This is a genomic window from Mesobacillus maritimus (assembly GCF_019749255.1).
In the GTDB taxonomy this organism is placed as follows: domain Bacteria; phylum Bacillota; class Bacilli; order Bacillales; family Cytobacillaceae; genus Mesobacillus_B; species Mesobacillus_B maritimus_A.
This window is the reverse complement of record NZ_JACWFH010000026.1, coordinates 1-57,671: the sequence shown is the minus strand read 5'-3', so window position 1 is coordinate 57,671 and position 57,671 is coordinate 1. Positions and strand designations below refer to the sequence as shown.

Annotated in this window: 56 protein-coding genes, 2 tRNA genes and 1 pseudogene (1 of these 59 running past the window's edge); 18 read left to right on the top strand and 41 right to left on the bottom strand. The window is 36.8% G+C overall.

Annotated elements, in window-relative coordinates; genetic code table 11:
• Positions 1 to 1,007, bottom strand: partial view of a DEAD/DEAH box helicase gene (locus H0185_RS18260; RefSeq protein ID WP_221874925.1) — the 5' portion only. 2,167 nt of this gene lie to the left of the window's left edge; the window shows 1,007 of its 3,174 coding nt (coding positions 1–1,007); it begins with the start codon at positions 1,005 to 1,007; the stop codon falls past the left edge of the window.
• Positions 1,008 to 1,090: 83 nt separating this feature from the next.
• Between H0185_RS18260 and H0185_RS24090 the strand changes: the two are divergent.
• Positions 1,091 to 2,164 (top strand): annotated as a pseudogene (locus H0185_RS24090) (YaaC family protein).
• A 42-nt stretch (positions 2,165 to 2,206) separates the two neighbouring features.
• Here H0185_RS24090 and pglZ read toward each other — a convergent pair.
• The 6 genes from pglZ to H0185_RS18220 form a co-directional block, all read right to left on the bottom strand.
• Complete coding sequence (pglZ, locus tag H0185_RS18245) at positions 2,207 to 4,717, bottom strand: BREX-1 system phosphatase PglZ type A (protein ID WP_221874923.1); 2,511 nt, start codon at positions 4,715 to 4,717, stop codon at positions 2,207 to 2,209.
• 89 nt (positions 4,718 to 4,806) lie between these two features.
• Positions 4,807 to 8,334 (bottom strand): BREX-1 system adenine-specific DNA-methyltransferase PglX, encoded by a 3,528-nt coding sequence (gene pglX / locus H0185_RS18240; RefSeq protein WP_221874922.1) that lies wholly within the window; start codon positions 8,332 to 8,334, stop codon positions 4,807 to 4,809.
• A 47-nt stretch (positions 8,335 to 8,381) separates the two neighbouring features.
• Positions 8,382 to 11,960: a BREX system P-loop protein BrxC gene (brxC, locus tag H0185_RS18235; RefSeq protein WP_221874921.1), complete on the bottom strand. Its 3,579-nt coding sequence runs from the start codon at positions 11,958 to 11,960 to the stop codon at positions 8,382 to 8,384.
• A 12-nt stretch (positions 11,961 to 11,972) separates the two neighbouring features.
• Positions 11,973 to 12,515 (bottom strand): BREX protein BrxB domain-containing protein, encoded by a 543-nt coding sequence (locus H0185_RS18230; RefSeq protein WP_221874920.1) that lies wholly within the window; start codon positions 12,513 to 12,515, stop codon positions 11,973 to 11,975.
• A 2-nt stretch (positions 12,516 to 12,517) separates the two neighbouring features.
• On the bottom strand, positions 12,518 to 13,114 hold the full coding sequence (locus H0185_RS18225; RefSeq protein ID WP_221874919.1) for a BrxA family protein: 597 nt from the start codon (positions 13,112 to 13,114) through the stop codon (positions 12,518 to 12,520).
• Positions 13,115 to 13,268: 154 nt separating this feature from the next.
• The gene (locus tag H0185_RS18220) at positions 13,269 to 13,850 is read right to left on the bottom strand and encodes a recombinase family protein (protein ID WP_221874918.1); all 582 of its coding nucleotides are present in this window, start codon (positions 13,848 to 13,850) and stop codon (positions 13,269 to 13,271) included.
• Between the two features lie 293 nt (positions 13,851 to 14,143).
• On the opposite strand from H0185_RS18220, the gene H0185_RS18215 reads away from it, so the two are divergent.
• Genes H0185_RS18215 through dnaB form a run of 3 tightly spaced genes read left to right on the top strand, consistent with a single transcriptional unit; the run spans position 14,144 to position 16,212 of the window.
• A complete protein-coding gene (locus H0185_RS18215; protein WP_221874917.1) occupies positions 14,144 to 14,668 on the top strand; it encodes a hypothetical protein in 525 nt (174 codons plus the stop codon).
• The gene (locus H0185_RS18210) at positions 14,661 to 14,921 is read left to right on the top strand and encodes a replicative helicase loader/inhibitor (RefSeq protein WP_221874916.1); all 261 of its coding nucleotides are present in this window, start codon (positions 14,661 to 14,663) and stop codon (positions 14,919 to 14,921) included. Before H0185_RS18215 ends, H0185_RS18210 begins: the two co-directional genes overlap by 8 nt.
• The gene (gene dnaB / locus H0185_RS18205; RefSeq protein WP_221874915.1) at positions 14,911 to 16,212 is read left to right on the top strand and encodes a replicative DNA helicase; all 1,302 of its coding nucleotides are present in this window, start codon (positions 14,911 to 14,913) and stop codon (positions 16,210 to 16,212) included. Before H0185_RS18210 ends, dnaB begins: the two co-directional genes overlap by 11 nt.
• Before the next feature lie 42 nt (positions 16,213 to 16,254).
• Here dnaB and H0185_RS18200 read toward each other — a convergent pair whose 3' ends face one another.
• Positions 16,255 to 16,731, bottom strand: coding sequence for a hypothetical protein (locus H0185_RS18200; RefSeq protein WP_221874914.1), 477 nt, complete (start codon positions 16,729 to 16,731; stop codon positions 16,255 to 16,257).
• A 327-nt stretch (positions 16,732 to 17,058) separates the two neighbouring features.
• Between H0185_RS18200 and H0185_RS18195 the strand changes: the two genes are divergently transcribed.
• A complete protein-coding gene (locus tag H0185_RS18195) occupies positions 17,059 to 19,149 on the top strand; it encodes a hypothetical protein (RefSeq protein WP_221874913.1) in 2,091 nt (696 codons plus the stop codon).
• 5 nt (positions 19,150 to 19,154) lie between these two features.
• Complete coding sequence (locus H0185_RS24575; protein ID WP_221874912.1) at positions 19,155 to 19,421, top strand: helix-turn-helix domain-containing protein; 267 nt, start codon at positions 19,155 to 19,157, stop codon at positions 19,419 to 19,421.
• A 355-nt stretch (positions 19,422 to 19,776) separates the two neighbouring features.
• On the opposite strand, the gene H0185_RS18185 is transcribed toward H0185_RS24575, so the two are convergent.
• On the bottom strand, positions 19,777 to 20,028 hold the full coding sequence (locus tag H0185_RS18185) for a helix-turn-helix domain-containing protein (RefSeq protein WP_221874911.1): 252 nt from the start codon (positions 20,026 to 20,028) through the stop codon (positions 19,777 to 19,779).
• A 458-nt stretch (positions 20,029 to 20,486) separates the two neighbouring features.
• Between H0185_RS18185 and H0185_RS18180 the strand changes: the two genes are divergently transcribed.
• Both H0185_RS18180 and H0185_RS18175 read left to right on the top strand, forming a co-directional pair.
• Positions 20,487 to 20,681: a helix-turn-helix domain-containing protein gene (locus H0185_RS18180; protein ID WP_221874910.1), complete on the top strand. Its 195-nt coding sequence runs from the start codon at positions 20,487 to 20,489 to the stop codon at positions 20,679 to 20,681.
• A 79-nt stretch (positions 20,682 to 20,760) separates the two neighbouring features.
• Entirely contained in the window at positions 20,761 to 20,985 is a 225-nt protein-coding gene (locus H0185_RS18175) for an Arm DNA-binding domain-containing protein (protein ID WP_221874909.1), read from the top strand.
• Positions 20,986 to 21,519: 534 nt separating this feature from the next.
• Here H0185_RS18175 and msr(G) read toward each other — a convergent pair.
• Together msr(G) and H0185_RS18165 are read right to left on the bottom strand one after the other, a co-directional pair.
• The gene (gene msr(G) / locus H0185_RS18170) at positions 21,520 to 22,977 is read right to left on the bottom strand and encodes an ABC-F type ribosomal protection protein Msr(G) (RefSeq protein ID WP_078990170.1); all 1,458 of its coding nucleotides are present in this window, start codon (positions 22,975 to 22,977) and stop codon (positions 21,520 to 21,522) included.
• Positions 22,978 to 23,093: 116 nt separating this feature from the next.
• Positions 23,094 to 24,287 (bottom strand): MFS transporter, encoded by a 1,194-nt coding sequence (locus tag H0185_RS18165; protein WP_078990171.1) that lies wholly within the window; start codon positions 24,285 to 24,287, stop codon positions 23,094 to 23,096.
• A gap of 1,290 nt (positions 24,288 to 25,577) precedes the next feature.
• Here H0185_RS18165 and H0185_RS18160 point away from each other — a divergent pair.
• Positions 25,578 to 26,720, top strand: coding sequence for a site-specific integrase (locus H0185_RS18160; RefSeq protein WP_221874908.1), 1,143 nt, complete (start codon positions 25,578 to 25,580; stop codon positions 26,718 to 26,720).
• A gap of 207 nt (positions 26,721 to 26,927) precedes the next feature.
• On the top strand, positions 26,928 to 28,058 hold the full coding sequence (locus H0185_RS18155; protein ID WP_100347997.1) for a tyrosine-type recombinase/integrase: 1,131 nt from the start codon (positions 26,928 to 26,930) through the stop codon (positions 28,056 to 28,058).
• Between the two features lie 162 nt (positions 28,059 to 28,220).
• Here H0185_RS18155 and H0185_RS18150 read toward each other — a convergent pair.
• The 3 genes from H0185_RS18150 to H0185_RS18140 form a co-directional block, all read right to left on the bottom strand.
• Positions 28,221 to 28,292 (bottom strand) — tRNA-Val (locus tag H0185_RS18150).
• Positions 28,293 to 28,680: 388 nt separating this feature from the next.
• Positions 28,681 to 29,142 carry a hypothetical protein gene (locus tag H0185_RS18145; RefSeq protein ID WP_221874907.1) on the bottom strand — a complete coding sequence of 154 codons (462 nt, stop codon included), beginning with the start codon at positions 29,140 to 29,142 and terminating at the stop codon, positions 28,681 to 28,683.
• 2 nt (positions 29,143 to 29,144) lie between these two features.
• Positions 29,145 to 29,813 carry a hypothetical protein gene (locus H0185_RS18140; protein ID WP_221874906.1) on the bottom strand — a complete coding sequence of 223 codons (669 nt, stop codon included), beginning with the start codon at positions 29,811 to 29,813 and terminating at the stop codon, positions 29,145 to 29,147.
• 242 nt (positions 29,814 to 30,055) lie between these two features.
• On the opposite strand from H0185_RS18140, the gene H0185_RS18135 reads away from it, so the two are divergent.
• On the top strand, positions 30,056 to 30,811 hold the full coding sequence (locus tag H0185_RS18135) for a DUF4457 domain-containing protein (protein ID WP_221874905.1): 756 nt from the start codon (positions 30,056 to 30,058) through the stop codon (positions 30,809 to 30,811).
• A 96-nt stretch (positions 30,812 to 30,907) separates the two neighbouring features.
• Here the strand turns inward: H0185_RS18135 and H0185_RS18130 are convergent, their stop codons facing one another.
• From H0185_RS18130 to H0185_RS18080, 11 genes are all read right to left on the bottom strand, one after another.
• Positions 30,908 to 31,477, bottom strand: a complete 570-nt coding sequence (locus H0185_RS18130; protein ID WP_221874904.1) for a hypothetical protein — start codon at positions 31,475 to 31,477, stop codon at positions 30,908 to 30,910.
• A gap of 72 nt (positions 31,478 to 31,549) precedes the next feature.
• On the bottom strand, positions 31,550 to 31,777 hold the full coding sequence (locus H0185_RS18125) for a hypothetical protein (protein WP_221874903.1): 228 nt from the start codon (positions 31,775 to 31,777) through the stop codon (positions 31,550 to 31,552).
• On the bottom strand, positions 31,777 to 31,956 hold the full coding sequence (locus H0185_RS18120; protein ID WP_221874902.1) for a hypothetical protein: 180 nt from the start codon (positions 31,954 to 31,956) through the stop codon (positions 31,777 to 31,779). The genes H0185_RS18125 and H0185_RS18120 overlap by 1 nt, the downstream gene beginning before the upstream one ends.
• A gap of 38 nt (positions 31,957 to 31,994) precedes the next feature.
• Positions 31,995 to 32,246 carry a hypothetical protein gene (locus tag H0185_RS18115; protein ID WP_221874901.1) on the bottom strand — a complete coding sequence of 84 codons (252 nt, stop codon included), beginning with the start codon at positions 32,244 to 32,246 and terminating at the stop codon, positions 31,995 to 31,997.
• The gene (locus tag H0185_RS18110; protein ID WP_221874900.1) at positions 32,243 to 32,653 is read right to left on the bottom strand and encodes an AsnC family protein; all 411 of its coding nucleotides are present in this window, start codon (positions 32,651 to 32,653) and stop codon (positions 32,243 to 32,245) included. Before H0185_RS18110 ends, H0185_RS18115 begins: the two co-directional genes overlap by 4 nt.
• Positions 32,654 to 32,992, bottom strand: coding sequence for a hypothetical protein (locus tag H0185_RS18105; protein ID WP_221874899.1), 339 nt, complete (start codon positions 32,990 to 32,992; stop codon positions 32,654 to 32,656).
• Between the two features lie 31 nt (positions 32,993 to 33,023).
• Positions 33,024 to 33,386 (bottom strand): hypothetical protein, encoded by a 363-nt coding sequence (locus H0185_RS18100; RefSeq protein WP_221874898.1) that lies wholly within the window; start codon positions 33,384 to 33,386, stop codon positions 33,024 to 33,026.
• A gap of 62 nt (positions 33,387 to 33,448) precedes the next feature.
• Entirely contained in the window at positions 33,449 to 33,607 is a 159-nt protein-coding gene (locus H0185_RS18095) for a hypothetical protein (RefSeq protein WP_221874897.1), read from the bottom strand.
• The gene (locus H0185_RS18090) at positions 33,604 to 34,209 is read right to left on the bottom strand and encodes a hypothetical protein (RefSeq protein WP_221874896.1); all 606 of its coding nucleotides are present in this window, start codon (positions 34,207 to 34,209) and stop codon (positions 33,604 to 33,606) included. Before H0185_RS18090 ends, H0185_RS18095 begins: the two co-directional genes overlap by 4 nt.
• Before the next feature lie 21 nt (positions 34,210 to 34,230).
• Positions 34,231 to 34,461: a helix-turn-helix domain-containing protein gene (locus H0185_RS18085; protein ID WP_221874895.1), complete on the bottom strand. Its 231-nt coding sequence runs from the start codon at positions 34,459 to 34,461 to the stop codon at positions 34,231 to 34,233.
• A 1,991-nt stretch (positions 34,462 to 36,452) separates the two neighbouring features.
• The gene (locus H0185_RS18080) at positions 36,453 to 36,740 is read right to left on the bottom strand and encodes a hypothetical protein (RefSeq protein WP_221874894.1); all 288 of its coding nucleotides are present in this window, start codon (positions 36,738 to 36,740) and stop codon (positions 36,453 to 36,455) included.
• 238 nt (positions 36,741 to 36,978) lie between these two features.
• Between H0185_RS18080 and H0185_RS18075 the strand changes: the two genes are divergently transcribed.
• Together H0185_RS18075 and H0185_RS18070 are read left to right on the top strand one after the other, a co-directional pair.
• Complete coding sequence (locus H0185_RS18075; RefSeq protein ID WP_221874893.1) at positions 36,979 to 37,278, top strand: thioredoxin domain-containing protein; 300 nt, start codon at positions 36,979 to 36,981, stop codon at positions 37,276 to 37,278.
• Positions 37,279 to 37,280: 2 nt separating this feature from the next.
• Entirely contained in the window at positions 37,281 to 37,952 is a 672-nt protein-coding gene (locus tag H0185_RS18070; RefSeq protein WP_221874892.1) for a hypothetical protein, read from the top strand.
• 253 nt (positions 37,953 to 38,205) lie between these two features.
• Here the strand turns inward: H0185_RS18070 and H0185_RS18065 are convergent, their stop codons facing one another.
• The 4 genes from H0185_RS18065 to H0185_RS18050 form a co-directional block, all read right to left on the bottom strand.
• Positions 38,206 to 38,445: a hypothetical protein gene (locus H0185_RS18065; protein ID WP_221874891.1), complete on the bottom strand. Its 240-nt coding sequence runs from the start codon at positions 38,443 to 38,445 to the stop codon at positions 38,206 to 38,208.
• 17 nt (positions 38,446 to 38,462) lie between these two features.
• Positions 38,463 to 39,338, bottom strand: coding sequence for a helix-turn-helix domain-containing protein (locus H0185_RS18060; protein ID WP_221874890.1), 876 nt, complete (start codon positions 39,336 to 39,338; stop codon positions 38,463 to 38,465).
• A 14-nt stretch (positions 39,339 to 39,352) separates the two neighbouring features.
• Entirely contained in the window at positions 39,353 to 40,414 is a 1,062-nt protein-coding gene (locus H0185_RS18055; RefSeq protein ID WP_221874889.1) for a tyrosine-type recombinase/integrase, read from the bottom strand.
• Positions 40,415 to 40,579: 165 nt separating this feature from the next.
• Positions 40,580 to 40,652, bottom strand: a tRNA-Val gene (locus H0185_RS18050).
• A 219-nt stretch (positions 40,653 to 40,871) separates the two neighbouring features.
• On the opposite strand from H0185_RS18050, the gene H0185_RS18045 reads away from it, so the two are divergent.
• Entirely contained in the window at positions 40,872 to 41,093 is a 222-nt protein-coding gene (locus H0185_RS18045) for a WYL domain-containing protein (RefSeq protein WP_221874888.1), read from the top strand.
• Positions 41,094 to 41,130: 37 nt separating this feature from the next.
• Here the strand turns inward: H0185_RS18045 and H0185_RS18040 are convergent, their stop codons facing one another.
• The 3 genes from H0185_RS18040 to H0185_RS18030 all read right to left on the bottom strand — a co-directional run bounded on the left by H0185_RS18040 (position 41,131) and on the right by H0185_RS18030 (position 44,842).
• The gene (locus tag H0185_RS18040) at positions 41,131 to 43,089 is read right to left on the bottom strand and encodes a TRAP transporter permease (RefSeq protein ID WP_221874887.1); all 1,959 of its coding nucleotides are present in this window, start codon (positions 43,087 to 43,089) and stop codon (positions 41,131 to 41,133) included.
• A complete protein-coding gene (locus tag H0185_RS18035; protein WP_221874886.1) occupies positions 43,079 to 43,603 on the bottom strand; it encodes a DUF1850 domain-containing protein in 525 nt (174 codons plus the stop codon). Before H0185_RS18035 ends, H0185_RS18040 begins: the two co-directional genes overlap by 11 nt.
• A gap of 237 nt (positions 43,604 to 43,840) precedes the next feature.
• Complete coding sequence (locus tag H0185_RS18030) at positions 43,841 to 44,842, bottom strand: TAXI family TRAP transporter solute-binding subunit (protein ID WP_221874885.1); 1,002 nt, start codon at positions 44,840 to 44,842, stop codon at positions 43,841 to 43,843.
• Between the two features lie 218 nt (positions 44,843 to 45,060).
• Between H0185_RS18030 and H0185_RS18025 the strand changes: the two genes are divergently transcribed.
• From H0185_RS18025 to H0185_RS18010, 4 genes are all read left to right on the top strand, one after another.
• Positions 45,061 to 45,789 (top strand): alpha/beta hydrolase, encoded by a 729-nt coding sequence (locus H0185_RS18025; protein ID WP_221874884.1) that lies wholly within the window; start codon positions 45,061 to 45,063, stop codon positions 45,787 to 45,789.
• Between the two features lie 105 nt (positions 45,790 to 45,894).
• Positions 45,895 to 46,404 carry a YjcG family protein gene (locus H0185_RS18020; protein WP_221874883.1) on the top strand — a complete coding sequence of 170 codons (510 nt, stop codon included), beginning with the start codon at positions 45,895 to 45,897 and terminating at the stop codon, positions 46,402 to 46,404.
• A gap of 6 nt (positions 46,405 to 46,410) precedes the next feature.
• Positions 46,411 to 46,833, top strand: a complete 423-nt coding sequence (locus H0185_RS18015) for a GNAT family N-acetyltransferase (protein WP_221874882.1) — start codon at positions 46,411 to 46,413, stop codon at positions 46,831 to 46,833.
• A gap of 119 nt (positions 46,834 to 46,952) precedes the next feature.
• Positions 46,953 to 49,250: an ATP-dependent helicase gene (locus H0185_RS18010; RefSeq protein ID WP_221874881.1), complete on the top strand. Its 2,298-nt coding sequence runs from the start codon at positions 46,953 to 46,955 to the stop codon at positions 49,248 to 49,250.
• A gap of 47 nt (positions 49,251 to 49,297) precedes the next feature.
• Here H0185_RS18010 and spoVIF read toward each other — a convergent pair whose 3' ends face one another.
• From spoVIF to H0185_RS17965, 9 genes are all read right to left on the bottom strand, one after another.
• Complete coding sequence (gene spoVIF / locus H0185_RS18005; protein ID WP_221874880.1) at positions 49,298 to 49,555, bottom strand: sporulation-specific transcription regulator SpoVIF; 258 nt, start codon at positions 49,553 to 49,555, stop codon at positions 49,298 to 49,300.
• A 301-nt stretch (positions 49,556 to 49,856) separates the two neighbouring features.
• Positions 49,857 to 50,840, bottom strand: coding sequence for a quinone oxidoreductase family protein (locus tag H0185_RS18000; protein WP_221874879.1), 984 nt, complete (start codon positions 50,838 to 50,840; stop codon positions 49,857 to 49,859).
• A 16-nt stretch (positions 50,841 to 50,856) separates the two neighbouring features.
• Entirely contained in the window at positions 50,857 to 51,636 is a 780-nt protein-coding gene (locus H0185_RS17995; RefSeq protein ID WP_221874878.1) for an enoyl-CoA hydratase/isomerase family protein, read from the bottom strand.
• 99 nt (positions 51,637 to 51,735) lie between these two features.
• The gene (locus H0185_RS17990) at positions 51,736 to 52,515 is read right to left on the bottom strand and encodes an SDR family NAD(P)-dependent oxidoreductase (RefSeq protein WP_221874877.1); all 780 of its coding nucleotides are present in this window, start codon (positions 52,513 to 52,515) and stop codon (positions 51,736 to 51,738) included.
• Positions 52,516 to 52,535: 20 nt separating this feature from the next.
• Positions 52,536 to 53,297: a 2-phosphosulfolactate phosphatase gene (locus H0185_RS17985; protein ID WP_221874876.1), complete on the bottom strand. Its 762-nt coding sequence runs from the start codon at positions 53,295 to 53,297 to the stop codon at positions 52,536 to 52,538.
• A 126-nt stretch (positions 53,298 to 53,423) separates the two neighbouring features.
• Positions 53,424 to 54,494, bottom strand: a complete 1,071-nt coding sequence (locus H0185_RS17980) for a phosphotransferase family protein (protein ID WP_221874875.1) — start codon at positions 54,492 to 54,494, stop codon at positions 53,424 to 53,426.
• A 41-nt stretch (positions 54,495 to 54,535) separates the two neighbouring features.
• Entirely contained in the window at positions 54,536 to 54,937 is a 402-nt protein-coding gene (locus H0185_RS17975; protein WP_221874874.1) for an acyl-CoA thioesterase, read from the bottom strand.
• A 103-nt stretch (positions 54,938 to 55,040) separates the two neighbouring features.
• The gene (locus H0185_RS17970; protein WP_221874873.1) at positions 55,041 to 55,604 is read right to left on the bottom strand and encodes a TetR/AcrR family transcriptional regulator; all 564 of its coding nucleotides are present in this window, start codon (positions 55,602 to 55,604) and stop codon (positions 55,041 to 55,043) included.
• A gap of 145 nt (positions 55,605 to 55,749) precedes the next feature.
• Positions 55,750 to 57,369, bottom strand: a complete 1,620-nt coding sequence (locus tag H0185_RS17965) for a long-chain-fatty-acid--CoA ligase (RefSeq protein ID WP_221874872.1) — start codon at positions 57,367 to 57,369, stop codon at positions 55,750 to 55,752.
• Between the last annotated feature and the right edge of the window lie 302 nt (positions 57,370 to 57,671).

Below are 57,671 nucleotides of genomic sequence, written 5' to 3'. Positions count from 1 at the left end.
CGTTCGCCATAGCTTAAATCAAATGTAATTGTCGTTGTTGTTCTTTTCGGGAATAACGGTGTACCATCAAAATTTTTCATTGTCTCCTTTAATCGACGAATAACGAAAGGATTACTCTTTTCATATATAGAATCACCACTATTTAAACGTGAAAAAATATCATGGTCTACCAAACTCATTAAATGCCGAAAATTTTCTTTATCTCCTTTATGCGGTGTTGCAGTTAGTAATAAGCAATGCTCAGTGTGACGAAGTAAACTCTCCCCAAGCTGGTAGATTTTCGTACGATTCACTTTACGTTTCTTGACTCCATGCGTATATGCTGCCATTTTATGCGCTTCATCGACGATTACTAAATCAAACTGCGCTTTTAAAATATACGCTTTAATTTCTTCGCGGGAAGCCCAATAAATTGATGCAATTATTTTGTCATGTGATTCGAATGGATTTACCTCACTTGAGCTATTTAATAAACTTCGATTTACAATGGTAAACTCTTCACCAAACTTATCTTTTAGCTCTTCCTGCCATTGTTTCAATACTAGAGGGGGAACTAAAATTAAAATACGCTCTGCTGCTTGTCTTGCAATTAACTCACGTATTAACATTCCTGACATTATCGTTTTCCCTGCTCCCGGATCATCCGCTAATAAATATCGTACTTGAGGTGACTGTAACATGCGGCTATACACTGCTTCAATTTGGTGTGGGAGAGGGATAATCTTTTTGTTTCCTCGCGCACGAGACTTCGAAAATTTATCCTCTGTCTTTAATATGTAATATTGTAAATAGTGTTGCAATCTTTCAGAATTAAATGAACTTTCCTCATCTTGAATATTTTCTAATTGTGCTAGTTGCGCCCTATCTAAATACTGTTCATAATATTTATTTGTTTTACGCCCAATTGATTCAACTAAAAATAAATCATCGTCAATTTCTTCAAAATGCTTAATTTCAACAATTTCCGGCCAGAAAGATCCTTTTATTATTTCTCCGATTTTTAGCATATGTCACCTCTTCTTGATATAAATTCATTTATCCACATTTATGTTATATTATAAGCGTTATATGTCACAATTTGGGGGTTTATATGATAGAAAGCATACGTCCTAGTATAAAAATTAAAAAACATGAAATTGCATTACGAAAAGCAATTATCAATCCTAACTTCACAAACAAAACGGTATTAACTGATTCTACTTGGAGGTATATTGAACTCTTTTTAAAAAAAGGGAAGCAAACTTCAAAAAATCAAATTGCGTTAAATTATTGGAAACAAGCTGAAAACTTTTATGAGGCTACTAAAAATTTAGATATACTATCCAAACCTCTTACTTCGTATTATTGCTTTTTAAATGCTACAAAAGCTCTCTTAACATTTAAAGGTATCAATTTTGATACTAAACATGGAGTCTCTGGTGAGGTCAAAAATGGTCAAATTGTCATCCAAAATGAATATATTAAATTGCATCCTAAAGGGGTCTTATCAGGTTTATGTAATTATTTAAAAGAACCTATTAAAACAATTGGTAGTACACCAGAAACATATAATTTAAAGGAAATACTCTATAATTAAGAGTACATACATAGGGCATATATACTTACTTTTGGACAAGCAGAGCTTTTTGTACCAATCTCTAATCCTAGATTTGTTTTTGATAAAAATGCAAAACAAGGATGGTTAGAGGCACAATTAGAAGAACAATATTCAAACCAAAGGGAATTTGCAAAGTTTAAAACAGGATTCAGCATCGATAAATTTTATTCTCAAGAACAGTTTTATACAATTCGCTTAAATAAAAAGTTTGATTGGGTAGCACCTCGAAATAAACCTACTTCAAAGAGTCTAGAAAGTTTCAATAAATATTACTCAAATCAAAGAAAACGTTTCAGATATATTTATAGTCCAAATCAACTCTGGTATATAAAACGAAAAGACATACAGGGGATAATTGATCGTAATACTTTATCTTTAACTTTTTCTGCAATGCACTGTTTGAGTGAAATGTCTAGGTACGACCCTAACAGACTAGCTAAACATTTAGAAAAATCTTGTGGTTGGTTATTGACTGAATTTATCAATAAATCTATTTATCAATTTATAGATATGATTTCTTCAGAGATTTCTGGAGATGATTTTAGAGTAACAGGTTTTAGGACCTAATGTGATATGGCTCTTTATTCTGAGATTAAAGAGCCATATCTTTCAGTAAAGCGCATTATACATATGAATCGTAAATTCTGTCTCGCGATATGGTGTGACTTTGTCATCCTCTACTGTTAGCATTCTCAGCTCGCAAGTTTTCCCTGTTGGATAATAGTTTTCTACAAGATTAAATGTTAGTTGCTCCGTACGTTCATGGTTTTCTCCCACCATATCAAATGTCCATTCAATTTCATTTGAAATTCGCTCATCATTAAGGTAAAATGCAGCCCGAATTGTACGCGCCTTATATTCCAGTGAAATACTTTGTTCTTGATAAATTGGCACTTGGATACGGAAACCTGTAATTACACGTTTTGGCATAGCTACACTGATTTCAACAGGAACCGCTTGTGAAGTACGACGATAATCAATTAGTGGTATTATTACTTCTTGAGGTGTTGCACCGCCGTGTACAAACTGTAATCCTCCACCACCAATAAAACGGTTTATGCCTTTAGCAATCACTTTTTCAACACCTTCTAATGTTGAAAAATCATCTGGCACATTAATAGCTCCATCATCTATTAGTAGATTATGACCTACAACAAAGCGACGATTCGAATCAATAATTTCACCTTTAACACTCACTACTTTAATATCATTTTCAATTCTTGGATACTGATAAAGGAATCCGTGATCTGCTGTTATAAAAATTCTTTTTGCTTGCCATTTAGATAATTGATCAACAGCAATTGATAATTCTTTTATTGCACGTTCCGCAGCCATATAAGTAGCACGTTCGGATTTTGCAGAATCACCTGTTGCATCCACTACATCATGATATAAATAAACGAGACGCTTTCCTTTAAAATTTTGATCTGCTGTCTCTCTTGACCAATCTAAAAAATCTGTTAAACGATAGGCAACTGCTTTTGGATGAGCTGCTTGTAGAATTTTAGTACGATTTGCTAATCCATTTGTAGGTTGGTCATCTGCTAATACAGTTCCATTTTCATTAATCGATAACACTTTATGGGGTAATAAAGATGCCATACCTAATTGTGTATACGTTGGCATATTTGCAACCAACGGACTGATAGAGGCAACTCCATTCGAACGTAAATTTAACCGAGAAACTAATTCTTCTCCTACCTCATATCGTACTGCATCTGAAATTATCACAAATACGCGTGTTGATTCTTTCTCAAGAATCGGCTGTAAAACTTCTTTATAAAACTTAGCCTGTTTAGGTAATTTTCCTACTTCTGAAGTTTCTAAAAGATAATTAGTCTCTTGAGCAATTTTCAATAAATATTTATTTTCATACCAATTTGTTAATTGCTCAGCTAGTTTTTCTAGCACTTCTTTATTTTCTAATTGTAAAAACCCCGTCATAAAGCGTCTATATGCTTGATCAATTAAGTAAAGTTGACTTGTATATTGGACGTATAAAGGCTCACGAGTATCATATTGTTTCAAGAACATTTTATACTTTGATAAATCAACTGCATCTTTCATTACATTTAACAAACTTCGGATTCGTTCGTTTCGTTTAGCCCAATTCATTTTTGAACGTTTATTCAAAATTTCTTCCCAAGCATCAAAATTGGATGTTTGATGAAGAAGTTCTGCTGTTAGTCTATTTATCAATAAATGATCAATTATCGGGAAAGTTGAAATGTCAGCAAATTGCTCGATTGGCCGTTCGTGTAACACATCAATAATCGAAAATCTTTGTTCGATTTCCTTCATATAGGTCTCTAAGACTTCTACTTCGCTTTCTTTTGTATGTAGCCAGTCATCAATAAATAAAGCACATGCATTGCCGCGTGTTGTTTCATATTTCTTTTGTAATGACTGTTCTTCAAATTGTGCATGACGTTTGAAATGCGCATACAGGACATGTTCCATTAAATACTGCAATGTCAAATCATTAGAATGTAAACCAAAGTATTCCGTGAGAAGCTCCCACATACGTTTCGTGCTAAAGCGTTTTGATATAGCTTTATACGCTTCATTTGAATCTTCTTGTAATCCGCGAACCAATAAATGACGAGTAATTTCTTCCATATTCGCAACCGGTGCGCCGGTTAGCACTGCTAACATTGCATACTCGATTTCACGATCCGTGGCATTGGGTGCTATGACTCTTTTTAATTTATTTTTACGCTCTGTACTTTTAAAAAAGTCTCCATATTTCTTAATTAAAGGTCTTAAAATGGCATCACTTACTTGCAACTGTTCTGCAAGTAAAGCATTAGTATCAGCTTTAAACTCTGTACCGTAAAGCTCCATATCCAGCAAAAAGTTGTCTTCTATCGCTGGTTTTGCAAAATCAGCATATAATAAAAAAGAATTCTTTTTCTTTTCCAACTCGATTTCTAATTTAAGCGTAAAGAAATTATTACGTGTTAATTGGCGGATTTGAATCGGTTGCTCTGCTAATGTTTCTTCTAAATCAGAAACAGTATATTCTCCTTGCTCGTCATACCAAAAAATAACCGTACGCGGCTTATTTTTTTTATATAACTCGTCCTCTATTCGCTCTTTTAACAGTTCAATGACATTCATTGTGTCACCTCATTATGAATATTTACTAATAATTTTAATTATACCTTAATATGAAACAAGCCTCCTTACCAAAGTAAGAAGGCCATGATTTATTTTATCTTCGCTAATACACCTTTGCCACCACGATAGAACTTCTCATAGTTCACTTTCACACCATCGTCTAGATCAATTTCAATTTCTTCGTTAGCTATCTCAGCTAGACGTTTATCAAACTCTCGTAATTCATCCATTTTCTTTTCAAAAGAAGTTTTTTCTGCTGTTAGCTTTTTCTTCTCACTTGCTGATAAGTTTGGGTTCACTAATCGGTTTTCTAAATCTGTAATTTCATTTTGATACTTAGCTTGAATTTCCTGCAAATGCTCGAAACGAATCGTTGCTATTATGTCTGGTTGATAACGATGCATATAAATTAATGTACGAAATCCTTTATACTTACCAGAATCCACTAACCAATAAATCGGACGTTTTTGATACACCTTACAATGATCTTCAAAGAATTCATCCATGAAATAACGTCGTAAACGAGCTTCAGCATCTTCACCTTTTTTCATCCCAAGTGCTTCTGCCAACCATTGCATATTTTCGTCTACTGTATCTGGAGAAAAAGCAACTGCAAGAAAGTTACGTAAACGCAAGATAATATCATTTTCAAAATAAGCTGATTCAGTGAAATGAACCAATCCATATGAATTAGGCTTAATTGAAATATACTTTTTATCATCCCAGTTACCACCCGCAAAAGCTAATCCTTCGACATCTAATGAATATCTACCAACAAGGATGCCAATAAAGTAAGAAATGAAAGATTTTGAAGTATTCATCAAATCAATTACTTCGACAGTAACCTTATTTTCTCTTAAATAACCTTTGACTGTTTCAGGTAAATTAAAATGTCTATAGAAAACTTCATCAATCTTGTTTTCATTACTCTCTAATTTGACTATATACTTATTCCATTCCTCAACATATTTACAATAAGCATCAGAGATACTTTTAGCCTCATATTTTTTTATAAAATGCTTTTTAAATTCCCAAGAAATTTCCTTTGAATCCCAATCATCCTTAGTAATGCTTATATTCTCATTTACTAAAGGTAAAATTAGCTCAATTAAAGTTTGGTCAATAATTGGAGAAGGTAATAAAGAAACAGATCCACTTTGTATAGCAATTGTAGGATTTAATATATTTAAAAAATAATCCGCTATATTAGAATTTAAATATCCTAGGAGTACCAATAAACTTTCTTTCTCTTCTGCAAATAACATCATACCAGCGTCACTAAAAATAAATCCCGGTGGAGTATATCTCAAACCAAAATTAGATGTACTTATTCTTGACCACGTAATTCCTTCTTTAAAATAAAACTTTATATTCTTAATAGTCCTTGTATAAGAATTATATAATTGAGCGGCATAGTTTTTAACTTCAGCCCCATCGTTTTCCCAATTGATAACATAGTCTTGATTACCATACCACTTTCGATAAGTGCCACCTTTATTATACGGAATCCATTTTATATTAAGGTTCTTTACTTCTTCACCAGAAGTAATTCCAATCCCCATTTTTTCAATTGTTACTTCAAACCATTGTCTTAAAAACAAATCATTATTAGATGAAGACATGCCTTGTCTCGGTTTGGAAATATCCCCTATAGAATCATAGACTTTAAAAATATTTCTGATTTCATGATCTGCCCAATAAGCAAAAATACTACCGGGAAAATCCAAGAAATCATTCTGAAAATAAGAAAATACATTTGTTGTATTGCGAATAGATTTAAACTTTATATTTTTCTCATAGGCATTTCCCACCGTTAAATCATAAAATAAACTCTCGAATTTTATATCATTATAATTTCTATGAACAAAAACTGTGGATTGAACAACTTCACCATTAATTTCTTCAAAGGCGTTCGGTCCCAAATGTAACATCGTATCCAACGTAAATGTATACAGATATTTATTTCTCAAAGATTCGAAACTAGGTAAAAACATCCATGAATGTTGATTGATAGACGCATAAAACCCTCTAGATTTTAGATAAAATGTAATCTCCATAAAAGCGGCAAATAAATCATGTTTTGCTTTTGGGTATTTATTCTCAAGAAAATCAGCTAAATTTTTATCCATTTTTCTTGATCCCATATAAGGAGGATTCATCACTACAACATCATATTCATCCCGCATAATTTTCGTTTGCTGAATTAATGCTGGCATAACTTCATTTACAATTTCATGCTGCTCTGCAAAAAATAAATCTTCTACAGGGTTATTTTGAATATGTTCTAACCGTTCCACAAAAAATGTAAAATCTCGTTCTGAAATATTGATTAATGAACCATATGTTTTTGCATTGTGATATTGGTTAAAGAATGCTTTTACTTGGTTATATCGCTCTCCCTTTTCTTCCTGAGCAATATACGCAATCACACTATCTGAAATATGATTCGTTTCTTGAATCGATGCTAAGTTTAACTTAATACCTTCTCGTTCAATACTTCTAAAAAAACGACGCGAATAGGATGCCGCTTTCATCACTACTGCAAATGCGGCTAACTGATATGCTCGGTCATCAATGTCTAATCCATATAAATTGTTTTCTATGATTAATCGTGGAATTTCACGTTCTGGATATCCACACTTTTCATAAATCTGATGGAATACTTCAAACGCATAGACTAAAATATGTCCACTTCCCATTGCTGGATCAAGCAGCTTAATATCCTCTACTCTTAACTCTTTATTCACATATGGAGCAATTTTCTCATGGAAGTCCTCTTCATCATGTTTAATGAAATATTCCCAATTACTAATTAAATCTTCATCTTCTCGATGTGCTTCGGTCCAGTAGCGTCCTAGTGAGTTCTGTACCATATACTGTACTATCCATTTTGGTGTAAAGAGTTGTGTTGCAAAAGGAATTTCCTCTTTTTTATATTTGCTTTTTTGCGCAAATACTCGGTCCTTTTCTTCTGCAATATAATATTGATACAACCAACCAATCACTTCTATTTCTTCAAAACTATTCGTTAATTCATCATTTTGAACAAGTACCTTAATGACTGATTCTGCATCTAGTAAAAAGTCTGGCAGTAAAAGCTCTGTATAATCTTGAATTTGTTCAAATAAGAATGGCAAAATAGTGTTTAATGCATTACATTGTGCAATAAATAGCTTGCGATATGCACCTTCTGTATTCCCTGCATCTAATAATTCACGAATTTCTTCTTGTTTTATTGGTAAATCCATTGTTTCATATTCAAATAAAATATCAGGATCTACTCGTCCTACACTACTTGACAACACATTTACTTTTTCAGGTAAGTAATCATGTACTTCCATATAACGAATGGCAATTATACGGTTAAACCATGTATAGGCAACCTCTTCAACTAACTGCTTATAACCTTTTTGTTTAAGCTGATTTTTTAATGAGTTAAATGCTGGTTCCATATAAAGAGGATATGGCTTATCATTAATCATTAATTGCCCAAATTGTTCTTGAGTTTCTAAACCATTCTTTTCATCAATACCGTACATTAGTGCCTTTGTTTTTACTTGATCGATTAGTTGACGACGTGATTGAATGGCAAAGTTTTTCAATTCCGCTTTATTCACTTTTTCCACCTCATTACAACAATGGAAGGGAAAGCCCCTTCCAATGCCTATAATTCAAATTTTAATGTATTTTCTTTTAGTTCTTTTAATAACTGTGTTCGTAACTCCGCAAGTACAGCATCTAAGTCAGATTGTGTTTCGATGCTTGTATGTGAAATCATGCTTTTTAATTCGCTTGAAGAAATAATTTTTGTTCCTTTTTCACGGACAACCGTAACAGATGTGTCTGGAGTTGGCGGTTTTAATTGTAGTAATTCTTTTTCTTTCCGTTTTGCTTCATCTTGGATTGTTTCTGTTACTGTTCGTAGTTTCGTCAAGTTCATTTGTATCGTGATTAAGCTATTACTATTTAAAATTTCATGTTGTAACATTTTGAAGTTCTGCATTTTATCATTTATTAATTCTGTAATGATTTCATTATTTGAATAATAATCTTTTAAATCATCTATCTTTTTCTCTAATTGTGTAATTTGACTTGCAAGACCTTGTTTTTGCTCTGTTACTTCTTCTCGAATTGCTTGATCAAGTTTTTCAATTAAACTAGGCAATTGCGGAATTTCATTATATGGTGATGCTTTGGTTAAAATGTCGGTAATGTTTTTCTTTAACAGGTTTACCTTTTGTGATTGAGTATAACGTAAATCATTTTGAGCTTTATTTAAAAACGATACTGCTTCATCAAACCGTTCAATTGGTGCTTTTAGATAGAAACCAACTAACTGTTCAATCGCATCTTGCCAATCGTATAAATCATCCTCCGCATCAATAAATGCCTTTACAAGTTGTTCAGGTTCCCGAATTTGTGTTAATCGGAGAATATCAATTTTTAAAGAACTAATTTTTGCTCCTTCAGGATAAGCGAACTCAGAAGATATAGTTTTCTTTCGACGGTCATCAATTGCCTCTAATGGTTGGATAAGATAATTCTTAACTGCAGTTTGAATTGCATTCGCGAACTCTTGATAAGAATCCCCAATATCCATTCGTCCAAAAAGATCTTTATACAATCCAATGAAACCTCGACGCACTTTTGGATCCACTTCAATTTCGGGAATCACACGTATTTTATCTCGCTCGGTTGTTCGAGCAAGTTTTTCATAAAATTGAGGTGAAGTCGTTGGTGTAAAGTGTTCATCTGCAATCATTAACTTTACTTTACCGGACTGCATTAAAGCTAGGACAATGCCAATTGTATCGTAGTCACTCCAGCCATAAGGGACCTGATTATATTTATCAATAAAATCCTTTAACGATGGTTTCTGATGCATACGAATAAGTTCATCTAAATAGCGTAATACTTCGTTATAAGCTTTTACATTACCTGTTTCACCGAGTAAATCATTTGAAATACCTTTCTCAGCTAGGTTTCTCCATTGTTCTTTGAATGTTTTCATTTGAATTGGTTCATCAATGTATTCCAAATACTTATAAGTGTTTTGGATTAACATATCAAAGGCGTCTGATACTTGCTTTTCAAAATTTCCTCGGAATGTACGCTCCTGCATTTGAATGAAGATTGTTGCTTCTTCACAAGCTTTTCGCAATAATTCTTCTGCCTTTATCTCGTAGTCACCAATACTGTCCATTTTCGCGTCATAAATACGATGTTGCGCCTGTGTTGTACTTGGATTACGTTTTAAATGCACATAACGCTTAATTTGTTCAGATATACGAATGGCTTCTTCCGCCTCGGCAATTAATTCCTCATTTAGATAAATAACCATTTGCCCTTCTATTGCCTGTAAAGCAGCTTCTGTAGGGGTTAACCCACCCGTAATGACTTGCATTGTTAACGGATATTTCATATTTGTTTTTGCGTAATTATCAAAACGTTTATTGTAATCAAAAAGCATTCCCTTTTGATAGTTATATTTAGCGTTTGGATACATTTTTTCAAAAAATGTATCGCCTAATTTTTCTTTAATTTTGATAGCATTAACATCAACGTTACGAATTTCTTTATTTATTTCTTGCTCTTCATCTGATAAGAATGAATACGTACCGTCTGCGTGCTTTTCAATAAACATCGTTTGCTCTAAACGGTTTAACGATTCTTTAATTACAAGTTCATTTTTTTCAGACTGAATACTTTCTAATAAAAGTGTTGAAATATTATTGGGTGTTGCTTTAATGTGGTCTATTCCTTTAATCAAATACAATACTTTTAATACATCAACATCATATTCAACAAGACCTTCCGTATTTTTTGCGCGGTTTTCAGCTCTCGAAATCGTCTGTACGATAGCTGATTCTAAATGTTGACGAATCGTTGGATAAAACTCCGCCATCGTTACTAAATTGCCTAACTCTTCTTGGCCATTATAAATCGCTGCTTCTTGGAAAGCTTTTAATAAAGAACGTTCCCCTCTTGAAGCGTAGGAACTTCCTTCACCGTGTATACCAATTTTCTCTAAAACAGCTTGCAATAAATCCACTTGATATGGTACAAATGGATATGTTTCAACAAACTCATTTGTTGAACGATAGCCTGAGCGATATTGTGTTCGATCTTTATCAAAAGAAAGACGATTACGAATTAATTGCTCATTCGGTTCAAAAATGGACTCTAATGTTTTCGACGCAGTTTCTGTCTTTTCTAATAATCGGCGTTTTAAAACTTCGTCTGTATCTGAACTCGATAAATTAATTCGTGTTTCAAATCTTCCTTGAATTTTCGAGAAGTCTTTTGTATTGGCTGCGTTCATATTAGAAACGTCTTTAATTTTTTCCTGAGAAGTAACAGCAATCCATGCTTGTCCCATTGTAGCAGCACCAATTTCTTCAACAGCGTTTTGTAAATCAAGCATAAGGTTATTGTCTGTACCGATATATTGACCAACTTCATCAATTAAAAAGATTAAGCGATAGTCAGAGCCTTTAGATTTACAATATTGTGCAACAAGCTCCCCTAACTGAACCGCTGAAATCGAAAATTCCTTTTGTGCTGATTTTACTAAGAAATCCGCTGTTTCTTGTTCATAGCCAATTTCACAAAGTGCAGCAATAATTTTTGCATATCTCAAGCGGAATTTTGTACGGAAATCTTGCCATTTTTCGTTATACAATTCTTCAATTTTCGAACAGAGAGCATCGTATTTTTGGTCACTTGCCAATTGTCGTTCAAAATCTGCTACCCACAGAGTATTTGAATAACCTAAATGTTCATTAAAAATACGTAAGATAATTTCGATTATACTTTCTTTCGTTCCACGTGCTGCGCTAGCACCAGCTTCAGATCCTACATTAAATAACAATGCATCTGAAGGTTTAGATTCTATCCGAGACATTGCATCTAAAAGTGCGGTATTAGAAACTTTATCTTTAAAGTATTCAAATGGAGTTTTTCCCCCGGCTTCTTTACCGTCCAATAAGTAAGATAAAATTTTAAGGAAATGTGATTTACCGGAACCGAAGAAACCAGAAATCCACACACCCACATTTTTCGTTGGTGTTGAATACGCCTTCTCATAATTTTTATAAAATCCTTTTAAGCTATCTAAGATTTCTGTTGTTACAACGTATTCTTCTAATTCTGTTTGTATTGTTTTTTCATCAATTTGACCTGCTTGCACAACACCATTTATTGGTCGGTCAATTTTCTTCTCAAAAATCTCTTTAATAATCATTGTTCCTACTCCTTATGAAATCCTTGTAATTTGGTATTCATCTTCATGTCGGAATTTGTTAAATAGACGTAAATCTACTCCTGAAAAATAACCCGGATAAAATAATATAAGCGGTGTTCTAAATGCATGGTTAGATAGTTTTTTAAGTAAATGACTTGAGCGAATAAATGGATGTACTGTTCCTACACCTGTTATAAAAATCAATTCCACGTTATTCGCTTTTTCAATGAATGCGTTCACCAACAAATCTTGATCTTCTAAAACAGTTTGAATAGCTTGAGAAAGCTCCACATAGCCTTCTTCTTCAGCAATAGTGATTAGTTCTTCTAAATCATCTTCAAATAAGCTAATAAGGAATTCAAAAAGATTGATTTCTTTTATATTTAATGAAGTTCTTTTTAATAATCCTTCAACATATGTACGTACTGTTAATTCATCTTCAGCCGGATAATCAAAAACAAAATGTGGAATTTCACTGCCAATCCCTTTTGGTGTCGTAAAACCTTCTTCATTTATACGTTCTTCCAATTGTTCTAATCGTTTATATATGGTCACTCTTAACCACCTGCCTTTAATGTTATTAATGCTTTTAACAAAGTGTCCTGTTCTTCAGCATACTGTTTAAGAGCTTGACTCACATGTAAAGGAGAGACTTTATACTCATCTTCCAATAATTCAATCATACCACTTTCTCTGTAAAATAATAGAAGTGTACTATTGATTTTCTGTTTTGTAGCTATATGCCAATTTGCGATTTTCTCTGATTGTTGTTCCTTTTCTTCCATGTAAAAACTCATATCTGAAACCTTTAAAGTTCCATTCTTATGTTGATATCGATAAACAATCAATTCATAGAAATTTTCGTAAGCATATCGATAACATTTAAGGAAGCTATATAATAACAGTACTTTTTGATCAGCATTGGTGCCATTAAAATAGTAATCAGATAATGTTGGATATAATGTCTTTGCTCTGCGATAAACGATTTGAAACCTTTTACTAATCGCCGATTCACTTCTTAACAAGAAAACATTATCCTCAATTACTTTGTTTCTTGTTTCTTTGCGGCTAAAACCTTTGTGAAGTTGGTCTAAAACATATTCAATTTCCTGTTGGAACCATCCTTCGCTCGTAAAACCAGCTGAATATTCCATTAAAAATCCCTCGCTTCAAAATCACTCGGTAAATCGTATCTATCATTTGCATTTTACATGAATTGACTTATTATTTAATAAGCAAATCAAGCGGAAGTTCTCACTTCTTAACTTGTTTATATTAAATTTGTTTACACCTGTACAATAGTACTTTTTAGATAAGTTCCTTTTCAATAATTTTCTCTGCCCTTTTTTTCTTGTTAGCTCGTACAAGCGTAGATACTGAAATACCTGTCATATCTTCAACTTGCTTATATGAATGATTTTCTAGTAATGATAAGGCATGATTAATTTGCTGCCTTGAAAATTTTTTGGGCCTTCCCTCTCGGAAATCAGGATTCTGCTTGGCCAACATTTTTCCTTCTTGGGTTCGTTCTACAATCATATCTCTTTCAAACTCAGCAAAGGCTGAAAAAATCGTAAAAATTAGACGACCGGTTGGTGTATTTTCAATAATGCCCATATTTAGTACATGGACCTTAATATTCCTATTAAATAAATCTTTAATGATTTCTAGAGCATCTTGTGTACTTCGAGCAAAGCGGTCTAATTTTGTAACCACCAATGTGTCTCCTTCTTGCAAGAGATTAATTAAATTTTGAAATTCTTCCCGCTTTTTATTTGTACCAGTATATTTTTCAGAAAAAATTTGATCGCAGTTTTCCTTTTCTAATTGTTGCAGCTGTACTTCTAAATCCTGATGGGTTGTACTTACCCTCGCGTAGCCATATTTCATATAAACCACCTCTTTACACCAGTTTGCACTTACTATTGAACATAAGTATTGATTATACCTAACACCTTTATTTTACAGTACGTACTATACATGTTCAATACTCTGAAGTTTTGACAAAAATTCAGATACTTGAATATCTAGTACCGACTTAGTAGATTTGTATCCTCATAGATTTTCTTTGAAAAAATTAAATAAATTTTATCCTTTCTCTAGAAATATAAAAATCCCAAGATATTATGATATCCGAATTGGCCAATTCATTTAATCTTTATTAAGGAAAGGAAATTAAAAAAATGCAAGGTTATATCAAACTTTATCGTGAAATTTTACAAAGTCCAATTTGGCAGGACCCACCTAAGCTCCGCCTATGGCTTTTGTGTTTAATGAAAGCAAATCATAAGCAAGCTGAACTTTTAATTGAAAACCAAGTAATTAATCTATCAGCCGGACAATTTCTGACAGGTCGTCTTTCACTAGAAGCTGAATACAATCGAAATATTCCTAAAAAATATTTCGTTTCTGGAAAGACACTATGGCGTTGGCTAAAACTTTTGGAATCAAAGGGAGCGGTTTCTATTACATCCACCAATAAATATAGCATTGTCACAATATTGAACTGGGATAAATATCAAAGAAGTGACCAACCGTTGTCCAGCAACAGTTCAGGCATTAACCAACAATTGGCCACAAACAATAATGATAAGAATGTTAATAATGATAAGCAAATCTATCAGACTAGTAAAAAACACTCTAATCTAACCATTCTTGATAGTTTATTAAACCAGAACTCAATCGAAAAGGAGACTCAACATGACTAAAGATCAGGCTATTTCTATTATCCGCAGTATAACAATCGCATACCCTAATTTTGAGATGAATCAAGAAAAATTGTTATTCTGGCTTAATCATTTGGTGACAATGCCATTTGATGCTGTCCAGCAAAATCTACACACATATATTCGAACTAGCTCTTTTCCTCCAACAATCAGTCAAATTGCTGTTCAGGAAAAGGCTCGGAACGATTTTCTGAAACAACTTGAAGAACGGAGACGTATGTTAAATGCAGAATAACCATAATGATGTTTATAATATTGAGGCAGAACAAGTGGTTCTTGGCTGCATCTTACAAAAACCCGAATTAATTAAAGATACTACTGTAAAATCTGAGGAATTTTCTTGGGAAAAACATCAAACTATTTTTAAGGCTATGAAAGAATTAGACAAAGATGATGAACCAATAGATTATGTAACGTTGGTTTCAAAATTAGGTAATATTACAACAGAGCAAATCGGAGGTGTGAGCTATCTCCTGCAATTAGGGGAAGCTGTTCCTAGTGTTGAACCTTTCCACTTTTATGAAGGTCTGGTCAAAAAGGCTTTTAAAATTAGAAAGGCATTACAAATTCTTAAATCCTTTGAATTTACTCCAAGTGAAGAAAGCCTTTATCACACTCTAAAACTATTAAACGAGTTAACAGATGAAGGTGGAGATATTTCGGGAGTCTCGAAACAAGATGTCCTAATGGAAATATATGATGAACTTTCAAATAAAAACGAAGGATTAAGTGGAATTGATACAGGTTTTTTAGATTTAAATTTAATGACGGATGGATTTCAAAAAGGAGACTTAATTATACTCGCTGCTCGACCGTCTGTAGGAAAAACAGCTCTTGCTTTAAACTTTGCAATAAATGCTTGCAAAAAGAATACTAAAGTGATTTTTTTCTCGTTTGAAATGCCCCAAAAGCAACTACTCTATCGAATACTAAGTTCAATGGCAGGCATTAATTCCATGTTTTTACGTCAAAATCAAATGACAGATGAAGAAATGGACCGTGCGGCACACGTTACAGGAATTATTGATAAATGGGACTTAGTTATAGACGATTATCCGGGTCAAACTACTTTTGACATCAATTTAAAGATTAGAAGGGAAATAAGAAAAACTAAAGAAAATCCTAGTTTGGTTATCATTGATTATTTACAACTAATAAAGACAGATAACAGCTACGATAGACACGACTTAAAAATCGCAGCGATAACAAGAGAACTAAAGATAATGGCAAAAGAGCTTAACGTACCTATCATTCTATTAAGTCAGCTTAATCGGAATGTTGAACAACGGGCAGACAAACGTCCTTATATGAGTGATTTACGAGATTCAGGGAGCATTGAACAAGACGCTGATGTAATCCTTTTGCTACATCGTGATGATTACTATAACAACAACAGTGATCAAAAAAACAAAATCGAAATTAATATAGCAAAGCAACGAAATGGTCCAGTCGGTCCCGTTGATTTACTATTTGTCAAAGAAACAGGAACATTTCTTGATTTGTCCAAAATGAAAGTCAGTGGTTAATTTCATATAAGATTAATTTGGGTCTGTGTTAAGTTTTACTTATCATAGACCTTGATTTATTTTATAAAATAATTGTAGTCTGTCCTCGTTTGAGAAATTTTTAATCAGGTCAGTTATGGCCTCCGTAGTCAACCATCTGCTCTCAACTAGATAAAATCTTCTAATGTTATTAGAAACTTTATCATCTAAGCTTTCCTGTTTAATGCCTGCTTCAAGAAACAGATTAATTACTTCATTAATAACTTCATCAGTAATTTTTGCTTCTTCTTTTTTCAGTTCTTCCTCAATTTCTCTCCAATAATCTTCAAGGAATAATTCCCACTTATCATCTTCTAGAAAAAATAAATCTAAATATGTACCTCTATTAGAATCAATTTCTTTTTTTCCGTAATTATCATTCAGAAGCGAATACTGAGACTGCAAATTAGAAATTAATTGGTTAAAGCGAACGTCGTGCTGCTGCTCCCAAATCTTTTGTAGCAAGGAAATGATTCTTGGAATTCTTCTGCGGTCCCTCATTTTAGTTTACTCCTTCTGTTTTTAACTAGATTAATTTGCTATTAGTTAGTTTATCGTATGAAGTTGTTCAATTAAAGAAATTCTAGATAATTTTTTCAATCTATTTTTCTAGGTTGTTCGAATGCAGCAATTATGTAGCTATAATGTTTAAAAACATCAAATGAACAAGTTTGATGAAACACACATTGCTCACATACTGCAACACATTAACTCCTAATAACCATCATTTCGACATCCTATTTTGTTATAGAATGTGTGTTTTGTGTGTATGTATGTTTTTATCCAAAAATGGATAGATTGATAAAATACGATAGAAAGGATAAAAAAATGGAAAACTTAACTTTATTAACGCGAAATCAAGCTGCTAAGTTAAGCGGAATTTCAGGGAAATGTTTCAATTATCTGGTACAGCAAACACCTTTTGTTCAATATCTTGTCAAGGATGAATCGAACTATTTCGTACAACCAGAGGCCATTCCACTCATTCAAGAATATTACTCAGAACATAATGAGGCATATCACTTTTACAATAATAGTCCTGAATATATAGCTGCTTATCATGTGGCAAGAATGTTAAATCTATCATTTCGTGAATTAGTAGAACAGATTCGAAGAGGTAATTGGGAAGGAAAATACGTCGAAATCCCTAAATGCGCTCCCCCACCTCCTGATCTATTAGATATTAGAATGAATTACTTTTTTATTCGTTCAGCTGTACTTGAAAATAGATTTAACACTATTGAACAGATTGGGAAAAATACGAATCTTGTTTCACTCTCGCAATTACGGCAATACCAGCGAGCTGGACTACTTCCTCAACCAGCTCATTTACTGGGAACCAATTTATACGATGAAACAGAAATAATAACGTTACTTCCATCACTAAAAGTTCAGGTCAAAGAGAGTTTTTCTGAATTTGTTGGCGAGAACCTGAAAAGTGCATTTGATTTATTAAACCAAAAACAACAAGAGCTTCTTAGAAAATACTTGCGCTTTAGAGAAAATGGCGGAGTAATAGATTACAATGGATATCGCTCCGCTCCGCAAATTGCGAATAAAGATGAAATGATTGAAGTAATGAAAAGAACTATTAGTTCTGCATTTGTATTAATAATCGCTGGACGATGTGGGATTGAAGATGATTTTCACAAAAATCCTTTCCAAAGAATTCAACTACCTGATGGTTTCAATCCGGATGTGTTTGATATCTATAAAGTAACAAAAGATGATTACTTGTTTCTCTCTACGAAGCGAAAAGGAAAGACGTTAATAAATTACTATCAGCAATTAAGGCCCTTCTATTACTATCTATTAGATTCTATGGAAGAAGATGCAATGGATGATGAAGATGAATTTAGAAAGTTTACCCGTATTAAGAGGCGCATTATGAAGTTCCTTCAACAATTCCCTAGAAAAGATAGTGAACTTAATAAAGCAGATGTGAATACCAGAACAAAAACGTTTTTGACCAGAGAACAAATGGTGTTAATCAAACATTATTTGTTAGAAGATCTACGAGCTAGAGACCCATTGAAAAATGCGACAATGTGGCAACTATCATGTACGACGGGTATACGACCTGAAGAGCTTCATAAACTAAAAATTGAACATTTCCAATTGGACTATGATGGCTATCTTAAAACCGATGAAAAGGGTTGGGGAATATTAAGGTTACCTGCCTCTATTTCAAAACAAGAAAACAGTCCTTCTCACCCAGACTATCATACTCCTATTCCACCTGATACCGTGAAACAACTAAATCAATTTCTATCTTTTATCTATAGAAAGCAAGACCAAAGTTTTCCTAAAGGGAAAGGGTTTCTATTTAGGCCGGACTATGCTCTACCAGAATATCAGTATAAAAAGCCAATGACATTCGGATTTATTAACCGTTTACGTCAACAACTTGATTTTCTAGATGACGTAAGAAAACAAGATTTTATCTTTAAAGCTTCAAGGCATTCTTTAAACAACATTATTATGCGTACCTTTATCAGAGATGATATTTCCTTAAATGACTTAGCAAAGAGAACAGCTGCAGATCATCAATTACGGCACAAACCGACTCGCTCTGTGGGGGAAGAATATTACCTTTCTGAGATTTCCAAGGAACAATATTATCAAGTACTTGATGCAACCATCAATTTCCCTTGGGATCTTGAAAAGTTAAAAGTGTGGGAAGAAGAAAGAGGGTATAGAGTAGGAACGATGATTCTTGAGGTTGAATCGTTTACAGATAACCTTGATGAAGAGAACCCCGAAAGAAATGATCTTCAAGAACAACTATTAAAAATTGACAGCGAACTAATACAAATTCAACAGAAGCCTAAAGGTATGACTGAACAACAGTGGATTTCTAAACGCCAAAGTTTGATTGCTAGTAAGAAAAAAATTATTACAACTTTGAAAGGAGTATAAAAAGGATGCAGCACTTACACCAAGAAAACGACTACGATGAATTAAAAAGATTCTCTGTTATCCATGCCATCGACAACGATGTAATTCTCAGCCCAAGTAATATCGCTAGACTGATAGGAGTACACGAAGAAACGGTAAGAAGATGGTGCAGAAGCGGACATTTGAAATGCCTCAGTCCCTTTGGTCGTTACAAAATTCGTGGATCAGATTTTAAATCATTCGTTATGCAATGGTATTCCATTAAAAATCAAAAACACCGTACCGGCCATTAATGGCTATACGGTGTTTTTTTCATAGTATTTGATAAGTTCTTTTACTTTCTGTTCTAAAAGTACCAATCTATTTTCTTCGGGATACTTATTTGATAATCGATCTAACATCCTGAAGATAGATTGCTTCTCTTTATTTGGTACATATATTTCTCCAAATGTATTGTGTTTTGCAAAATTAATAAGTGTAACTAGATTGCCACTTTCGCTACAGATACGACATTTCCACTCAGATGTTCTACTATTCATTGCAGCTTTTCCATGACAATATATACAAGCAAACTCAATTGTCTGTGATTTTGAGTGATAAATATAATTTACCTTATTCGACTTAAAAAAAGACAAATATACATATTCCTTACTCATTCAACATCTGTTCCCATCTTCGTTTGATTTTAGCCTTTCTCATAAATTCCTTAAAATCAGATCCTACGACAATATACTTACCGGCGAAGTTGTAGCTTGGTAGTTTACCAGTTCGACACCATCGTCTTACACTTTCTGTATGCATATTTACCAGCTTTGCAATATCTTCAGCATGAAGTACTGCATCATCCTGCACATCAAAAATCTTATGAATCGTATCGGTTGGCTGTTCCATCTTACTCATCTTATCTCCCTACTTTAGAATGTTTTTTAACATTCTAAACACAACAAACAACATTTATACCCTCTGTAATATTATTTGTTCACTACAATTCTAGTTTCACAGTTTATTCCGAGGCCCTTATTTTATAAAAAACAAACCCATATATAAAGGAAAATAAAATTTTTTACTTAAACCTCTTAGAATAGAAAAAATCAAACGCTATAATATTTCAGAATTAATCGATTGATTCATAAAACATTGATTTTAATTAAACAAAAACTAATAACGGAGAACTAATTAAAATGCAAAAAACATCGAGGATTTTCAGAGGAAGATATTGCATTTACCTTTTTATAATTTTTTTAGTTAAACCTCTTCGAATAGAAAAAAACAGACGCTATAATATCTCAGAATTAATCGATTGATTCATAAAACATTGATTTTATTTAAACTAAAATTACTAAAGGAGAATTAATAAAATGCAAAAAAACATCGAGGATTACCCATTTATGCTTACTGCTGAACACTTGGCTGAAATTTTAACGGTGTCAAAACCTACAGCTTATGAAATTATGAATTTAGTTTCATTCCCGCTTATTAAAATTGGTCGTAGTAAGCGCGTATTGAAGTCAGAGTTTTTCAGTTGGCTTCAAGCACAGCAACAAAACAAATAAATTTAAATGGCAAGTGGTTTTACACTAATAGCCACTTGCAAGAACTACTAAACTTATAAAATAAACGGAGGAATTGATTATGAAAGGATATATTATTAAACGAGGATTAACTTGGACATTTCAGTTGGATATTGGTAAAGATCCAATTACAGGCAAGCGCTTGCGAAAGTCAGTTGGAGGATTTAAAACTAAAAAAGAATGTGAAAATGCTCTGCAACAACTTCTTTTAGACATTCAAAATTTTAATACTACCGGAGGAATTGATGAACGTTTCTCATCTATTGTACAAAACAGTTCTCTATAAAACATCATTCAATATAAAGTAAATCAACACTGAGGAAATAAAGAGAATTTTAACACTATATTAAAATTCTCTTAGATTATAAAAGAAAGGTAGTCGTTGATTTCAATAATAAATGCAGTGTGCTTTCGGGTTCAAAAACACACTGCATTTTCTTATATTACGACTTAGCTTCTATTGACAAGATTCTTATATGCTAATTGTCCTTCAACATTTTGGGATTATTACTTTAACTCTTGTAATATTAATAGAATGTACTTTTTGCAAGAATACGTGTTGTACAAGTTATTTTTGGGTTTTTACTTTTGCTTACCCATGTACCACCTCTGAAATGTTTTTTACCAGCGGTTGCCGCGAAATTTACCACTTACCGCAAAGACATTTACCAATGGGGGAAACGTCAAGGCTTTGGAAAATGATAAGCCTAATCCCCCCTTTTTTTACTGAGGAATTAGGCTTATGCTCTTCCACAATCGCGCCCGATTATGGAAGATTTTATTTTGATAATAAGCCCCATCATTTCTCCTTCTTCATTAATCAGTCCCTTAATTTTAGCTGTTGATGTTCAATGACATAAATACAATCCGCTATACGATTCATAAACCTGCGATCATGTGATACGAAGATAATTGTGCCTTCATATGCTTTTATAAATCTTTCTAATGCTTCAATGGCATGGATATCTAAAAAATTGGTCGGCTCATCTAACAATAAAATATTATATTCTCCTAAAAACAATTGACATAATTGTAGACGAATCGCTTCACCACCACTTAATGATTTTACACTTTTTAAAATATCTGTGCCGACAAAAAACATGGAATGTAGAACACTTCGTAAAAATCCCTCGTCATATTCAGAACGATTTTTCAGAAATTCTAATACTGTTTCATCCCTTGAAAATTGATAGCTCATTTGACGAAAGTAGCCAATTTTTGCTTTTGGTGAAATAGTTAAGCCGGGTGCCTTGATTGCAATATGGTGGAGTAAAGTACTTTTGCCACTACCATTATTACCAATAATCGCTATTTTTTTTCCCAGTGGCAACTGAAAACTTACTTCATTAAATAATACTTTGTTATCCACTTGAAGAGTAAATCGGTCTGCCATTATCGGAAATTTATTATGCAACTCTAGACTTCTCGATTGATGGAAGATTATGGGTCTATCCTCTTTTACAGCATCGACTTCCTGAAGTTTTTCCATTCGTTGCTCAATGGCCTTTGCTGCACGCTGTATAGCTTTTTGGCTCGTACCTTTGGATTTTGTCATGAAGGACTTATCCGGTTTGGCCTTCGCTTCTTTTTTTGACAATCGACCTGCTTGTGCAACTTTTTCAGCTTTCTTCATTTTTTCTTGTGCCGCTTTTTCTAGCCGGCTCTTTTCTTTTATGAACTGTTCATGAGCTTGACTCTGCTGTTCACGTTCTAACTTCTTTTGTGCCAAGTATTCGCTGTAATTTCCTGAATAGATTCGTACCTTGCCTTCATGAACTTCCCAAATTGTCGTAACAAGTTCATCTAATACAGAACGGTCATGACTAATTAATACAAGCGCTCCGTAGTAATACCTAAGTTCATCAAGCAAAAACGAAATTCCCTCTTGGTCTAAGTGAGTAGTCGGCTCATCAATTAATAAAACTTCATAATAATGAGTAAACAATTGAGCGAGTTTCATCCTTGTTTGTTCCCCGCCACTTAGCTGATTAGAGTCTCTTGGTACGTCTAATTTTCCAAGTAACGCTGGATCAGCATCACGTACTGATGGAGTTTCAAGTTGCTCAAAATAACCATTCTCAACAAGACGATGCACCTTTCCGGTTGTTGGTTGAATTGTACCCGCCAGTAATTTCAGTAACGTGCTTTTACCTGCACCATTTTTACCGACTATTCCGATACGGTCAAATTGATGTACAGCTAATCTTTCAATCTTTAAAACCTCTTTATCTAAATATGTCACTTCGACATTTTCTAATTCAAAACATACTTTTTCCATCTTTGCTACCTCCGAAATATTTTTATTTCGTATCGATAGCTAGAATCGATACGAGCCTCTTTCTCTAAACCAAGCTCGTATCAAAAGAATAGTAAAAATTGCATGGAATTCCCCTCCTATTTTGCTTTCCTTGCGATAACCGCATTTAATACGATTAAAATACCTGTAATAGAAAATAATATAGCCACATTTGTTAATTCAATCAGAACTCCAGCTAATGCGTAGCCAATTGGTGTTGCTAATAATGACAAACTTGTTACAAAACTAAACACCCTCCCAAGTAAGTGAGGTTCGATTTCTGTTTGGATAAAAGCATAGAATGGTGCTGAAAATAATGGCCCAGACACCCCAACTAGACCAGCCATTACAATAAAACCGTTGAAAAAAGTTGGTGAGAGTGTACCAGAAATGAATAATGCAATACCCATCAACATCATCCCTGTAACAATTAGTTTAATTTTTTCGAATCTATCCCCGATGATCCCAATCAATGAACCACCTAAGATTAGACCAACAGCAAAAACAATCTCGATAATTCCAGCTTCGACTACACCCTTCTCGAAATGATTTCGTGTCATAAGAGGAAAATAGGTGCCTAGAGGAATATATAGCACCGAAACAACAGTAATTGTCAGTGTTAACCTTAATAAAACAGGGTGTTTTACAAGTGCATGATATCCTTCTTTCATTTCCCCTAAAAAACTAGGAGAATCCGCCGTTTCTGCTCTTTGCGCATTGGGAATGTGAATAAACAGTAAAATACTACTTGCGATAACTGCCCCAAAGACATCTAGTAATAGTACCCACTCAATGGAGCTTATCGCTAGTAATGACATACCTACTGCTGGACCTGCAATATTTGATATAGAACCTACTGTCTGTCCCCATCCAGAAACTTTTGTCAAATGCTCTTCTGGGGCAATTAGTGGAATGGACGCTTGCATGGCCGGCATATGGAATGCAGTTGCTAATGAACGAATGATTAACACAAGTATGACCATCAGAATACTTGGTTCAAAAAAATACATTGATACAAATAAAGCTAAACTTCCAAGTGCAACCGTCATGTCTGCAAATATCATGATCAATTTTCGTGAATAACGATCCGTAATGGTTCCAGCAAAAGGACCTAATAAAGCTTGTGGCATAAATCCAGCCAGACCTGCTAGCGTTAAAATCAGTGGCGAACCTCCTGTTGTATCTGTTAACCACCAAATGATACTAAATTGAACAGCAGCACTGCTTAATAATGAAAAGAACTGCCCTGTAAAAATCGCAAAAAAATTCCGTTTCCAATTCTTATTATCCATTTTCCCTACCTCCAAATAATAAAAAAATCACAAGCATCTGCCTGTGACTGTAGAGTAAAGGGAAAGAGACCCATCCTTATTTTTGTGGCTTTTAGAGAGCCATCAGCAAACAAACCTAACTTTAGCATAGCTAAGAAGGTTAAAAAAGATAAAAAATAAAGAAAGGTAGAACAAGCCGCCTTTCTCAACATGACATATTTTCATCCCACATAAATAAAGTAGTTAAGAGCACAAAACTGCAAATATGGAGTGGGTGACTTTTACAAATATGAAATGAAGATTATTAAAAAAGGACAGACTAATCCCGTTTACTCTGTATACACAAACAGAGCCTTTGAACGTATTTAATTACTTGTTCAAAGTTAGGGAACGTAGTCTCATAGAATGTGTCATTTTTTAATAATCCTCCTTGATTTTTAAAGATACATTTTTAATAATATGTCTTCAATAAAAAAAAGTCAAGGTAATTAAGAATATTACATCTTCCACTATACTGCCCATTGGCATTGTACAATTTTTTCAAAACTAACCTTATCTGTATTTTAGCACAAATACCCAATTGCTGTTTTGTGTTATTCCGGATAATGGCCCGTTTGTTCAATAAGCACAGTTTAACAAAATCTATATAATTATTGATGTCTATATAGTTTCTCACTAAAATGATTCAAAGTGATTAGTAAATATCCTGAAAAAAATACATCGATTAAATGCCAAAACAACTAAATTTACATTTTCTACGTTTCTGTAATTTTGTATATGAACTTTTGTAATTCTCACTGTTTTTCACCTAGTACACTAAATGGAATCACCTAAGTTAATATTGTCTAACTCTATGTGATTTTATTATTCACACCATGTATACATAATCCTCTATATTCCCCATTTTCAACATCCACTCATGAATAGTTGTTTCTAATATTGTACATAATGTTATTGTTAGTGCAATCTGTATGTCTTGAGAAGAAGAAGTGCTTATGCGCTTCTTCTTCCTTTTTTGTTATCTAAAAAAATAAAAAAAATAATGGTAAGGTATTAAAACGAGGAAAATCACAAGATATAATGATTCATGATTAACCGGTTAATGAAAACCTTTATAGTAACCAAACAAGCGAAGTCCGCAGGTTACATGATGTTATCCATTGGATAACCATGTTCTGCGGGCTTTTGATTTAAAGTTATCTTTTTAACTACCTTAAATGAATTTCTCTAAATAGGAAACTTTCTGTTTAAAGTATGTATCTATTAAAATCACTTTTCTATTACAACAAAAAAATATTAGGAGGAAAAATCATGGGTAAGGAACGTAAAGAACAAGGTATTCACCAACGTGGATCCACATATACCATTGTAGTTGAGGGTCCAAGAAATAACGACGGCAGTCGAAACCAGATTACAAAAGGTGGTTTTCGAACAAAAAAGGAAGCAAGAGTTGCTCGAATAAAATTATTAAATGAAATTAATGAAGGAAAGTATATCGTAGAAAGTGAGGAAACATTTGCTTCATTCGTACCGTATTGGTTTAAACATTACGAAAAGAGAGTGAAGGCATCCACTGCTTCTACAAGAAAGTACACAGTTGATAAGCATTTAGTTAATGATAATCCGTTTTCAAACAAACCAATCTCTAAAATTACAACCGAAGATATTGATGCTTTATATAATCTTAAACTTGAGCAAGGATTAAGTGCAAGTACAGTGAAAAGAATACACCAGCTATTAAATATTGCTCTAACTCAAGCTGTTAAATGGAAGAGAATCAAATTTAATCCAGCAATCGATGCTGATCCACCCCCAGTAAATAAAGAAGAAATGCAAATATGGTCATTTAAAGAAATTAGGGCTTTTCTCGATAAATGTAATAATTCCCGCTATAAAATTCTATTCTTGATTGCTATTTATACCGGTATGAGAAAAGGTGAAATACTTGGGCTAAAGTGGAGCGATATCGATTTTAAAAAAAAGAAAATCCATGTCCAACGTACACTTCAGCTGATTGCTGAAGAAGGGTACATTTTTACTACACCTAAGACAAAAAAGTCAATACGTCAAATACCAATACCGGAATTTCTTATTGAACAACTACTAATATTTCAGAAAGAGCAGGAGAATTGGAAAAATAGACTGGGGGAAGAATATCAGGATCAAAATCTAGTTATTTGTACTGAGAAAGGTACTATACAGGATCCTAGAAATATTTTACGAAAGATGAAAAAAATTTGTGAAGAAGCAAATGTAACTCCGATCAGATTTCATGATATCCGCCATACACATGCTTCTATTCTAATTTCAGAAGGAGTAGATTTAGTGAAGGTGTCGGCACGTTTAGGTCATGCCAATGCTAAAATCACAATGGAAATTTATGCACATCTTATACCAAACCAAGATGATGATGTTGCAGATATCTTCCATAACGCTATGAATCAATCACTTTAGTATAAAAGATACTCAAATAGCTAGCTGCACCCTTTACGGGGGTCCTAGCCTACATATAACACCATTTTCCCCTCCCCATAAGGGATAAATCCTTTTTGAAGTAATCACCTTATAAAAATCTAGCATAATGGTCAAACTGTTAATGACCACTTGCTTGAAATCCTTCTGTTACATTGCTATACGAGTTACAGGAGGTAATAGCAATCTATGAAAGGCTCAGTAAGTAAACGCGGATCAACTTGGACTTATGTAGTTGATATAGGTAAAGATCCCGAAACTGGAAAGCGGCAACAAAAAACAAAAGGAGGATTTAAAAAGAAAAAAGATGCAGAAGCTGCCCTTCTAAATATCCTAAAGGAATTAGAAGAAGGTGAATATATCGAACCAAGTAATAAGATATTTTCTTCATATATCGAGGAATGGTTTCAACATTACGGTAAACGTGTGAAGGAAACAACGGCATTCAGCAGAAGATTTACCGTTGATAAGCATCTCATACGAGAAAACCCTTTTCATAATAAACCACTTTCAAAGATTACGTCAAAAGATATTGATAATCTCTATAATTTGAAATTAGATGAGGGCTACAGTACAAATACAATACGAAAAATACATCAGATGCTACATCAAGCATTAGAGCAGGCTGTGAAATGGAACATGATTAAAACAAATCCAGTCTCTAAGACAGCGCCTCCATCCATCAAAACAAAAGATTTCAAAATCTGGTCTTTTGACGAGGTTCACGCATTCCTAGAAGTATCCCGGAAAAATCGTCATTATATCATGTTTCTTCTGGCGATTTATACAGGAATGCGAAAAGGTGAGATTTTGGGACTTAAATGGAGCGATATTGACTTTGAGAAAAAGGTTATTATGGTACAACGTTCTGTTGCTCGTATTTCTGGATTAGGTTATATATTCTCTAGTCCTAAAACCAAGAAATCCATTCGTCAAGTTCCCATACCAGACTTTTTCATTGAAGAACTTCTTACTCACAAGAAAACCCAAGAAGAATGGAAAAAGCGCTCTGGAACCCAATATCAAGAACTTGACCTTGTAATTTCAACCGAGACGGGAACGATACAAGATCCACGAAACGTATTACGTGAAATGAGGAAAATATGTAAAAATGCAAAAGTCACACCTATCCGCTTTCATGACATACGACACACACATGCTTCCATCCTTATTGCTGAGGGTGTAGACATTGTAAAAGTGGCATCTCGTTTAGGACATACTAACCCAAAGATTACCTTGGAAATTTACGCTCACCTAATGCCGAATGAAGATAACGATGTAGCCGATATTTTCCATAAAGCTTTCAAAAAGTCCCGTTAGCAAAATGTTAGCAAATACAAATTCTGACGAAAAAACAGGGTTAGGAAAACCAAGATTCAAAAAGCTATCTGGTGTAAGTGGATGATAAATATAACTGATGGAAACAAAAACAAAAAAGCTGAAACCCTTGATAAATCAAGAATTCCAGCAATTACAATTAGATGATCTGAGAGGGATTCGAACCCCCGACTTCTTGCCTGTCAAGCAAGCGTTCTCCCCCTGAACTACCAGATCGTATGGTTTGACCTCTACCCTGTCAAGGTAGCGCTACATTACGAATAAATGCGACAAGTCGTCGAAAGTCTTCCGTAAGTCAATCGTACCAACGGAAGTCAGCGACAAGTCAACACGTCAATTCAATTACGATTAACCGAATTATATCAATAGGCGTTCTTATCTGCAATAATAAAGGGCGTTTACCTGCAACAAAATGTGATTAATCGTAATATCAAATATATAAAAAGAGGAACACCCGAAGCCGTCCCCGTTATTATTCGATATCAATAATTCAAGTCGTTTTGTATTTTATCGACGTTTTCCCCGTCCAAGAAGTGTGTCACGCCGAACGTTGCCCCGTTCCCGTTGTGGTTCAAGCCGACGTCAAGGTCGTGAATGATTTGTTTCATGTATTCGAACGATTCAACTTGGTCGTCTTCAAGCGGCTTCCATTGGTCAACCAAGTCGATTCTTTCCATCGCCCCGCCTTCGCCGTCCGAACGAATTGCAAATGACCAATATAGGACGAAATGATTGCCAATGTTTCAAAGTCTTTTTCAAGGTCTTCGCCTTCAACACGGACATAGTTATTCAAAGCGTTGTTCAATTCTTTCGCAAACAAATATTGTGAATACCCTTCGTCTTCGTCATGTTCCCGTGGAATCTTGTTTGATTCATCGACCAACATTGCAATGAACTCTTTCGCCGTGATTGACTTGTCCTTCCATTCCTTCGTTTCATTCGCCGCCGCTTCGACTTTGATTTCCGTCGTGGATTCTTCCTTTGGCGTTTCCTGAGTTTGTTCCGAACTACAACCGATCAATAAACCGACAACAACGATTCCAGATAATAAAATTTTTATTCTCATAATTATTCGCCGCCTTTGATAAATGCTTCAAGTTCGTTGGTTTTCGCTCCGTCCGCTTGATATGAGAACCCGGCAACTTCACCCGTCGCCCCTTCGTTGATTGCAATATGAACGTCGTTGAGCAACAATAACAGGTATTCAAACGCTTCAGCTTGACGTTCGGTTGACGGCTTCCATTCCTTGACCGCTTCTTGTTTGTTTTCGCCGTACTTTTCCGCCAAATAGTCGACGTCTAAATGTTCCCCCCGTTTGATATGTTCGTCTTGAACGATTTCCGCCAATGTATAAATGTTATCGAAATCTTTTTCAAGGTCGCCGCCTTCAACTTGGATATATGTTCCCAAAACATTCGTGATTGATTGCGCCATGATATATTCGTGATACGATTCGTCATATCCGGCGTCAAAATACTTGTCCGGCGTTTCGCTTTGCAAGTCGGTCAACGTTTGGGAAATCCACCCCTTCGCATTTGTTTCGAAGTCTGGATATTCAAGTTCTTCCGCGTTTGAAACGTCCTTCCATTCCTTCGGGTCGATCGTTTCGGCTTCAACTTTGATTTTCGTTGCTGCTTCGACTTTTGGTTCCTCTTTCTTTTCCGCTTGTTCCGTACCGCAACCGACCAACAATGAGCCGACCAAGATTCCCGTCATTCCTGTTTTCCAAAAGTTCATTTTTATTCCCCCTTTCGAAATGTTTGTAATATAACGGTAACATACATAGTTTGGTATTTTAAAGGAAAATCAAGTATTTTTATTTATGGCAACAAAGAAAGACGCCCCAAGCGGGACGCCGTGACAACGAAAAAAAGCCACCAGAAAATTGGAAACTTTTGCGAAGGTATTTGGTGAATTTTGGCTATTTCTCTGCTATCATTTAATAGAAAAAAAGATTCATATGAAAGGCGGGAATGCTAGTGAGCGATTATCAAGAAAGATACAAGAAAGAAAGAGAAGAACAATTATCTTTATGGAAAGAAATGATCGAAGGAATCTTTGGTGAAGTACCGAATGGTTCTATCAAAATCACGGATAGAAACAGAATCGTTGAAGTTTTGAACGCTATCGGAAAAAGTAAAGCGTCGAATCATACATTTATGCCTTCGGGCGGCGGTTTGGATATAACGGGAGCAAAATTTTCAGACGAACAAGGAAAGCTGGAATTAGATTTTGGCGGTTCTTATATCATTGTCAATCCCGAATCCCTTACTTTTCATCCCGTTGGTGACGACCCAGATTGGATGTATTTCAGATTGAACACATTGCCATTTGAACGAAGCGGCGTATACAAAGAATATCAAGAAGAAGAAGAACAAATTGAACAAGTTTTCAAGTCCGAAATTGACCGAAGAGTTGAAGAACAAATGAAGTATTCCGGCGAAGAAGTTTTGGAAATCGAGCCAGGACAATATATTGACCGTTCGTTTTGGGATATCCAACATATAGGTTACGACGAAAACGGCAACGAAATCCCGCTTCCCGAAAATGCCCGTGTTGTAACGAGAAAATTCAACGGTGGGGATTTCGTTACTTTCTCGAAATACTCTTTATATAACCAAGTATCTTCGACTTACGACGGACGTCATGCACAAGTTGATGATGAAAAATTCCGCCAATATTGCGTTGAAATAGTCGAAGGATTGAAAGCAAGAAAAGAGCGAAAAGAGCGATAATTTTTTCAATTCCATACTGTAAAAGGTATGGAATTTATTTTTGTAAATTAAAAAGCCACGCCAAAAAACGGGAAGCATATCGCCGCCCTTTTTGAATTAATTTTCAATTGTCGCTTTGAACAATTCGACGCTTGACATTGTTGCAGCTTCAATTTCTTCAATCGTCCGCTTGTTATCTTCGCACCAATACAGAAATTCAAGGTATTGGTCGAATGTCAATCCGTTCAATTCCGCAAGATACGAAATCACTTCGTCAAAACGATCGTGCATTTCAAGACTTGCTTCAATTTCATTGAACCAATCAAGGAAGTTTTTCGACCCCTTTGACAAGTTCAACGTCCTATCAAGTGGAATGACGTTGCCGATTTCCGTTCCCATATGCCCAACGCAAAGAGGCACGACGTGTTCAAGACTTACGTCCTTCGAATTCGTAAGGCAACAACGCCCGTCAAAACGGTCAAGAACGGCTTTCCATACGTTCGGCGGAAAGTCGTGAGGCAATGCCTTCAACCTTGCCCTTCGGCGTTGGTTCTTTGCCTTTAAATATTCGGGGTTGTTCCGATTGAATTCGTATTGTTTCGCCCTTTGACACGCCTTGCAACGTGTCTTTTGATATGTATAAAACATTTCAATTCGGCTTTCGCCGCAAAGATTGCATTTTTTCATTTTTGTTCACGTCCTTTCCTTTTCTTTACGTATAAAAAAAGACATTCCGGATTGGAACGCCTAAAGGAATGACTATAAGGTAATGCCAGCTTTTTCTGATTTTACAACAAGATAGTTAACGAATGCCGAACAAGCAACAAGCATAAATTTTGCATCTTCAAAAGACAAGCTTGGTTCCTCAATTAATGCATGCCTAATGCCGTCGCCGTCACTTGTGTATCCATAAATCTTTAAAAATCCTTCACGCAATGCACCGTGCATTTGAACCCCTAATCTTTCTTCTAAAACTTTTCCCTCCATTACCCGACATTCCACTGATTGTTTTTTGCTATTGCATCGGAAAGGAAAGAATCGCCCCTTCGTGCTTGGTAGAACTCCCGCCGCATATCATTCAACGTTCCCGAAAAACCAAGCGACCGAAGGGCTTTGACTTCGATATCTTGTCGACCAAGACCCGAAACGTCAACGCCATTATCCATGCAAACTTGTTTCCAGTATTCGGGCGGTTGTTTTGGCATTATTTCAACCCCCGTTCCATTCGATATTTCGCTTCAAGTTCGCGAACCGTCATGACCGACAATTTGCATACCTGGGAAATTGCGAATATATTGTTTGGCTCATCGTTTCGAAGCAATCTTTCAGCGTGAAGCTTGCGTTCGGCGAATTCTTCCCGTTCCCGGCGTTCCCATTGGCGACCCCGTTCCGCATGGACTTCTAAGTCATGAGCGTTTAGAAGTTGCGGCATAACGTCAAAGAGGGCGGCCATCATTTCGCACCCCCTTGAAGAACTTTCAATTCGCGGTCGATTTCCGCAATCTCCCGATCAAGTTCTTCCTCGCTCATTTCGTTATATCGCGCGTCCTCGATTGTCGTCTTGACCTCGCTTTTCTCAACAAGTAGTCCAAGCGTCTTGAAGCCCAATTCAATCGAACGGTAGTCGCCGCGTTGAATGTTTTTCTTCAATGCGTTTATCATCGTAGGAATTTCACTTTCGAGTTCTTGAATCGCAATATTTCGAACCGCTTTTTTGATATGCGATTTTTGACGATAGCGAAACAGCTGCCGTTCAGACAATCCAACTTTATCGGCAATATCAGCATAGCTGCGGTTTCCTTTGTTGGCTAATTCTTGAACAATTTGAATTTCAAGTTCGGTTAATCCGTCGAAAATATCCAATTAACTCACCCCCTTTCTTTTTGCGATTGCTTTCAAGATTTTCAATTGCTTTTCCAGGTCTTCGTTTGACAATTCTTTGAGGGCTCTCCCGTTCGATACCCGGTCAAACTTTGCTTCTAGTATTTGAAGGCGACGGGCTTCCAGTTGCTCCGCCTTTGAAAGTACGCGCTTTGGTTTCGGGTTCAATCGTTCTCGCATTTCTTCGAGTTCTAGTCGCCGCGCCGCTTGCTCTTTGACAATGGCTTGTTGTTCGACCGGAAGAAGCGAGAGATCAACGCCGTAAAGGGCGACGTCTATCCGTCGAATTAGTTCTTCGTGTTCGTTCCAGTCCATCGGCATATCATCACCCCCATAAAAAAGGGCGGGGGAATTATTCGCTCCCGCCGCCTTCTCTTTCCGACATTACTTGGTTTAGTTGCTCGTTTGCTTCTTTGAGTTGACGTTCAAGTTCCTGGAATTCCTTCGAGTTGGTCGAAATCATTTCTTCCTTTCGTGCCGGCGGGGCTTCTTCTACCGCCTTGCGTTTATTTTCTACATACTTATTGTTCAAGTCCGCCATTCCAATCGTTAGAAGTTGAATAGGCGACAAAACGTCTGGGTTCTTCTCGTATTGTTTACGAAGGACTTCCAGCGAATCGCTTGCGGGTTCCGTGAATGGTTGCGACTTCCCCCTTTCTTCGTATCCGTCAATCATTGCCTGTAATGGATTAGTTCCGTTATCATATTTAATCATCCGAATTCCCTCCTAAAAGAAGCGGCGTCCCGTTGATGGACGTCCCGCGTTATTTGTTCTATTTAGTTTCTTGAGAATGACGTCGGCTTCCGAGTTAGTAATACTACCGTCTCCGCGATTTCTCTTTTCGGTTTCCCTTCGTTGTGAAGCTTCTGGACAATGGCAATCGTCCCATTCCGATATTCTTCTTGCTTCCGTACTAACTCGACCGCGTTTATCACTTCGAAGCACCCCCGCCCCAATTTGGTACATTGCCCGAAGCATATACGCTTACTTGCGTTTCAACCTTCAATCCGATACAATCAATTTCTTTCGTATAGTTTTCCGGGGAATGAACTTTTCGTTCGTCCAGAATCGCCTTATCATAGTACGACACTTCTTCGCCGATATCGTTCACCAAAGAAGAATATTCCGTGTTGATTCCGCCGACTTCGTTCTTGATTCGTCCAAGCTTTGCGAGTTCTTCCAAGAATGCCACCCTTGCCCCGTGTACCACTTCGACCTGTTTGTTATATTTAGCCTGAACTTCCGCAGCTGCTTTTTGGCGTTTCTGTTTTGCGAATGGAATAAGTTTCTCCCGCGCTAATTTCTTACGAACCGCCTTCGCCCGTTGGATGTATTCGTCAGTCTTGACAATCTCCGCTTGAAGTTCTTCGAACTTTGCCTTCGCTTGGTCAATCGTTTTATTGTCGACCTTTCCAAGAAGTAAGTCTTCGAAACTGTTTTCGATTGCTTCGGATAGTGCCGCAAGTTCCGTTGACAATTGTTCTTTCTTCGATTCTAGTTCTTCGATTTTCGCCTTGATAGTTTCAACTTCTCTCATAATTAAACGCCCCCTTTGTTTTTAATATCCAACGACTTCGACGAATGCCCGTGCTTCGTCTTCCGTGATTCCGATAACTTCAAGAAACTTCTTCGTTTTTTCTGCCGATAAGATGCGAATATTTGTTTCGCACATGGAAACGTAAGCTTTTGAAACGCCGATTTCTTTCCCCATTTGTACGCCGTTCAATCCGTGATTTACTCGAAGCAATCGCATTGATTTCCCGTGTAGTCGTAAAGGTTGTTTTTCCAAGATATTCACCCCGTATATATTTAAAGTTGTATTTGTTTACAATAAAGCCAAAATAAAAAAACGACTTTTTCAAGCCGCCATTGAAAAGGGTATCCAGAATGCCTGCCATTAGCATTATCATGGAACGACGGAAATGAATCCGCCGAAGTTCTACCGCTATACTAACAAATACGCCGTGAACGCTTTTCACAAGATATTCTCGACAATTAGAAGAAATATTTTTCGGGTCATTCGATTGATCGCTTTACTACCGTATGCCCCCGACAATTGGAACGGGAAGGGAATCGCGGCGGCGCGGAATCTTCTTCTTTTATATTTCGCTTTCTTCACTTTATATCTTCGACAATATGATTCCTTTTGTCGGGTCTTTTATAGATTCGATTTCTTTTATAAATGATTTGCCGAAGGCTTGGTTCGACAATACATGGTCTTAGTATTGGAGAATCAATATTTTGTCTTTGCCTTTTGTTTGATTCTTAAAATGAATAGACCCCAATCTTTTTTTGTTTCTTTCGTTTCCTTCGCTTCTTTCGATTCTTACGTTCTTTTCTAACTTCACTCACTCCGTTCCTTCGTTGCTTCACTTCGTTTCGCTTTGTCTTTTCTTCTTTTCTTAACCGTTTTTATTTCGTAAATATCGAATATATACTATGTATTTATACTGTGAACTCAAACTACAAGTAAATTCTCGAAAATAATTTAAAAATATTTTTAGGCGATTCTTTGCGGCTTCATGCGGCGGAAATCCTTCGGCGATTCCTTGCGATTCATTGTCGGTCACTTTGCGAAACATACGCTTTCAGATAGCGAACCCGAATCCGTGTCCCGGCGATTGCCTTCCGTGTCCTACTGAAACCGAATCCGTGTCCATTCGAAGAATATGCTTGTCACTTGTCGTCCTTTGATTGCCGATACTTTCGAAAAATTATTCGTATATTTACTGAATCCGTTCTGCAAGGCGGCGGCTATGCCGTCCCCCCGGGTGTACCCCTCAAAATTTCCGAACAATGACACACACAAATTATTATTCATTCGCCTTTTCCAATCACCCCTTTATCGTAATCATTTATACGAAATCATGTATTGTATATTCGATTCTAGTTTACATAATTGTACCTATCGGAAGTTCTATCGTTGCATAAACCGCGACAAATCAACGTTTTCAAACTTCGGGTTTTTGACGATTATACATAATTTTATACAACGCTTATATATCAATGGTTGGCGGCTATTGTGGAAGGCGGAAGGCGTGGACAAATGTATAAACGATTGGGGTTGATTGGTTGTCGCCGCTTGTCGTTGCTTCCTTCGGTCATGTTATACGACGAATGGGAATAATACCTTCGAGCAGTCACGACGAATAATCTTTGACAAACGTTGATATGACGGGGGTTTGACAAACAGGGGAAAGTGTAATTCGACGTATAATGTCTGTTATATTCCGAATAAAAAGGCGGCAATAATTATCGGGATTCATTGTCGAGATATGTCCGAGCGTATCCAAGCGGAAGCCCTTTCGAATCCTTGCGTTATTAGGGATTGTTCGTGTTTTTTCGGGGAAATCTTTCGGACATTCCAAGACGTACAAAGGGCGAACCACGGGTTTTTGAACGAATTCCGACCGTAACCATTCGACCAACAATCGAATGAAATGAATTTATTGAACGAAGCCCGCACACGTCAAAATAGAACCCGTGTAGCGGATTGTCAAAACGTATTCTTCGCATATATGAACGAATCCCAATGTCGAAGCCCACAACGACAAATAAGGGCATTCTTGACGCTTTCAAGACGTTTCCCTTCGCTTACCTATTCGAAGACAAATCGTAGCCCGCATTCGTCCAATATGAAGCCGTGACAACGATCACTTTCCCTTATCCTTCGCATACTATTCCGAAACTATTTATTCGTTATTCTATTAAATGTCATTCAAGCGAAAAGCAGCGACAAAGAAAAAGACGACCCCGAAGGAATTGCCGTGTTTTCGGTTCCTATTCTTTTTTTAGGTTTAAGAGTATTTCGTGATATTCCTCAATAAATGAAACCGCCTTTTCGAAACTATAAAAGTTTCCGATTACTATGAAGGGAAGTTCTCCGCCGAAAATACTTATTTCAACTTCATAAGCGTTTGAAGCCGAAGTGTGAATCAAGAACGAAGGCTTTTCTTCGTTTTCGTTTATATTCGGGCTATCGGTGAACGCATACCCGACGTTAAAGCCCTTTTTGTCTCCGAGTTCAACTAATGGAATATAAACTTTGTTTAATGTTTCGATATACATGAATAATCAACCCCCGATTTGTTTTATTTTGTCCTTACACGTTCAATTGTGGTAGGGAATCGGGTTATTGTGACGCTTGAGCGATATTAAACAAAAAAAATCGCCTTGCGGACATGTGCCCCAAGACGAAAAGGTTTGGCGGGAATCGTTGTTGGACGAAGTTGTTCCTGCATTGTGACGCTTGCCTTGCATTTGCTATAATAAAATTAATATTCTTATTTTGGGCGGTGAAAGAACGTTGAAGAAAGCCACAAAAGACCCACTTCTTGTCGTTTCAGTCGAAGCACATAAAAAGATTATCACGGAAGGCGAATCGGTTGATCTCGAATCTATTCTTTACGAAAAGGGAACGCCTTTCGATCAAGTTCGCCGTTATAATGCCTATACAATATTATCTAAATTGCAATTCCCGAAGGACGAAATCCTGAACTACTCGAGCGAATCACGCCGCTACCTTGACGAAATTGCAGCTAAAGACCTTACAGCCGAAGAAATCATCAAATTATTGTTAGAATATCGAAGAAACAATGGAGAATAGCCATGTTTAAATCATTAGCTGTTTACCAATTTATTGACGGACAAAAAAGGATTGTTATAAAAGAATCGTTCTCTAATAACGATTTAAAGGTAATAGATAGATGTTATTCTTCCCTAGCAGAATATGAGAGATACAAAACCCTTTTTCAAATGGTGCTAGATAATTACCTTGATCTAACAAAATATTTGGAAAAACAAGAAAACGACGAAAAACACAGTGAAGATTCGATAAAGAAAATTGGCTTTCACGCAAATCGCCTAACAATAAATTATCTTTCAAGCGCAAAATTATTCATAGAGCATACTGAAAAAAAGCTAAAAAGTAAGTACGGAAATAATTCACAAGAATTTAAGGATTGGAAGTCGGCAACAAAAAAGGAATTTGATTCAAGCTTTTCTTATAGATTTTTGTACCATTTAAGGAACTATACACAGCATTACGGATTTCCAATCGGTTCTATAAGTCGTAATTCAAAAATCAAAAACATCATGTTGTTTTTTGTTAAGGATTCACTTATTTCTAACAACTACGACTGGCATAGGGATGTTATTAGAGATTTAAAAGAAGCTCCTGATAAAATTCCCATTTTTAGAGTAATCAATGAATACAACGGGTGTATGGCTAGATTATATCAGGCGGCTTTAAAAGCTAATTGCACAACAACTAGTTACTGATTTAAATGAATACCTCAAACTTTTATCTAGCAAGGACATAGAAGGAATGCCTTATATTATTACGTTCAATAAACCCCAGGATAGAATTAATCCAAATGGATATAAAAATTTCAGTCCACTCCCTTTTAATGAAGTCTATGAATGCTTTAAGGAACTTGGGGATTATAAGGTAGTAAATTTTTCACAAAAAGATTAGAAGATGAGAACATAAAAAATTCTTCATCTTTTTTTGTTTTCCCTCTTTATAATGGTATTAATAATCAGATCCTTTATTTCTAAACAATATTTCTTTTGCCCTTTGATTAAGCATGCGATTAAAGTTTTTTATAGCTTCAGGGCTAGGCTCATTCGACTTTACAGAAATTGTATACTTTCCTTTTCTCATGATCGTCTTTCTTGTGTAGATAACTTCTCGACCCGACTGTTGAAACTTTCCCGTTGGTTCGTAAATCTCTTCCTCTGAAATGATTTCTATTTGATCGTTTTTCTTCACTATAATTCCCCTTTCAATTATTGTTCTAACCAATTATAAAAAGGCACAGGACTAGGACAGCGGAAGGGTTTGGGCTTACAAGCTTCTTCATACATTCGACGGGCTTCCATTTGGACAGACGACCCCAAGTCTTCGAAATCCATGCCAAAATTACGCTTTACAAAGAAGTCAAAGCGGCGTTGTTCCCTTTCCTTTTCTTTTTGCTTATGTTCGACAATTGCACGAATAGCGGAAGCCTTTCGGATTTCATTTGACAATACTTTTTCACAATATGCCGAGAATGATTTTATTTGTAAACCCTTTTTCACTTTATCGCCAACCTTTAAAGCGAGATATCGAACAATATTCTTTAGATTCCCGTCAAGGTCGATTGTTGAGGATAGCTTGGACACTTTTTCGAAAATAGATTGATTATCGCTAATAATATGTTTTTCTTGTTTTGGTGATTCTTGAACAATTGGTTCGAAGTCGCCGGCAAGCTTCAAACCGTTATCCCTATTGGCTTCGACCACTTCCTCTGATGTAACCGCCGCATGTAACCTTTCAACACAAAAAGGAAGAATTCGCATGACTTTGACGGAAGGACGCCCTGTTTTCGTTTTTGTCCGCATGGAATCAATAACACCTAACGTTTCAAGCGTCTTCAATGCTTTGTTGATTGTCTTGCGGGAATATCCTGTTAGTTTCGCAATTGTGGCTTGTTTCATGAACGACAGACCAACGCAACGCAAAGACGCCCTACCAAGACATAGAAGAACGTCAATCACACTTTGCGGCACTTCGTGACGTATATGGTCGATATACTCATAAATAGATTTATCCATTTCTTCGACATTATCGAATGATTCATGTTTTCGAAGTTCTTTGAAATTGATTGCGGCGAATTCTGTCATTGCTTTCTTCCCCTTTACCTTTTGGTTTTTCGTTTTTGATTCAACTTTCCTGTTAATTGATTCAATGCGGAATGTCTATCATGTTGTTCTTTTAACGCTCGATTTGATAAGTGCGTGTATCTCATAACCATGCGCAAGTCTGAATGACCTAGTAACAATTGAAGGTGCCGAATATCACCGCCCGATTCAAGAAACATAGTTGCAGCCGTATGTCGAAATAAATGCGGGTGAACCCTTTTCTTGATTCCCGCCTTCTTGATGTAGTGCCGCCGCAACATATTTCGGAAGTGATTAGAAGTCAATCTTTCGCCGTAATTTGCGAGAAAAATATACTCACATTCGAATTCTTCAATTTCCTTGATAAGTTCCTTCAACAATTTCGCCGTTTGTTTCTGTATTGGAATAATTCGTGCCTTACGATTCTTTGCAATTGTCGCCCGAACTGTGATCGTGTTGTTTGAGAAATCAACGTCCGAAGTCTTCAAAGACAATGCTTCATTTATTCGCGTCATTGTGTCGATTAGTAACGTCATTAGAACATAATCACGAAATCCTGTGTAAGTCCGTTTGTCGGGCGCTTCAAGCAATACTTTCAATTCTTCCGCAGTCAATACGAGTATTTCAGTGTCTGTGTATTTGACACTGTTCACGGCTTCAAATGGATTCACGTCAACTTTGCCTTCTTCAACAAGGAATCGGAAAAATGTCCGCAATGTCTTCAAGTAATCGTTTGTCGTTTGCGGCGACAACCCTCTTTTCTTTGCGTAATCCGGTTTGAATTTATGTTTCTCGAATTGAACATAATCTTTGAGCAACCACGAAATATATTTTCGGACCAACCCAACGTCAATATTGCGGATATCTCGTCCTATGCCGTGAACGTCCAAATATTTGCAAAGGTTTCCGTAAATAAGCCGATACTTTTCAAGCGTTTGTTTTGCCCGTCCTTCCGCAAGCTTTACATCGTAATAGTTTTGGAATAATACGTCTAAGTCATTGTTGGATGGCGAAGAAACGCCGCTTCTGACGGTTTTGACCCGTTTCCATTTTCGCCTTTCCGAATGCTTTTCAGACAATAAAAAACACGCCCTTCCAGTACGAAATTTTCGTAATGAATGGACGTGTTATCTGTTTATTCGTATAGCGGTTATCGGTAACAAGTCTTCGTCAAGTCAACGAATCAAGTCAACGAAACAAAAAAGCCGCCAAACGCTGTAATGTCGCGCTTTGACGGCCGTTGATGATTCCGACTGGGATCGAACCAGCGACCTCTACCCTGTCAAGGTAGCGCTCTCCCAGCTGAGCTACGGAATCTTAATAGAATTTTCATTTATTCAGGACATTAATAAATATATAATGTTTTCTTCAAAATGTCAACACTTTTCACCATAGCGATTATCAGTGGTACTTCCGTAATTTACGTTCCAGAGATTTTTTCTTTTTAATGAATATAAGAACTAACGTTCGTATATAATAAGAATAAACTAAGTGTATTCATAAAGATTGATGAAAAAACGTAAAAGGAGCATCCTTATGCAGAATTTCTTGGTTAGGTCCATAAAGGACCAACAACTTGTCCAAATTATCTATCTTGATTCCAATCAAAAAATGACTCAGCGTATGGTTAAACCGTATGAAGTCACAGACCAACATCTGAAAGGTTTCTGCTATCTACGGAAGCAGATGCGACTTTTTGCAGTAGATCACATCCTAGCCGCTTCCCCGCTTAAACAAAAAATGAAGCGATTAAGTTAAAAAAAAGAAGCCCCTTAGAAAAAGGACTTCTTCTTAATTAGTTCGCTGGCTGTGTTTGACCATTTTTATCTCGTTTAAAGATTAATTGCAATGCAATTAGAACGATAAATAATCCTAGCCCAATAATATCGGTCATTCCCTCAGGATAAATCAACATTATTCCACAGACCAAACCAATAATTCTTTCAAACCAAGCCAGTGGTCTTATCCAGTACCCAATAACACCTGCTCCAATTGCCATCATTCCTGCAACTGCGGTGAAGACTACCCAAATCAGGTAATACCAAGTTGTATCAATCATCAATAGCTCTGGTGATAATACAAACATATACGGAATGATGAAGGCTGCAATCGCGAGCTTCGCTGAGTTAACACCAGTCCGTAATGGCTCGCCGCCGGATACACCAGCTGCAGCGAAGGCTGCAAGAGCAACAGGAGGAGTAATATCCGCAATAATTCCAAAATAAAAAACAAATAAATGTGCTGAAAGATCTGGTACTCCTAGTAAAATAATCGCTGGAGCTGCAATCGTAGAAGTAATAACATAGTTTGCCGTTGTCGGAGAACCCATTCCCAAGACAATCGCTGCAACCATTGTTAGCATTAATGTCGGGATTAGTACCCCTCCAGCAAGATCTAATAAACCGTTTGCTAATTTAAGACCTAAGCCTGTTTTTGTGACAACCCCTACAATGATTCCAGCCGCCGCAGTTGCTGCAGCCACACTCAAAGCAGTTCTTGCACCATCAACTAAAGCATCAATCGCATCCTTAATGCCGATTCTTGTATCCTTACGAATCAAGCTTACTAAAATGGTAATTAAAATCGACCATAATGCTGCACGCATGATACTCATACCGCTAACCATTAATAGAATAACTGCAAGAATTGGAAGCAATAGATAAATCTTTTTAAGGACTTCCTTGCGTTCAGGGAGCTCTTCGTCAGACATACCACGAAGACCTACTCGTTTAGCTTCAAAGTGGACCATAATCCATATACCAGTAAAATATAGCAATGCAGGGATTGTAGCCGCCTTAGCAATATCCCAGTAAGTAATTCCACCACCTATAAACTCAACCATTAAGAAAGCAGCAGCTCCCATAATAGGAGGCATTAACTGTCCACCAGTTGACGCAGCCGCTTCAACCGCACCAGCAAATTCCTTCCGATACCCCAGTTTTTTCATCATTGGGATCGTAAATGACCCTGATGTTACAACATTGGCAACAGAGCTCCCACTAATTGTACCCTGAAGAGCACTAGAGAAGATTGCTACTTTGGCAGGCCCACCAACTCTTTTTCCTGCTAATGAGACAGCAAGATCATTAAAATATTGACCAACTCCTGTCTTTACGAGAAAAGCACCAAATAGCAAGAAGAGAAAAATGAATGTAGAAGATACCCCAAGAGGCGTACCTAAAATCCCTTCAGTTGTATAGAACATCGTCTGTATAAGTGTATCCAAATCTAGCCCACGGTGCGCTAAGAATCCCGGCATATATGGTCCATATAAAGCATAAACCATAAACACCGTAGCAATGATTGTAATTGGTAATCCGACTGTCCTTCTTGTTGCCTCAAGAACCAGTAGAATCGCTGCCAAACCTATAAAATAATCGACTTCAGTCAGACGACCTACTCTGTTGACTAACTCATCAATCATTAAAGGCCAGTAAGCACCTACTGCCACACCCAAAATGGCTAGCACAATATCATACCAGGCTACCTTCGCCTTGTGGAGGTTCTTTTTCCTCATTGGAAAAAGTAAAAAGATTAGTGCTAACGCAAAGCCTAAGTGAATCGAGCGCTGGATTTGTGCTGTATAAACCCCAAAAATTGCCGTATAAAGCTGGAATAACGAAAAAGCCAACAGGCCAATAAAGACAATCCAACCCATAATTCCTTTCAATTTCCTTGTCGCAGCCTCAGGGTCAAATTTTTCTAATAGCTCCTGTTGTTTTTCCTGCGACAATGTCCCCTCATTAGTTGTCAAGGATGTCAACTCCTCTCATTTGTTGTATAGCATTTAATTTTTTTATTTGAACCTTTACTCTTGTTCCAGGTTCGATATATTCCGCTAACGGATATGCCTTTTCTTTATATAGGAGAGTATGATTGGCCCTAACTTGACCAACGCGCAATACAAAGGAAGGAAAATCTCTTTTCATATTTTTAATATAGTACTTCCCATCTTTGGCTTCAAAAATCTCTCCATCAGAAGCAGCTGATGGCATTCCAATTGCGTAGTTTTCATATTCTAATTCATACTGCCTAATGTTGCCTTGTTTTGTCACACGATAACTTTCAATGACATCTGTTAAATGGATTGAATGTTTATATTTTATCTTAAAGCTATCACCTGTTTCCAGAGGAACATAGGTAATGGCCGAGTTATTTTCGATTTGTAAAAATACAAGAGCTTGTTTATAAGGAATAACCAAAGTTATGATGATGAATATTACGGTGAGGAGGAACAGAACGAAGTTGAGTTTTTTACTAACAAACATATAGCTACCGCCTATCCAATTCCTCGTAAAGAGGGCACTAAGATATTGCCGTGTTAAACGTATATTGATATAAATCAACAACATCATGAACAAAGCTAATTTAATATAAGGAAAGGGCTACAGATGTATTTAGTCTATTTTTTACTTTTATAGAAAAACTCGCTTTTAAGGTGAATTGACCGGGCATAATAGCCTCTTTTAAGGCTCTATGTCCGGTCAATTGTTTTCTACTCTACTCTATTCAGCCGTAATTCCCTTTTCATCAAAATACTTTTGAGCTCCTGGGTGAACATCAATTCCTACACCATTTAGAGCTTTGTCCGCACTAATTTGTTCTGCTTTTGCATGGGTAACTTGGTCAAGGTTCTCGAAGATCGACTTTGTTACATCATAAACAACTTGCTCTGAAAGATCAGATTTTACTACAAGCATTGCTTGGACTGCAACAGTTGGAACAGCTGAGCCAAGTTTATATGTTCCTGATGGTACTTCATCTTTTGTATAGTATGGATACTTTTCAATTAATGCTTCAGCTTTATCTGCTTCAACCGGAACAATCACAACAGTTTCTGTTGCTGAAAGCTGTTCAACTGCAGCTGTAGGTGTACCTGCAGTAACGAAAGCTGCATCAATGTTTCCATCCTGAATTCCACTTACAGACTCATCAAAGCTTAAATCTTGCTTTTGGATGTCATCTAAAGTAAGTCCATGTACTTCAAGAATTTGCTCTGCATTCGCGGCAGTACCAGATCCTGGTGCACCGATGGAAACCTTTTTCCCTTTTAAATCTTCAACTGTTTTAATCCCTGTTTTTTCGGTTGTAACAATTTGAATTGTCTCAGGGTAAAGTGTCCCGATTGCTTGAATATTGTCAACCGCATTTCCTTCAAACATTAGTTTTCCTTCAGATGCATAAGAAGCAATATCTGTTTGAGTGAAAGCAATTTCTGCCTTACCGTCTTTGATGGATTGCATATTTTCTGCAGAGGCACCAGTTGTTTCAGCTGTTGTATCGATGCCTGTTCCGTCTGTAACAATTTTAGCGAACGCCCCACCTAGTGGGTAATACGTTCCACCAGTTCCACCTGTTAGGATACTCATAAATTTAGGTGCATCCTCTTTTGCTTTTTCATCAGTGTCTGAGCCACCTTCATCATTTCCACCACCACTACATGCAGCAAGAAACAATGAGAGCGCCAACATTAAAATCGTAAATAAAAGAAACTTTCTTTTTTTCATTTCATATCCCCCTTTTGGTCATAAAGATACTCCCCTATATTCTATCATACATATTAACAGCTTTGTCAATTTAAACTATTGACATATCCCTCAACACACTCTCTTCAATCAATACTATATATATATATGAAAAAAGTGAGCATCCTATTTCTATTTTGGGTATATCATATGCTAAGATTCTCTCATTGAAGCGTTTAAAGAAGGAAAGGAGGGGTCCGATGGAATACCCAAAAGGGTCAATAGAAGAATTAAATGTGTTCAGCTATGCTTTGGGAGAAGAAATGACCTTGCTCGTTTATACACCTGCATCGTTTTCACCCTTAAATAAATATACGCTCTTGATAGCCCAAGATGGGAAGGACTACTTCCAATTAGGTAGAATCGGGCGTGTCGTCGATGAACTGCATGCAAATAAAGAAATTGAAAACCTTATTATAGTTGGGATTCCGTATGCATCCGTGGAAGACCGAAGGCGGAAATACCACCCTGAAGGTAGTCAGCAAGAAGCCTATATCCGTTTTCTCGCCCATGAGCTTGTCCCTTTTCTTGACAAAGAATATCCTACCATACAAATTGGGATGGGTAGGGCGCTAATTGGAGATTCTCTTGCCGCTACTGTTTCTTTCATGGCTGCACTTGAATATCCTAATACTTTTGGTCATGTTATACTCCAGTCTCCGTTTGTCGATGAAAGTGTTTTGCAACACGCTAGAAAGTATAATAATGCTGAACTTATAAACATTTATCATACGATTGGAACTGAAGAAACCAAAGTTAAGACAACTGACAATCGAGTAAAGGACTTCTTAACACCCAATCGGGAGCTCTCAGAATTTTTGCAAACGAAGGGCGGTCTCTATCATTATCATGAGTTTGAAGGTGGCCACTTTTGGACACACTGGCAGCCAGATATAAAGAGTGCGTTAAAGAAAATGTTTTCAAAATAGAGGGATTTTTCTATACTTTGAGAAATTTGTTATAATGACAAAAAAACCTCTATCAACTACTTAGTTGTTGGTAGTAGGATTTATTTTAGAATTGGAGGTTTTGTTATGAGGTTTGGTGTCGTGATCTTCCCATCTAAAGAAATTCAAGACTTTGCAAATTCCTATAGAAAACGCTATGACTCGAACTATGCTTTAATCCCCCCCCATCTAACAATTAAATCTTCGTTTGAGGAAACAAGGGTAGGCATCCAAGATATTGCAAAAAAAATTTATGAAATTGCAAAAGACTTTCGCCCCGTTTCGCTACGAATTTCAAAATTTAGTTCTTTTGCACCCGTAAACAATGTCATATATTTAAAAGTAGAACCCTCAGAAGAATTAGAGAAACTGCATAACGATCTAAAGCTTAATTTTGCTAGTGAACAGGAATATAGTTTTGTTCCTCACATCACAATCGCTCAAAACCTATCAGATGATGAGCATTCTGATGTATATGAATCTTTGCGCATGAATAAAGTTAGCTTTGAAGAAAGTGTTGATCGTATGCATCTACTTTATCAATTAGAAAATGGTTCTTGGACAGTATACGAAACATTTCGCTTTGGAAAGGAATAAGGACAAATGGAAGTAAAAGTTGTAAGCAATGAAAAAGAATTAACTGATGCGTTTAATGTAAGGAAAAAAGTTTTTGTTGACGAGCAGAAAGTCCCTGAAGAAGAAGAAATAGACCAATTCGAAGAAGCCGCTGCTCATTTTATTCTTTATCAAAACGGGGAACCTGCTGGCGCTGGGCGCTTTCGCCTCGTGGATGATCTCGGAAAAGTAGAACGAATTTGTGTTTTAGCTTCACAACGCGGTACTGGTGCTGGGAAAGCAATCATGAATAAAATTGAACAACATGCCAAATCCCAGGGGATTAAAGCCTTGAAGCTAAATGCTCAAACACATGCCATTCCTTTCTATAACAACCTTGGCTATGAAGTCATTTCAGATGAATTTCTCGATGCCGGCATTCCTCATAAAACAATGAAAAAGAGTATATAATTAAGGGCCCTTTTTAGGGTCCTTTTTTATTCATATACACATTTTCCTATTTTTTATTTCACTAAGATTCTGTTATGATAGAGTCTGTCTAATTTTTGATCTAAAAAAGAGGGAATTCTATGAAGACCGCTTTCTATAAAAATAGTTTGATAAACCTTGACATATTAAATCGAGAAGATTACCAGAAGCTTTATGAAGATGGAAAAAAAGGGTTAGTAACCTGTTCATCATGTGGGGAGCAGGTTCGGTTGTATCTTGGAATCCAACGCCCCCCTACTTTCTATCATCACCTTGATAGAAATTCGTTTTGTGACGATCCTTTAGTAGAGTCACCTTCAGGTTCAGAAGAAGAAGAAGACCAGTATGTAGAACGGGACGGTTTTCGACTCCCTAAATCGAGAAATATTATTACCGCAGAGCCCAAAGCCTCCTACAAGACTGCTCAAGCACTTAAAATTTTACAACCATTTACCAAGCAAAAGCCAAATTCACCAAAACAATCTAATGGATATATGAAGCAACTATATCGTGCTGGAGTCCAATTTGATGAAAATCAAGAAAAGGCCGTAACTAGTACTCAGGGACCATTGCTTATCCTTGCCGGTGCGGGGAGTGGCAAAACACGTGTCCTCACGGCAAGGACTGCCTATATGCTCGTTGAGCAAAATATTGCCCCTAACCGATTGATGCTGGTAACGTTCACAGCAAAAGCTGCAGCAGAAATGAAAAAGCGCCTGATCGGTTACCCTGGTTTAACCTCTGGACAGATTAACAGCATTGTTTCTGGTACCTTTCATAGCATTTTTTATAAAATATTGCTTCATCATGATCGTGAAAGATGGTCCGGGGAGCATCTTCTAAAAAAAGACTGGCAACGCGAGCAAATTGTTAAAGAAGCCGGCAGAAAATTAGGGCTTGATGATAAAGAATTTGCTTACGACCTAGCTCTCCAACAAATTGGTCTATGGAAAAACACGTTACAGGCCCCACAACAGGTAACTCCCGAAACAGCTTGGGAAGAAAAAGTCGCTTTGTTATATAAGGATTATGAAAAAGTTAAAGCGAACAATGGCGTATTTGATTTTGATGATATGCTGATTGGTTGCTATCAGTTGTTCATAAACCAGCCTCATTTGCTTGAGCAATATCAAAACCGTTTTGATTATTTCCTAATTGACGAGTTTCAAGATATTAACAAGGTACAGTATGAATTAATAAAAATGCTCTCTTTAAGAACTCATAACGTATGTGCTGTAGGGGATGACGACCAATCCATTTACGCTTTCCGTGGTAGCGATCCCTCGTACCTCCTTAAATTCGAAAAAGAATTTCCAGGTACAAAAATGGTAATCCTGAATCAAAATTATCGTTCTCCACATGAAATAGTTGAAACGGCGAATACGATTATCGCTGCTAACCAGCAACGCCATAAAAAAGAAATGAAAGCACAATACGCTCTCTCCGTTCAACCAATGATTTTTTATCCTTATGACGAAGAAGAAGAGGCAACGATGATTTTGACGGATATTCAGGAAAAAATTGAGAATGGTGCAAAGCCTGAAAACTTCGCGATTCTTTTTCGGACGAATACGGCAAGCAGGGCAGTGTTTGAACGACTTGCAGCTTCTAGCCTCCCCTTTAAAATGGATCAAGATGTAGAGTCCTTCTATGAACGGTTTATGGTTAGGGGAGTCTTGTCTTTTTTCCGATTAAGCCTTAATGAAGATGATTCGGAAGCAATTAAAAACATTCTCCCGTCTCTTTTCCTAAAACAGTCTGTTTTCAGAGATTTACAAGCAGAGAGTATTTTAAAAGATTGTTCCATGCTTGAAGCACTTTCTCATGTTAAAACTGGTTTTGCCTTCCAGGAGCAAAAATTAAAAAAACTTGTCAATATTGTCCGCTCGTTATCCTCAACACCCCCTCTTCAAGCCATTGAAAAGGTTGAAAAAGAGCTTGGGTACCAAGATTTTATTAAAAAACGTGGGAATGAGGGAAACAAGCTAGAGAAAGGCTCCGATGATATCCGTGACCTTAAGGTTGCTGCTCGTCCCTTCTCGACCATCATGGAATTAATCGAACATGCAAATCATATGAGTGCCATGAACCGCGAAATAAAAGCGCTAGGGAAGAAAATGGACAATGCGATTATTTTAAGTACGATTCACCGTTCCAAAGGGCTTGAATACCAGAATGTCTATGTACTTGGAGCTGTCGATGGCAGTATCCCGCATGATTTTTCTTTAGATTCGTATCGTAACGGTGACCCACAACCGTTAGAAGAAGAGCGTCGGCTTTTATATGTTGCGGTGACAAGGGCAATGGAGCGGCTATATCTTTCTGTCCCACAGTATAGACGAGGAAGAAAAGCCAATCCCTCCCGTTTTTTATCGATATTGAAAAAAGAACATAAGTAGCCCAAACAGGACCCCTATTTACAGAAGAGGGTCCTGTTTTTCGTTTGCTATTTTTTATTATTCAGCATTTTAGAAATCTGGTTCATATCAAGCTGTTTTCCGTCTTTAACGATGGACTCAACAATTTTATCTTCCATTTCTCTAGATACTGGTTTATTCGCAATTTGCGATACTCTACGGATGACACCACGAACGGTGTGCTCATCTTTAAAGTTGGCATTTTGGAGAGAATTCGCTAAATCAAGGATATCCTTCATGTTTACACCTGTTTTCTTTTCAATGCCTTTAAAAAATTGATTATCCATTAACCATCACGCCCCTTTTTGAACTACTCTTATTCTATGAAAGAGGTTCAAATTGGTGAAAAAAGAATCATGAATGTACTTTATCCCAGGACTAGTGGTAGCCAACAGAACAATATTCAAGGAATCAAACAGAAAAGAGCCACAAGGATAAAAGAAGTCCTTATGGCTCTTATGAATGAATATTACTCATTAACTACTATGTTGCTTTACCGACAAATAGAACAACGCATGTTTATCTAACAATTTAGTGCATGGATACACTCGTTGCTCTAGAATCGGAGCAATATTTATTTAGAAGACCTTATTGATTTATAGGCTCTAAGATTAACTTTCCAGTGGTCTTTCTCCCCTGTAGCAATGTGTGTACCTCTCTTGCTTGCTCTAGAGGGAAAGTGCCACCTATTGTCAGCTTTAACTTGCCTTCAATCACATATTGGAAAATTTCCTGAATACTTGGCAACAGAATTTCCGGTCTCCTCATAATTTGAGGAAGGAAAAATCCGATTACTGATTGATTTCTTGCCATTAAAGAAGCTGGGTTAAAATTACTTTGCTCTCCACTCGCTACGCCAAAGACAACAAGTCTACCAAATGGAGCTAGACATTTTAGCGTTTTATAGAAGACATCTCCCCCAGCCATTTCTAACGCAACATCGACCCCTTTTTTCCCTGTCGCTTCACGAACCTGCTGTTCCCAGCCTTCCTCCGTATAGTTGATTAAAACATCTGCCCCCATTTCACGAGCTAGTTCTAATTTTTCAGGCGTACTAGCAGTAGCAATTACTTTCCCAGCACCGAAGATTTTTGCAAGTTGTACGGCAATGGTCCCTACTCCACCTGCTGCAGCATGAACCAAAACTGTTTCACCTTTTTCAAGTCTTCCCATAGTCTTTAAGACATGATAGGCACTTAACCCTTGTAAAGGCAAAGCAGCTGCTGTACTATAGTCAATCTGATCTGGTAGTGGGATTAACCCTCTTTCGTCGGCTAAGGTATATTCTGCATAGCCCCCAGACTCAAGTAAGGTTACGACCCTTGTCCCAGGTGTTACGCTTGTTACTTCTTCTCCCACCTCAACGACAACTCCTGCAACCTCTGCTCCTGGAATATATGGAAGTGGTGTAGGCACCACATATTGTCCTTCACGTCTTGCCGTGTCCGCATAGTTCACCCCAACCGCATGAACTTCAATGACTACATTTCGTCCAGTAGCAACTGGCCTTTCAACATCAATGGTATTTAAAACCTCTGGACCGCCGTATTCCTTGAATTGTATTGCCTTCATCACAAATCTCCCCCAACTATTTTCCTGTAAAAACAGGTCTTCTTTTCTCTTTAAAAGCAGCTACCCCTTCCTGATGGTCTTCGGTTGCAATCATCATCGTCTGGGTAATTCTTTCTTGTTCTAACATTTCATCAAGTGTAGCCGTAAGTGAATGATCTATTAGCTTCTTCATCATTCCATACGCACGACCTGGACCAAATGCTAGATTAGTAGCAAGTTTCAGTGTTTCTTCACGTAGTAGATCAGCAGGAACTAGTTCATTTATAACGCCTAGCTCGTACATACGCTTAGCAGATACTGGCTCTCCGCTGAAAAAGAATTGTTTTGCCAAATGAGGACCTACTAGGCGAGGTAAGAAGTAAGCTCCACCTCCATCAGAAATTAGTCCAACTTTTGAGAAACTGAGTGCAAACTTACTATCCTCAGCGGCAATGATTAGATCACATGCAAGTGCTAAATTAAAACCGGCTCCCGCAGCGAAGCCATGTACAGCTGCAATAATTGGCTTCTCCGTATTTCTCATCGTTAAAATTAACTCATTTAATCTCCCAATATGGTCATAGGCATGTGTAGCCGTTCTGTCTCCCATTGTCTTTACATCTCCACCTGCACTAAATGATCTCCCCGCTCCAGATAAGACAATGACCTTCACTTCTGGGTCAGTTTGCGCATCTTTAATAGAATTTGTCAGGCCAAGTATCATATCTGGGCTGAAAGCATTTAGACTCTCTGGACGATTAAGGGTTAAAGAAAGAACTGAATTTTCCTTGCTAATTAATAAATCTTCTCTACTCATGGTCATTTCCCCTTTATTTTTTAATTAAGAATTTTTCTAAAATAACTTTTCAACTGTTAAAATGATTTAACGGTTTATAGCATTCTAGACGCTATAAACCTATTTAATTAACCAGCCACCATCAGCAAGTACATCTGAACCTGTCATATAGGAAGCTTCGCTTGATGCGATAAATGAAATAATATTCGCGATTTCCTCTGCTTTCCCTACTCTTTGAAGAGCTGTGTTACGCTCAATGGCTTTCAAAAATTTATCATTTTGCAGGCCTCTCTCCGTAAGCGGCGTTTCAATAAAACCCGGCGATACAGAGTTCACTCTAATCCCGTATTGGGCAAATTCAAGGGCTAAAGATTTAGTTAAATTGATTACCGCTGCTTTAGCTGAGCTATAATGAGGGATTTGTGCCCCTGCCTGATGCCCTGAAAGTGAGGCAACATTTACAATGGCTCGATTATCGTTTCCCCTTGTTCGGGCTGCTCCTTTGGCCATTAAACCTCCTAGAACTTTTGCTGTCAGAAAAACGCTCTTCAAGTTAACGGATTGAACATAGTCCCAATCCTTAACATCCATATCGAGAATCTTTCCTTGGCTCGAGACACCAGCATTATTGATTAAAATATGGAAATCTCCATATTGTTCTTCAATATATTGGGCAAGCTCAACTAAGTCTTCCTCATCTGTCACATCAGCAGGAAAGATTTCAGCAGCTGGAATCCTCATTGGTTGGTTGATTTCTCTGGCGGCTGTCTCTAACTTGGACCTAGTTCTCCCAACAAGAATAACCTTTGCTCCCTCACTAGCAAGCCGTGCCGCTGCTGCCTTCCCAATTCCGCTACCTGCTCCAGTAATTACTGCAACACAATCTGCAAACCTAGTCATCTCTTTCCCCACCTCTTTATCTAATTATTTGTTTTTACTTCTATCCCTTTACCTGAGCAAACTACTTTTCCATCTTTGAGAATCGGAACAAGATCAATTGCCCCCTTTTCAGCAGCTAATTGCAGGTCTTCCTCTCCCTCATGTCGAGTAAACATCCGACCAACGAAAGAATCAGCTAAGGTTTGCTTTGAAGCTTCCACCCTACCTTGATAAAACATCAGTGCAGCTAGCGCAGAATCCGTTAATTCGTACTCTTCTCGTTGATTTCCTACGAGACATTGAATGAAATGACCTGCACCATAAAAGTCCTCTAAGCTGAACCCAGTAGAATTTCCAGAACAAACCACGACAATTGTTTCAGCTTCCTTTTCCTTCTGAATAGCCTTTGCTACATATGGATTATTCACCAAAGCCGCAATAAAGACTTTCGTCGCACCAGCAGACTTTCGAAGTGCAACTGTGCCATTTGTTGTCGATAGAATTAAAGTTTTATCTTTAATCATTTTGCTAATAAGCGTTGGACTAGGGTATACGAAACCATCAATCGGTTTTGCTTCATATTCCCCTGCGATGACGCAATCATTTGCCGGAATCGCTTTTGCAACTTCAAGGGCTTCTTCGCTATTCATAACCGGGATTACTTCTTTGGCCCCGTTATGTAGTGCTGATGTTATGGTTGTTGTCGCAAGCAATACATCGAGAACCACAGCTATTTTTTTTCCTGATTCTATTTTCTCTTCATTTAGTTCTTCCTTCTTAAGCAGAAGGTGGATTTTTTGCATTTCTACACCTCTTGTTTTATTTATTCATGTCGGAATCTAGCAAACTATTTTTATCATACCTGTGTAAAACGTGGATGTTGATTTCCGCTCAATTCCATGGATTGGAAAATCAAACACAGCGGTTTTCTATTTACTAAAAGCTACATGAGTCCCATACATAATCAAGTTGCGGACCGTCTCGTCAAAGTTGGCAAACCTTGTATCATTTGTTTGTCCTTTTTTATAGCGGTAATAAATTTGTTGAAGAATAACCGCGAGTTTAAAGTAAGCAAACGTTAAATAAAAGTTGATATCTGTTACATCACGTCCGCTCTTCTTTGCATATCTTTCTATGAATTCATTCCTTGATAAGAATCCTGGATTAACTGTAACAGAGGGTTTACTAAATCCTTTTTTCAACATATCTGGGTCATCCTCTTGTAACCAATAGCCAAGAGCAACCCCCAAATCAGCAAGTGGATCTCCAACAGTGGTCATTTCCCAATCAAATAAACCAACCATTTCCGTTAATTCAGGGTTAAACATGGCATTGTTTAATTTATAATCATAATGAATAATGGCTGCTTCGTGTTTTTTTGGACTGTGTTTGGCTAACCACTGTGTTAAGATATCTGCTTCTTTAATATCATCTGTTTTTGCTCGTTCATAACGACCAATCCATCCGTGAACTTGTCGTTCCATAAATCCTTCTGGTTTTGATATTTCTCCAAGTTTTGTTTTTCGATAATCAATCGAATGTAATTCTGCCAAACGATCGACCATTATCTCAGATACCCGCCTGCAATTTTCCTCCGTAGGAGTAATTGACTCTGGAAAAGTAGTGTCTAAGACAACTCCATGTTTTCGTTCCATAATTTGAAACGGGCTTCCTACGACAGTAAGATCATTTGAAAATAAAATAGGATTGGGGGCTGGGGAGAACAGCGAGTGAATTTCTGAAATGATTTTATGTTCCCTTTCCATATCATGGGCTTTAGGGGCAACCGGTCCCAACGGCGGTCTCCTGAGAACGGCCTCCCAATCTCCTATTTTTAATTGATACGTTAAATTTGAGTGCCCTGCAGAGAATTGCCTAACCTCTAGTCTTTCATATGGAAGTCCATCAATATTTTTCCTTAAAAACCACTCAAGGGTCGTGACATCTAACTCCTCCCCTTTTCGCACTGGAATCGTATCTTCACCTATTTTTTGACGCATATAACCGCTCCTCCCACTTAATTTAAAGAAGATTCAGTCTCTTATTGACTGACGAAGTGCTGTGTTAATTGCTCTCTTATGTCTTCTGGTATCTGACTACTTTTCTGCAGTTCAAAATCAAAATAAACCATGACAGCGTTTCCTTTTGCGACAAGTTCTCCAGTCTGACTACATATAATCTCATGTATGAGCTCAAAACTTTTTGTTCCCACTTTTGATACATATGTTTTGATTGCAAGAACTTGATTAAAAAAACCTTGATTAATAAAATCAAGCTTTGTTGAAGCAAGGATAAAATTCCAATATTCTACATTCATATCAAATCCCAGCGCTTCTATAAACCGAATCCTCGCTTCCTCAAGGTAAATAAAGTAGCTTGTATTATTTACATGCCCTAAAGCATCGGTTTCACCAAATCTCACGGTTACTTGTATTTCTTCCACCCAGCCACCTCCTCTCATATCATATCCAGTTTTAATACTGACCAGTTGGTATGTTTTAGACATAAATAAGCGGAAGAACCTGTCTCCCCCGCCTTATTTTTTTTTACCTAGCTACCCCATTTAAGATCATATCTACAAAAATATCAGACACTTCCCTGGCACTTTTGCTTCCATTAGGCTTGAACCACTGATAACTCCAGTTCGTAACACCAAGTACTCCTAATGCTATGATGGGCGCATTCAAATGTTCTTTGAATTCCCCTTTATCAATGCCTTCTTTGATCAATTGTTCAATATTAATCCGAAATTGATCGCGGATTGGAATGATTTTTTCAAGATGCTCTGGTTTTAGATTTTTCATTTCACGAAAGAAAATTTTGGCACTAGGACCTTGACTGTCAATATTCCCAATCAGCATGTATACAATCTCTGCTAGCTTTTCCTTACAGTTATTCTGCTCGTTATAAAGGATTTTTTCTTGGGCCTCCACAAGGTTTTTAATATATTTTATATGGATGTCCATGAGCAATTCTTCTTTGCTGGAAAAGTAGTAGTAATACGTACCTTTTGTAACACCTAAAGAATCAACAATATCCTGGATAGATGTTTCAGTAAAACCTTTTTTCTCAAAAAGGCGAATGCTTTGTTCGGTTATTTTTTCTTTCACGCTATACAGCCTCACAATCTTCCTATATTATGAGAAAAATTATACCACAACAGCATTCGCCCTAGCCTATTTAATCACTCCGGGTAACAATAATCTTGGTTAAACAGAAGATTATTGCTAATAACCATCAACGTGCATACGTTTTTTACTTGTTGTTACTTTTAACTTCATCTCTCAAAGCTCTACGCAATATTTTTCCGACTGCAGTTTTTGGGAGTTCTTTACGAAACTCAACAATAGACGGAACTCTATATGCTGCCATATTATCCTTGCAATATTTAATGATTTCTTCCTCAGTCGCTGCTTTCCCCGCCTTTTGTACAATTACAGCTTTAACGGTTTCCCCACGATATGGGTCTGGAACGCCAATAACTACAGCTTCCTGAACGGAAGGATGTTCATAGAGAACCTCCTCAACATCACGTGGATAAATATTGTATCCACTGGCGATGATCATATCTTTTTTCCGATCAACAATATAAAGATACCCTTCTTCATCTACTCTCCCTATATCACCTGTATAGAGCCAACCATTCTTCAAGGTCGCAGCTGTCTCTTCTGGCATATTCCAATACCCTTTCATTACTTGGGGACCTTTAATAATGATTTCACCAAGTTCACCTACTGGAACTTCCGTCTCACCATCAGCTAGGTCAACAATTTTGTAATCTGTAGATGGAACCCCTATTCCGACACTGCCTGGTTTCCTGTCTGCAAAATGTGGATTACAATGGGTCGTCGGAGAAGCTTCAGATAAGCCATAACCTTCTAGGATTTTCGAACCAGTTTTCCCTTCAAACTCCTTCAACAACTCAACAGGCATTGGGGCACTGCCACTGTTACATGTTCGAATACTATCAATTCCGTACTTTTCTGCATTTGGATGATTGGTAATCGCTACATACATCGTTGGGACACCTGGGAAAATGCTTGGTTGTTCTTGTTTAATGGTATTAAGTACCTCTTCAAGTTCAAACCTTGGAAGCATAATCGACTCTGCAGCTGTAAAGATTGATAGATTCATACAGGACGTCATCCCAAAAACATGAAATAGCGGAATAACCGTCAGAATTTTTTCTTGGGCAATTTTCATTTCATCTTTAAAAAACTCGTAGCATTGAAACACATTTGCAAAAATATTCCGATGCGTCAACATTGCTCCCTTAGAGCGCCCTGTTGTCCCTCCTGTATATTGAAGAATAGCAACATCATGTTCAGGCTCAATTTCCACTGGAGTAAATGATTGTGTAGCACTTGCCAAGAAGCTTTCAAATGTATAATCTGAATCAAAACTCTGTCCCGAAGGTTGTAGGCTGACGACGATTACATTCTTCACACTCGTATTTTCTTGAACATTCTTCACCTTTGGATATAGCGCATCTAAAACAATGATTGTTTCTGTCCCCGAATCGTTTAAGATATATTCAAGTTCTCGTTCCACAAGCATCGGATTGATCTGGGTAACAATCCCACCCGAAGAAAGAATTCCATAATAACTAATAACATATTGAGGGCAATTTGGTAGCATAATTGCAACCCGCTCTCCTTTTTGCACACCTTTCGATTGGAGGGCAGCTGCAAAACCTAAGACCCCACCTTGAAGTTCCCGGTACGTTAATTTCCTACCAAAAAAGGATAACGCTTTATGATCTGGGTACTTTGCGACAGTTTCTCCCAGCATCTCAGGTAGAGACTTCTTTGGAATTTCTAGATCCTTTGCAACATTTTCAGGATAAAGGTCTAACCATTTCTTTCTCTGACTCATACTCCTACCTCCCAATTTCGATTCGAAAAAAACACATCTTTTTGTTTAAGTCCTATAAATATGGCTTCTATAAACACCTTTGAACACGCTTTCATTTGTGGAGAAAAAGCACTCCAAGACTACTCCAAAGTAACCTTTACCAACCAGTTAGTATGCATATATAGTATAAGTATACTTGATTCTTTGAAATATTCAACCTCAATTCTAAAAATTCTAAAAATTGAGGTTTTTCGAATTAGCTTTCAAAAGCTATAAATTTTATGAAAAAGCAATCGAGTAGGAGGGGGTGACTAACCCCCGAC

What these genes read in the sequence shown, in the direction of transcription:
- H0185_RS18130 (WP_221874904.1), bottom strand. Translation starts at nt 31,477, where the DNA reads ATGAAAAAATGCAATCTTTGCGGCGAAAGCCGAATTGAAATGTTTTAT.
- spoVIF (WP_221874880.1), bottom strand. Translation starts at nt 49,555, where the DNA reads ATGGATAATCAATTTTTTAAAGGCATTGAAAAGAAAACAGGTGTAAAC.
- H0185_RS18035 (WP_221874886.1), bottom strand. Translation starts at nt 43,603, where the DNA reads ATGTTTGTTAGTAAAAAACTCAACTTCGTTCTGTTCCTCCTCACCGTA.
- brxC (WP_221874921.1), bottom strand. Translation starts at nt 11,960, where the DNA reads ATGATTATTAAAGAGATTTTTGAGAAGAAAATTGACCGACCAATAAAT.
- H0185_RS18220 (WP_221874918.1), bottom strand. Translation starts at nt 13,850, where the DNA reads ATGAAATATGGCTACGCGAGGGTAAGTACAACCCATCAGGATTTAGAA.
- H0185_RS18030 (WP_221874885.1), bottom strand. Translation starts at nt 44,842, where the DNA reads ATGAAAAAAAGAAAGTTTCTTTTATTTACGATTTTAATGTTGGCGCTC.
- H0185_RS18145 (WP_221874907.1), bottom strand. Translation starts at nt 29,142, where the DNA reads ATGAGAATAAAAATTTTATTATCTGGAATCGTTGTTGTCGGTTTATTG.
- H0185_RS18105 (WP_221874899.1), bottom strand. Translation starts at nt 32,992, where the DNA reads ATGCCGATGGACTGGAACGAACACGAAGAACTAATTCGACGGATAGAC.
- H0185_RS18115 (WP_221874901.1), bottom strand. Translation starts at nt 32,246, where the DNA reads ATGATGGCCGCCCTCTTTGACGTTATGCCGCAACTTCTAAACGCTCAT.
- H0185_RS17995 (WP_221874878.1), bottom strand. Translation starts at nt 51,636, where the DNA reads ATGAGTAGAGAAGATTTATTAATTAGCAAGGAAAATTCAGTTCTTTCT.
- H0185_RS18025 (WP_221874884.1), top strand. Translation starts at nt 45,061, where the DNA reads ATGGAATACCCAAAAGGGTCAATAGAAGAATTAAATGTGTTCAGCTAT.
- H0185_RS17990 (WP_221874877.1), bottom strand. Translation starts at nt 52,515, where the DNA reads ATGACTAGGTTTGCAGATTGTGTTGCAGTAATTACTGGAGCAGGTAGC.
- H0185_RS18165 (WP_078990171.1), bottom strand. Translation starts at nt 24,287, where the DNA reads ATGGATAATAAGAATTGGAAACGGAATTTTTTTGCGATTTTTACAGGG.
- H0185_RS17985 (WP_221874876.1), bottom strand. Translation starts at nt 53,297, where the DNA reads ATGCAAAAAATCCACCTTCTGCTTAAGAAGGAAGAACTAAATGAAGAG.
- H0185_RS18045 (WP_221874888.1), top strand. Translation starts at nt 40,872, where the DNA reads ATGCAGAATTTCTTGGTTAGGTCCATAAAGGACCAACAACTTGTCCAA.
- H0185_RS24575 (WP_221874912.1), top strand. Translation starts at nt 19,155, where the DNA reads ATGCAGCACTTACACCAAGAAAACGACTACGATGAATTAAAAAGATTC.
- H0185_RS18010 (WP_221874881.1), top strand. Translation starts at nt 46,953, where the DNA reads ATGAAGACCGCTTTCTATAAAAATAGTTTGATAAACCTTGACATATTA.
- H0185_RS18090 (WP_221874896.1), bottom strand. Translation starts at nt 34,209, where the DNA reads ATGAGAGAAGTTGAAACTATCAAGGCGAAAATCGAAGAACTAGAATCG.
- H0185_RS18180 (WP_221874910.1), top strand. Translation starts at nt 20,487, where the DNA reads ATGCAAAAAAACATCGAGGATTACCCATTTATGCTTACTGCTGAACAC.
- H0185_RS18125 (WP_221874903.1), bottom strand. Translation starts at nt 31,777, where the DNA reads ATGGAGGGAAAAGTTTTAGAAGAAAGATTAGGGGTTCAAATGCACGGT.
- H0185_RS17980 (WP_221874875.1), bottom strand. Translation starts at nt 54,494, where the DNA reads ATGCGTCAAAAAATAGGTGAAGATACGATTCCAGTGCGAAAAGGGGAG.
- H0185_RS18080 (WP_221874894.1), bottom strand. Translation starts at nt 36,740, where the DNA reads ATGTATATCGAAACATTAAACAAAGTTTATATTCCATTAGTTGAACTC.
- pglZ (WP_221874923.1), bottom strand. Translation starts at nt 4,717, where the DNA reads ATGAATGTCATTGAACTGTTAAAAGAGCGAATAGAGGACGAGTTATAT.
- H0185_RS18175 (WP_221874909.1), top strand. Translation starts at nt 20,761, where the DNA reads ATGAAAGGATATATTATTAAACGAGGATTAACTTGGACATTTCAGTTG.
- H0185_RS18060 (WP_221874890.1), bottom strand. Translation starts at nt 39,338, where the DNA reads ATGACAGAATTCGCCGCAATCAATTTCAAAGAACTTCGAAAACATGAA.
- H0185_RS18215 (WP_221874917.1), top strand. Translation starts at nt 14,144, where the DNA reads ATGCAAGGTTATATCAAACTTTATCGTGAAATTTTACAAAGTCCAATT.
- H0185_RS18120 (WP_221874902.1), bottom strand. Translation starts at nt 31,956, where the DNA reads ATGGATAATGGCGTTGACGTTTCGGGTCTTGGTCGACAAGATATCGAA.
- H0185_RS18160 (WP_221874908.1), top strand. Translation starts at nt 25,578, where the DNA reads ATGGGTAAGGAACGTAAAGAACAAGGTATTCACCAACGTGGATCCACA.
- H0185_RS18140 (WP_221874906.1), bottom strand. Translation starts at nt 29,813, where the DNA reads ATGAACTTTTGGAAAACAGGAATGACGGGAATCTTGGTCGGCTCATTG.
- H0185_RS18200 (WP_221874914.1), bottom strand. Translation starts at nt 16,731, where the DNA reads ATGAGGGACCGCAGAAGAATTCCAAGAATCATTTCCTTGCTACAAAAG.
- H0185_RS18185 (WP_221874911.1), bottom strand. Translation starts at nt 20,028, where the DNA reads ATGAGTAAGATGGAACAGCCAACCGATACGATTCATAAGATTTTTGAT.
- H0185_RS18020 (WP_221874883.1), top strand. Translation starts at nt 45,895, where the DNA reads ATGAGGTTTGGTGTCGTGATCTTCCCATCTAAAGAAATTCAAGACTTT.
- H0185_RS18195 (WP_221874913.1), top strand. Translation starts at nt 17,059, where the DNA reads ATGGAAAACTTAACTTTATTAACGCGAAATCAAGCTGCTAAGTTAAGC.
- H0185_RS18015 (WP_221874882.1), top strand. Translation starts at nt 46,411, where the DNA reads ATGGAAGTAAAAGTTGTAAGCAATGAAAAAGAATTAACTGATGCGTTT.
- H0185_RS18210 (WP_221874916.1), top strand. Translation starts at nt 14,661, where the DNA reads ATGACTAAAGATCAGGCTATTTCTATTATCCGCAGTATAACAATCGCA.
- H0185_RS18000 (WP_221874879.1), bottom strand. Translation starts at nt 50,840, where the DNA reads ATGAAGGCAATACAATTCAAGGAATACGGCGGTCCAGAGGTTTTAAAT.
- H0185_RS18155 (WP_100347997.1), top strand. Translation starts at nt 26,928, where the DNA reads ATGAAAGGCTCAGTAAGTAAACGCGGATCAACTTGGACTTATGTAGTT.
- H0185_RS18100 (WP_221874898.1), bottom strand. Translation starts at nt 33,386, where the DNA reads ATGATTAAATATGATAACGGAACTAATCCATTACAGGCAATGATTGAC.
- H0185_RS18070 (WP_221874892.1), top strand. Translation starts at nt 37,281, where the DNA reads ATGTTTAAATCATTAGCTGTTTACCAATTTATTGACGGACAAAAAAGG.
- H0185_RS17965 (WP_221874872.1), bottom strand. Translation starts at nt 57,369, where the DNA reads ATGAGTCAGAGAAAGAAATGGTTAGACCTTTATCCTGAAAATGTTGCA.
- H0185_RS18225 (WP_221874919.1), bottom strand. Translation starts at nt 13,114, where the DNA reads ATGGAATATTCAGCTGGTTTTACGAGCGAAGGATGGTTCCAACAGGAA.
- dnaB (WP_221874915.1), top strand. Translation starts at nt 14,911, where the DNA reads ATGCAGAATAACCATAATGATGTTTATAATATTGAGGCAGAACAAGTG.